The organism is Ralstonia sp. OTU4908 (assembly GCF_038440115.1).
GTDB lineage: Bacteria > Pseudomonadota > Gammaproteobacteria > Burkholderiales > Burkholderiaceae > Ralstonia > Ralstonia pickettii.
This window is the reverse complement of sequence record NZ_JASATD010000006.1, coordinates 113,345-169,452: the sequence shown is the minus strand read 5'-3', so window position 1 is coordinate 169,452 and position 56,108 is coordinate 113,345. Positions and strand designations below refer to the sequence as shown.

Genomic DNA, 56,108 nt, shown 5'->3' with positions numbered 1-56,108 from the left:
TGAACGTGTCGTCGGCAGCGTCGCGGCTGGGGTCGCCGCACGAATATGTCGACTACGCCGCCTCCAAGGGCGCCGTCGACACCATGACGCTGGGATTGGCGCGTGAACTCGGGCGCGATGGCGTGCGCGTCAATGCGGTCCGTCCCGGTCTGATCGAGACCGATATCCACGCCTCAGGCGGCCAGCCCGATCGCGCTCAGCGCCTGGGCAGCGCCACGCCGATCGGCCGCCCCGGCACGCCGCAGGAAGTGGCCGAGACCATTGTCTGGCTGCTCTCCGATGCGGCGTCTTACGTGACCGGCGCGCTGCTGGATTGCGCGGGCGGGCGCTGACTGGGCGATCAGGCGTCGGCCCCGGCGCGGAAGGTGTCGCACTGGCGAATATCGCCGCTGTCGAAGCCCTGGCGGAACCAGTGCATGCGCTGTTCGGACGTGCCGTGCGTGAAGGCGTCGGGCGTGACGCTGCGGCCGGCGTTGCGCTGCAGCGTGTCGTCGCCGATGGCGTGCGCTGCGGTCAGCGCCTGCTCCAGGTCGCCGCGCTCGAGCAGACCGCGTTGCTGCGCAAAGTGGCCCCACACGCCGGCCAGGCAATCGGCCTGCAGCTCCAGCCTGACCGACAGCGCGTTCGCCCCGGCCTGCGATTTGCCGGCCTGCGCACGGCTGACCTTCTCTGACACGCCCAACAGATTCTGCACATGGTGGCCCACCTCGTGCGCGACGACGTACGCGGCGGCAAAGTCGCCGGGCGCGCCGAACTTGCGGCGCAGTTCGTCGAAAAAGCCGAGGTCGAGGTAGACCTTCGTGTCAGCCGGGCAATAGAACGGTCCGACGGCCGAGGTAGCGTCGCCGCAGCCCGAGCGGATGCCCTGGCGGAACAGCACGAGCTTGGGCGGCTGATACGCGCGGCCGGCTTGCTTGAACAGCTGCGTCCACGTGTCTTCGGTGTCGCCGAGCACGTGCGAAACCAATTGCTTGCTGCGGTCGTTGTCGGTTTCCCCGGTCGGCCGGGCTGGGCTGTGCGGCGCGGATTGCGTCGGTGCATTCTGCGAAACCTGCATCACCATGCCGAGGATCTCCAGCGGGTTCTTGCCCATCAGCAAGCCCACCACGGCGACGATTGCGATGCCGCCGATGCCCAGCCGCATGCCGCCGCCGCCAAAGCCGCCGCCCGAGGATGCGCGCTCATCCTCCACGTTGTCGCTTTCGCGCATGTCATCCCAACGCACGATGTTCTCCTTAAGTCCGGTGAGGCGAGTAGGCAGGGTCAAGCCGGATGTCACACCCGGTAAACTTTGCAAAGTCTACCTGCTGTGCGTACATACGGGCATGCCGCCGCGCTGCCGAATCGTCTGCGTGCAGCACAGATGCAAGGAGCGGCAAGGGCTCGCGGGAATTTGCGGCGCTGCACCAAAGCCGGCAAGAAACTTGCTAACCAAGGCTGCTCATCCCCCGTCCGGCTGTCACACATATGACATGCGGCGGTTCCCGAATAACGATCGGCAGAAGATGACGCTGCCGCTCCATGATGTCGAGTTCTCACCATGCGCTTGCCCGCTTCGATCACTGCTCAACCCCCCGTCGCCACGGAGCCGTCGCATCTGGCCGCTACCCATGTTGATCCGACTGAGGTGTCGGACGTGGAACAGGCTGCAGCCGGGCCCAAGCCGTGGTGGGAACGCGTGTCGGGTGTCGTGTTAGGCGGCGCATTCAGCAGCGTGGCCGCTGCGTTGATTGCCGTGACGGGTGCGATTTACGTGGGGATGTACCACGCACCCTGGGTGAAGAGCCTCGCCAGCCACACACCGACGGCCGAGCAGGCCGGCGATGCGATGAGCGTGGCCATGGCGACCGGTACCGCCAACGCCGCTGCGCCGGCGTCGACTGCGGCACCCGCGCCCACGGAAGCAGCCACGCAACCTGCATCACCCGATCGGGTTGCGGCCGCGCGCGACCGGATGGAGCAACGCGTCTACTCGCAAGTGCAGCAGCCCCGCGCCCGCACCGTGGCCGAACGCGAGACGGTGGAGGAAAACGAGGCGCCCGCCCCGGCCAGCACCCGCCGTCGTCACCGCAGCACGCGCTACGTGCACCATAGCGCGCCGTTCAACGCAGCCTGGTACAAGGGCGCCTGATCCGTCCTCCCTACACCTAGGCCAGTCGTAACCGGCAATCCGCTTCGACATCTTCCAACGCGCGCATCGCTGCCAGCAGGCGGCGGTGCAACGACTCCGACACCGGCAGAATCGGCGCGCGTGTGTCCGGGCCGATGCGTCCTTCCGCTGACAACAACGCCTTGACCGGCGCCGGGTTCGGTTCTGCGAACAGCAGCGCAGCCAGCGGTGCCAGTGCGTCAGCCAGCCGTTTGGCCTCGTCGATGCGGCCGGCGCGATGGTGTGCGACCAGCGCCACGAACAATTCCGGCCGCAGATGCGCGCCGGCCAGGATGCCTCCCGTGCCGCCATGTGCGAGGCAATCGAGCAGCGCGCTGTCATCGCCGCTCAGCACATCCAGCGGCCCATCCTGCAGCGCGCCGAAATGCCCAGCCACACATTCCTTGATGGCGATGATGTTGGGCTGTTCAGCCAGCGCCAGCGCGGTATCGGGCGTGATCGAGACACCTGTGCGCTTGGGCACGTTGTAGAGCACCACGGGGCGGGCCGTGCTGGCCGCCACGTGTGCGTAGTGCCAGTGCAATCCCGCTTGCGAAGGGCAGACGTAATACGGCGGGGGCACGAGGTAGCCGGCGCTGTTCCACCGCTCGTAGTGACGGATCTGCGCGCATACGTCGCGTGTATCCGTCGCGCCGACGCCGATCAGAAACGGCGTGCGCTCGCCGCAAGCGTCCGCGATGGTTTCCAAAACGGTGTAGCGCTCGATCTGCGAGAGCAGCGCGGCTTCACCGGTCGTGCCCAGCGCCACGAAGCCCGACACACCGGCGCCCTCGTAATGGCGTACCAGTTGCCGCAGTGCGGCGGTGTCGACCTGTCCATGATGGAACGGCGTGACCAGCGGAATCCAGATTCCTGAGAACATGGCACGCCTCAATGCAGCACAGCATGCGCGCGCCTGTGCGACGTGCGCAGCGGCGTAATGCGGCCCAGCGTGGCGCGCGGCAAGCCATGCAGCAGCGCGTCGATTACCGCATCCACATCTGCGTGAGCCAGTTCGAGATCCACGGTGACCGCTTTGCGGCGCGCGTCATGCCGCACGATGTACAGCCCGAGCGCGTCGCCAAGCAATGCGTGCATCTGCCGCCGAACCGCATGCGGTGTGTCACCGGGCACGGTCACGCACAGACACACGTGCTGTTGTGCCGGCAGAGCAACCTGGCGAGGTACCGCCGCCGGAGAAGGCGGCAGCAATTGCGGAACCAGCGAAGACAGGAGCATCGATCGCGCCATGATGGAAGGTGGCGACGACCCGCGTCGCCATGTCGTTGAACATGACGACACCGTATCGATTCGCTCGTAAAAAGCGTGAAAAAGGGGTGTGACGCTCCGTAAAGAAAGTGTAAATGCTCAGCCAGCGTGCACTTGCCTGCGACGACGCAGCGCGATGATCGTCAGCGAGACGCCGCTCACCGCGGCTGCTGTCAGCACGTAGTAGCTCGGCGCCAGCGTATCGCCCGTGGTGTGGATCAACCACGTGACGATGAACGGCGCGAATCCACCGAACAGCGTTACGCCCAGGCTGTAGCCGAGCGACAGGCCGGTCGAGCGCACGCGCGTGGGAAAAATCTCCGACATCAACGCCGGCATCGGGCCCGAATACGCTGCTTTGAAGATGCCCGACACGGCTTGTAGCGCAAGCAGTGCACCGATGGTCGGATACGCGCGCAACAGTGCAAACATCGGGTAGATCAGCAGGATCATCAGCGCCGATGTGGTAAGCATGATGCGGATGCGGCCAATGCGATCCGACAGCGCGCCCATCACCGGCGAGAGCAGAAACTGGAGCCCGCCATTGAGCACGACCACCGCAAATGACTGCGCCGCCGGCAGGTGCAGTTGCTTGACGGCGTACGTGGGCATGTAGAGCTGCAGCACATAGACCGACACCGTCGACTGCGCCACCACGCCCACCGCTAGCAGCAGGTTGGTCCATTGCGCTTTGAATGAAGCCTGCGGGTCGATGGTCGTCTTCTTCTGCTCGGCAACGAACTCGGGCGTCTCGTCCAGATGGCGGCGGATGTAGAAACCGACCGGGCCGACCAGCAGGCCGAAGATGAACGGCAAGCGCCAGCCCCAGCCTTCCAGATCGGCCGGCGAGAGCGATGCCGTGAGCAGCGCGCCGAGCCCCGCCGCCAGAATGGTCGCAATGCCCTGGCTGGCGAATTGCCAGCTGGCGTAGTAACCGCGCCCGCGCGTGCTGTGCTCGACCATGAAGGCCGTCGCGCTGCCGAATTCTCCACCCACCGCAAAGCCCTGCACCAGGCGGGCAAGCAGGATGGTGACGGGAGCGACGATGCCGATCTGCCGATAGCTCGGCATCACGGCAATCGCCAGCGTCCCGATGATCATCAGCAGGATCGACAGCGTCAGTGCGGCCTTGCGCCCCTTCTTGTCGGCATACATGCCAAGCACGATCGCACCGACCGGCCGCGTGATGAACGACACGCCAAAGCTTCCCACCGCAAACAGCAGCGAGACCCATTCGTCATCGGCCGGAAAGAACAGCTTGCCGATGATGGACGCGAAGAAGCCGTAGACGAGAAAGTCGTACCACTCGAGCGCGTTGCCGATCGACGACGAAATGACGATGCGGCGCGCGTGGGCTGCACTTGTGGTTGCAGGGCGAGCGGGTGCAGCAGCGCCTGCCGCAGAAGGTGCGGTCATGGTGAGGGTTCCTTTGGTGCCGGCCGGGATCGTTTTTTATGGGAACCGCAGCGCGTCGCCCGCCCGGTCCGACGGGTCAGCGCGCTGGTGCAGCGGGGCTTCTTTAGAAGCCTACTGCGTGGCCGTCGCGGCGGCTGTCGCTGGCGGCCACGTAGCCGTGGTCGGCATCGTCCGACAGGCGCCAGATGAACTGGCCAGAGCCGAAATCCATGTACGGATCGGCCACCGATTCGAGCTTGTGCCCGCGTGCTTCCAGCGCGGCGACGGTCTTGGCGTTCATCGTGCCTTCCACGTCCAGCGTGAAATCGCGGTTGACCTTCCAGCGCGGTGCATCGCACGCGGCCTGCGGCTGCTGCTTGTAATCGAGCATGCGCACGAGCGTCTGCAGGTGGCCTTGCGGCTGCATGTCGCCGCCCATCACGCCAAAGCTCATCTGCGGCTGGCCGTCCTTGGTCAGGAACGCCGGGATGATGGTGTGGAATGGCCGCTTGCCGCCTTCCACCACGTTGGCCGAGCGCGCGTCCATCGAAAAACCGAAGCCGCGATTCTGCAGGCTGATGCCGGTGCCCGGCACCACCACGCCCGAGCCGAAGCCCATGTAGTTGGACTGGATGAACGAGACCATCATGCCGTTCTCGTCGGCGGCGGTCAGGTACACCGTGCCGCCGGCGCGCGGCATGCCGAAGGTTGGGATCTGCGCGCGGCCCATGTCGATGAGCTTGGCGCGTGCATCGAGGTACGCGTCGTCGAGCATCTGCTCGGGCGTGACTTCCATCGAGCGCGGGTCGGCCACGTATTGGTAGAGATCGGCAAACGCCAGCTTCATCGCTTCAATCTGCAGATGCTGCGAGTCTGCCGAGTCGACGGGCAGGGCGCCAAGATCGAAGCGATCCAGAATGCCGAGCGCGATGAGCGCGGCGATGCCCTGGCCGTTCGGCGGGATTTCGTGCACGTCGTAGCCGCGGTAGCGCTTGGTGATCGGCTTTACCCATTCGGGGCGATAGTCGCGCAGGTCTTGTGCGGTCATGCCGCCGCCGCATTCGCGCGAATAGGCGGCGATGCGCTCGGCGAGTTCGCCTTCGTAGAAATCACGGCCGTTGGTCTGGCCGAGGCGGCGCAGCGTAGCGGCTGCGTCGGGCAGTTTGAATTTTTCGCCCACTTCCGGCGCGCGGCCGTGCGGCATGAAGGCCTGCGCGTAGCCGGGCTGGTTGTGCAGCTCCGGAATGGCCGCTGCCCACTTGTGCGCAACGATGGGCGCGATGGTGTGGCCGCGCTCGGCAATCTCGGCGGCGGGTTCCAGCACATCGGCAAACGGCAGCTTGCCGAAGCGTTCGTGCAACGCAGCCCACGCGGAGATGGCGCCGGGCACGGTCACCGCGTCCCAGCCGCGTGTGGGGCGCTTGGGGTTGCCGTTGGCATCTTCGCCGTATTTCTTGCGGAAGTAATCGAGGTTCCATGCCTGCGGCGCGGTGCCGGAGGCGTTCAAGCCGTGCAGTTCCTTGCCGTCCCAGAGGATTGCGAATGCATCGCTGCCGAGGCCGCACGAGACGGGCTCGACCACGGTGAGCATGGCCGCCGCCGCGATGGCCGCATCGACGGCACTGCCGCCTGCGAGCAGCATGCGCAGCCCCGCCTGTGCGGCCAGCGGGTGGGACGTCGACACAACATTGCGCGCAAACAGCGGAATGCGGACGGTGGGATACGGATTCTGCCAATCGAAGCGGTGGGACATGGGCTTAAGCGCGAATAAACGGGAAGGTCTGACGAACGATTATTTGCGGTGCGCTCGATTTAATAAAGTTAAAATTCATTGGATTCAGCTTAAAAGAAACTTGAGATTCTACCGGACCCTTCCGTGAGTACCGTCCGCTTTCTCCGCACCTTTGTTGCCGTGGCTCGCCACGGCTCGTTTGCCGCCGCCGCCGAGCGCGTAGCACTGACGCAGGCCGCGGTGAGCCTGCAGATGCGTGCGCTCGAAACCGAACTGCGCCGCGATCTGTTCGACCGGTCTGGACGCACCGTCACGCTCAATGCGCACGGCCGCGCGCTGCTGCCGCAAGCCGAGCATCTGCTGGGCCTGTACGACGCCATGCGCATCGGCGACGAACCCCAGACGGAGTTGTCCGGCGCCGTGGCAATCGGCGCGGTCGTGTCGGTGATGGGGTCGTTGGCACATGCGGTTGCAGGGCTCAAGCAGGTGCACAAAGGGCTGGACGTCAAGCTCATCACCGGCAAATCGGGCGAACTGGCGGAGCAGGTGGAGGCGGGCGAGCTGGATGGCGCGCTGGTGGTCGAACATCTTGAGCGCCTGCCTGCCAACCTTGCGTGGCACCCGCTCTATACCGAGCCGCTGGTAGTCGTGGCGGGCCGCCATACGCGTGGCCGCGCTGAGGAAGTTTTGCGCATGCATCCCTTCCTGCGCTTCGACCGCGCGGTGCGCACGGGTGCGCTCATCGACCGCGCCCTCCGCAAGACGCACATGGCAGTCAACGAGTTCATCGAGGTCAATTCAATCGAGGCGATTGTCGAGCTGGTGCGCCAGCAAGTGGGGGTGACGCTGGTGCCCCGCCTGCGCCGCGCAAGCTGGGAGAGCGATCCGGCCCTGCGCGTGCTGCCCATGCCGCCGCAAACACCGGTACGCACGGTCGGCATGATCGAGCGGAAAGAGCATGTGCGGCACCGTGTGATCCAGGCGGTACTCGATGCGCTCGAAACCACACTTGGCAAATCCAGCGCCTAGACTTGAAGCACCAAGACCGGCTCCGGAGGCTGCTATGGACGCATTCATTCAACGCTGGCGCGACGAGTTGATCTTGCTCGGTCGTGTGCTGATGATGCTGCTGTTCTTGATTTCCGGCTGGGGCAAGCTTACCGGCTTCCAGGGCACCGTCGGCTACATGGGGACGGTCGGTGCGCCCATGCCGGTAGTAGCGGCCGCCATCGCTGTCGTCATGGAATTTGGCGTGGGGATTGCCCTGTTGATCGGCTTCTGGACCCGACCGCTGGCGCTGTTGATGGCGCTTTTCGTGCTGGGCACTGCGCTGATCGCCCATACGTTCTGGAACGTCGAAGGCGCCATGCAGACCGCCAATATGGTTCAGTTCTACAAGAACCTCAGCATCATGGGCGGGCTACTGTTACTTGCCGTGACGGGGGCCGGACGGTACGCGTTGCAGAAGTCGTAGTGCGCGGGTTCAGCGCAGGGAGCGCTGCACCAACACGAGTACGGCAAACACACTGCATGCCACGGCAAACCAGCTGAAGAGTTGCGTGCCTGCCAACAACGTCGCTTGCCGATCGATTTCGGCAGAGAGGCTTGCCAACCGCTCGGGCGTGAGCGGGTTGGCAGCTTGCAGGTCTGAGGTGAACCGCGTGACGTGCGCCACGATGAGTGAGCGCGATTCCGCCTGCTGCGTCTGCAGCGACACCGCCGCCAGCCCCGTGCCTACCGCGGTCGCGAATTGGCGCGCAATGTTCTTCATCTGGTAGCCGTGCGCAAAGTCTTCGCGGTCGAGATCGAGGTACGTCATCATCGCCACCTGGATCATCACCGCGCCCGGCGTGATGCCTTCCAGAATCGACACGGGGAAGAACGCGTAGTCCGGCGCGCCCGGCATCAGGCTTGTTGCCAGCAGCAGCGCCGCTGCCGCGTACACGGCAAAGCCGATGGCGATGAAGCGCCGCTTGCGGAAGAAGAACGGCAACCAGGCGGTCATGGCGACGGCTACCACGGTCGACACTGCCCCGCTGATCATCAGGAACAGCGTGGTCGTGCGGAACGTAAAACCCAGGCCGCCTTGCGATACCGCCGGAAAGAGGTACGACCAGTACCCGCTCATCAAGTAATAGATGCCGTAGAAACCAATGCCCCACAGGTAGCGGCGGCCGTTCAGCCGCGAGAGATCGAGCCACGGGTCTGGGTGCGTGCGCAGGCGGTGGATGGCCAGCAGCAAAGAAGCCGTGCCGCCCAGCAACAGCAGCGGAATCAAAGGCGAGGCCGTCAGCCGGCTGTAGCGCAGCTCTGACAGGCCCATCAGGAACGACAGCGCGCCGATGGCCATCGCACCCACGCCAATCCAATCCCATTGGCTTTGTTGCGGCGGTGCTGCATCGGGGCGGCGTGCGGCGCGTGTGCGCGGCTGATGATGCTCGGGCGGCAGGAAGAACACCGCCATCCATGCCGCGCCGGCGAGCGCCAGTTCGATCCAGAAGATCACGCGCCATTCGCTGTATTCCAGCACTTCGGCGCAGATCCACGGCGCAATCGTGGTCAGCCCGAACAGGCCGACACTGAACATCAGCATCGGCGGAATGCGTTCGTCGGGCTCGGCCGCGAGTTGCACCAGGATGCGCGATGCCGAAAACAGGCCGCCCGCACCCAGGCCCTGGATAGTCCGTCCGATGACGAGCTCGCCGATGTTGTTGGACTCGGCGCACACCACGCAGCCGATGGCGAACAGCACGATGCCCGCCAGCGAATACATCCGGTAGCCCACGTGCGCGGCAATGCGGCCGATGGCGAGGTTGGCGACCACGGCCGCCACGGCATACGCTGTGACGGCGTATAGATACGCCTCGGGGCTCGCATGCACACCGCCCTGGATGTGCTGGCCCGCCACGGCGAACATCTGCGACGAGACAAAATCGAGACCTGTGGACAGGCCCATCGTCAGCCCAAAAGCGTGGACGCGCGCCGAAGAAAAGTGGGGAAACGCCCGCAGGGACGCGGGTTTGAGGATTTGCAGCGACATGTGCCCGAGCTTAAACTTGCCCGCCAGCCGGATAAACGGCCAACTCTAGGAACACTGTCCAGTCATGCGAACAATGGAGTGGAACGATTGGGAAACCTTCTGCCGCGTGGTGGAGGCCGGCAGCTTTACCGCCGCCGCCGAGGCGCTGGGCATCCCCAAATCGACCGCCAGCGCCGCCGTTTCACGGCTGGAAGCCGGGCTGGGCGTGCGGCTCATGACGCGCACCACGCGACAGTTGCGGCTGACCGAAGCGGGCTCGCACTTCTACGACGACATCGCGCCGCTGTTCGAGCGCCTGCGCGAAGTGCACGCCGACACCACCGCGGCCAGCGAGACCGTGGCCGGCACGCTGCGTATCGCTGCGCCGTACGAAGTCGGTGCGCAGCACCTGACCGAACCCGTGTGCCGCACGCTGGAGAAATATCCGCATCTGCAAATCCAGGTGCACATCTCGTGGGAACAGCCCGACCTGCTGGCCAGTGGCTACGACATTGTCTTCGTGATGGTCGATCAGGTGCTGCCGGATTCCTCGCTGGTGGCGCGTCGCGTGGTGCTGATCCCGCGCGGTTTGTATGCGTCGCCGACCTTGTTGGCGGAACGCCCCCCGCTGAAGACGCCAGCAGACCTCGCCGGCTGGCCCTGCCTTTCGGGCCCCGACGACGCGAGCTGGGCCTTCCGCCCCATCGGCGAGCCGACGGCCGAGCCGATCGAAGTCCCGATCCAGCCGCGCCTGCAGACCCTGAACGCCGAAATGCGCGCCCGCGCCGCCGTGCGCGGCCTGGGCGTGGCACGCATGGCGCGCTCCGTGGGCGATACGGAAGTCGCGGCCGGCAGGCTCGTGCGCGTGCTGCCCGATTTCGAGCTGACCGCGCTGCGCGTCTACGCGCTGATGCCGGCTCGCAAGCTGGTGCCGCGCAAGGTGCGCGTGTTTCTGGATGCGCTGGAAGCGGAGGGCGCTTCCGCCACACCGGCACCCGCCTAGCCGAAGACCGGCGCTGGATGTCACAATCGGCGCTTCCCTATTCGGATTGAGAGGACCGGCGGCCATGCGTCTGCGCCAGATTGAAGTCTTCCGCGCCGTGATGCTGGTCGGGACTGTCAGCGAGGCGGCGCGCATGCTGAACGTGTCGCAGCCCGTGGTGACGCGTGTGCTGCAGCACACCGAGCTGCAACTCGGCTTCCGCCTGTTTGACCGCACCAAGGGCCGCCTGCAGCCCACCGCGGAGGCGTTCGAGCTGTTCAGCGAAGTCGAGCGGTTGTACCAGGAGGTCGAGCGCGTGCGGCGCGTGTCGGCCAATCTGCGTCACAAGGGCGCCGGGCGCTTGCGCGTGGCGGCAACGCCCAGCCTGGCCCCAAGCATCCTCGCGCCTGCCGTGCGGCGTTTCTCGCAGCGCCATCCCGATACGCTGGTGCGCGTGTTCACGCATCACACGGCCGAGATCGTGCAGGGGTTGCTCTCACAGGACATCGACGTCGGTTTTGCCTTTGCGCCGCCCGTGCATCCGGCCATCAGCACCACGCCGGTCGCGCAGGGTCGCATCCTCCTGGCCGCGCCGCGCGCCTGGGTGGGCGGCAAGACGGACGGCCGCGCGCTGCATAAGCTCCTTGCCGAGAAGCCGTTCATCGGACTGGAAGACCAGATCTCGCTTGGCTCGCTGGTCGGGCAGACATTGGCGCGCGGCGGGCTGGCGCCGCAGTCGACGTTGGAAGTGCAGACGTATTCGCTGGCGCGTTCGCTGGTGGAGGAGTCGCTCGGCGTGACGATGCTCGATCAATTCACGGCCGCCACCGGCAGCATGGAGCGCATCGCGCTATTCGCGCTGGAGCCCGCGCAGACGTTTGACGTGCGCGCCATGCGAGCCGAGCATCATGCGCCGTCATCGTTGGCCGACAGCCTAGTGCAGTGCTTTGCCGAGGCCGCGCGTGCGCTGTCCGATGAACTCCCGCAGCGCGTCGAGCCGACAGCATTCGTGCTCAAGCCCACCGAACCTGACAGCGACGCAGCGGACTAACCGACTTGCGCTGACCATTCTCAGGAGACGGATCCATGCGTCGTTTCGCAACTGCAGTGATGTTCGGGCTGGCGCTGGGCGCCGGCGCATTTAGCGGTATCGCCGCCGCCCAGCAATCGCCGGTGCCCGGTATGTCGTCCGACGATCTGAACACGGCTCTCGACTTTGCCAAGGCCGGTCTCAACAAGGCCATCGATCAGGCGCGTGCGTATTCGGCGTTGCCGATCAAAGACCCGCACGACGTGCGCTACACGTGCGAAGGCGGCAAGACACTGCTCGTGAAATACATGACGGTGGGCGACACCCCGCTGGCCGCCATGACGCTCAACGGCAAGACGCTGGTCTTTGCCAACGTGATGGCCGCTTCGGGTGCGCGGTATGCGTCGGGCCAATATGTGTGGTGGACGAAGGGCCCCACCGGCTTCCTCACCGACGAGACCCTGCCCGGCGGCCGCAATCAGCTCTACCGCGATTGCAGCGAAGCCACCAGCGGCCGGCCTTAAATTTCCTGCAGATCGTGCCCGACGATGATCTCGCCCTTGAAGTGCGGGCGTACGGCATCGAGCCAGACTGAATCTTCCAGATACGGGTACCCGCCGGGCACGAAGTGCGACAGCACCAGCGTCTTCACCTTGGCCTCGGTAGCGATGCGGCCGACCTCATCGGTGGAGGTGTGGCTCGCCAGCAGATGCTCGCGCAGCGTCTTGGCGTTCGGCTCGGTGGACAGCAGCTTGTCGAGCGACGGCAGGTGCATCACCTCATGAACGAGCACATCGGCGCCGTACGCCAGGCGCACGAGGTTTTCGCTCGGTGCCGTATCGCCGGAGATGACGATGGACCGGTCTGCCGAATCAAAGCGAAACGCAAATGCCGGCGACACTGGCGGGTGCTTGACCAGCGCGCTCGTTACCTTCACGTTGGCGTCCTGCATGACCAGCCCGCCTTCGCTGATTTCGTGCGGATGAATCATCGGCGCCAGCGGCGGACGGCCCTCATCGGCAATGCGCGTGCGGATGTCGTAGTCGTACAGCTCCAGGAACTTGGTCGTCATGGCGGCCAGCGGGGGCGGGCCCCAGGCGTCAACGGGGCCGGTCAGGTCGGTGGCCCACGCCAGCAGCATCAGCGTGCCGTAATCGGCGTTGTGGTCGGAGTGCTGATGCGTGAGGAAGACGTGGCGGATGTCCTTGAGCTTGAGGCCCGCCGTCACATACTGGCGTGCGACACCGTTGCCGCAATCGACCACGTACGACACGCCGTTGATGACGATCACCTGTGCCGGCGCCGAGCGATTCTTCTTGGGCGTGGGCCCGCCTGCCGTGCCCAGCAAGATCAAGCGCGTGCCCTTCTTGGGCGCATCGGCGGCCAGGGCATGCAGCGGCAAACCGGCGGACGCCGCACCCGCGGCCAGCGCGCCGGCCTGCTGCATCCAGCGGCGACGGTTGTTGTCGAAGGCGTGCATGCGGCGGTCTCCTCTCTGTTGTTGTATGGGCGTGGGCCTTAGCGCGGCAGCCCGCCCACCTTCATGCCGGGCTTGACGCCCTTGCGTGCAAACCAGCCCTTGTTCATTTCCAGCGCGTAGCTGCCGGCCCGGGTGGGGCAGTGGTTGTCTTCGGTCTGCGGCTTCATCTCGGCAATGTCGGAGATGGTGCCGTCGTCGGTGATGAAGGCGATGGACAGCGGCAGGTCGGTGTTCTTCATCCAGAAGCAGTGGCCGGCGGATTCATCGAACACGAACAGCATGCCCGCGGTATCGGGCATGGACTTGCGGAACATCAGACCGGTCTCGCGCGTTTGCGGGGTGGCCGCCACCTCGGCCTTGACCTTGTACATGCCGATGGTCAGGTCGACCACGGGCAGGCCGGTATTGGGGGCGGTGGGCGCGGCGGGTGTCTGGGCGAGGGCTACGGTGGCGGCAACGGCCAGCGACAGAGCGGCGAAGAGGCGGGACAGGGTGGTCATGGCGCGAACGGATCAGAAAAGAAACGCTCCATGATCGGCACTCGGCCAGCCGCCGTCAATGAAACGGCGGCGGGCTGTGCGACGAAGTTGTTACCGCGTGTTGGTGCCCGCGGGAGGCTGACGTTCGAGGGCGACCGTCTTCGCGGCCACCTTTGGCGCATGCGCAGCGCGCGCCTTGTCGGCTGCCGGATCGGGCATCAGCGCCACATACCGCGCATCGGTGAGCGTGCGCAGGAATGCAACGATGTCGTCAATTTCGTCTTCCGTCAGCGCAGGCGTGGTGCCGGGGCGGCGGTTCATCGGCACGGCATTCACGTTGATGTTGCCCTGGTACTTGGCCGGCACATCGTTGAAGCGCTTGCCGCCGGGGTACCACTGCGCGGGGTCGGTGGAGCGTGTGGCATAGAAGGCCACCGTGTCGCGCAGGGTGCGGAACACGCCGTTGTGCATGAACGTCTGGCGCACCGCCACGTTGCGCAGGCCCGCCGTGCGGAAGTAGCCGCACCACTGATCGGGCTCCGGCCATTTGAGCGTGCGGGCGGTCTGGCACAGGCCGACGTCGAAGTGGCGTGCGTCCTTGTTGGCGGGCAGCAGCGGGTTGCGCGGCACGGCGATGGCGTCGTAGCCGAAATCCGTGAACAGGGACCGCTCCGGCCGCGAAGACGATTCCACCATCAGATGGCACGACGCACAGTTGCCTTTGTCCGGATTGCGGAACAGGGCGAGGCCGCGCATCTCGGCGGCGGAAAGTGGCGTGCGCTTGCGCAGGAAATCGTCGAAGCGGGAGGTGAACGGCGCCAGCTCGTCGCTCTGGAAATAGGCCTCCAGCGCCTTGCCCAGCACGCTGACCAGGCGTTCGGGCTCATGCACCGCATTGGCGCCGAACTGTTTTGCAAATGCCTCGCCAAGGTCGGTGCCGGCCACCTTGCGCTGCAGGTCGCGCGCTGATCGGTTGCCCATTTCGTCCGGGTTGAACAGCGGGCCGCGAATCTGTTCCGGGATGGAGTCTGCGCGGCCATCGGCAAAGAAGCCACCGAACGGCGACGGGAAGCTGGCGTCGTCGTCCTGGAAGAAATAGCGATGCGGGATGTAGCGCAGATACAGCAGCGACGGCGCGTTGCGTGCCGCCACGTGCCCGGGGCGGCTGCCGGCCGGCACGCCGATGCGTAGCGCCTCGCCCTTCAGCGTCGGCGCGAAGGCGCGGCCGGGGTCATGGCACGCCGCGCACGACGTGCCTTGCGGCTCCGACAGGCGCGGATCGAAAAACACCCGCTTGCCGAGCGCGACGAGGTTCGGGTCCGGCTTGAACGCGGTCGACTCGGCGGGCGGCGGCACGGCGTCCAGCCTGAGCGTCAAGCCGATCGATTCAGCTGCCGCCGCACCCGAGCAGAGTGCGGCGGCAATCCACAGCGCGGTGCGCAGGTGCTTCAAGGTGCGACGAAGCCTGTCTTGTCGCACACCAGGCTCGTGCCGTTCTGCGTGCACGTTGTCAGCAGCTTGCCGGCTACGGTGTAGGCCTTGAACAACCAGCCCTTGGCGGGCGCGGGCTGGCGGTCCATCACCATGAAGCCGAACGAGTTGTTGTGCGAGATGCTGCCCACCGTTACCCCCGAAGCCGGGCTGATAGCCGGGAACGGATCGGGCAGGGCCACGTCGAGCGAATCGCCGGCGTTGCCGGCAACAATGGTCGCGGGGTGGTTGCTGGTGAAGTTGATTGCCTGGAAGTCATGCACGTGGCCGTGCAGCGCGACCTGCACGCCCGGCGGGTAATACGCCGTGGCGTTCAGGCTGTTCATGACCGACAGCAGCGCCGCATTGCCGCCCAGCGGCGTGCTGCCCGCGATGGGCACGAAGCCCAGGATCGGATGGTGGTTCGTGAAGATCGACATCACGCCCGGCTTGGCGGCCAGCGTGCCCACCGTGCTGAACTGCTTCTGGTAGGTCTGGAACCACGGGTCGGTCGTCGCCAATGCCGTCGTGCCGGCCTTGGCCGAATCGAACACGATGACCTGCGTGTCGCTGCCGAGCGCTACGGCGTATGGGTCCGACGCGTTGGCAGCGGTGTCGTTGGCCGGGTCGTCGCAAGAGCGGGCGGTGGAGTACGGGCGTGGATCCAGGAAGCGGTACCAGCCTTGGCCGGCGCGCGCGCATTCCTCGTGGTTGCCGCGGACCAGCACCCACGGGGCCGCAGCCATCAGCGGAGCGGCGGGCTGGAACAGGTCGGCCTGCCACGTATCCCAGCCGTATCCCCAGGGGCTGCCCTGGCAGCCGGCCACGTCAGGCGGGCAGGCGTTTTCGCGGTAGTGGTAGTCGCCCACGTGCAGGACGAGGTCCGGGTTCATCTTGGCGGCCGTGGCGGCAGCGCTCGCAAACGGCCACGACAGCGGGTCGTTACACGACTGGAACGTGTTGCTCGACTTCTTCATGCGGCAGCCGGTGTCCGCCAGGATCACCACGCGCTGCGGGTTGGCCTTGGGCAGCGGCAGCACGCGCGCGCCGATCGACGCGGCCTTGGCCGTGGAGGCCACGGTGGCTTCGCAGGCATTCACAGGGAACGACGAGGCTTTCGAATCGCTGGCGGCGCTGGCCGTGGTGCGTTGCGCCGGCGTGCCGGCCGCCACACGCAGCGTCATGCGCGTGGAGGTGCCGTCCACCGTCAGCAGCGGGCAGACCGAGCTGTCGACGGGCGAGGCGCTGTTCGTATAGCTCGTGACGGCGCGCACGACAGCCTGGTTGCTGTCGCCGATTTCCACCCATGCGGCCTGGATGTTGGCGTCAGCCGTGGCCGCATCCGAAGGCGTGGCCGTCGACACCGGCGTCGAATCGGACGACGAGCCACCGCAGCCTGCAATTACAGCGGCAGCGGCCAGCGCGGCAAGAGAGAGCATCGTGAACACGGTGCGTTTTCGTCGCACCGGAGCGAACATCGATCGGAATTCCATTGCGCCATCCCTGTTTCTTGTTGTGAGGAGTGGGCAAGGTACTCAAGCTTGATGGCGCTATTTTGACAGCCCTGCATGCGCGTCCGGGTTTCCGCTCAGCAGGCGAGGGCAAAAAAAAAGCAGATGCATAAGCACCTGCTTTTTCTGTATCGGCCGAGCCACGCGGGCCCGGCAGAAACACAAGCTTATTGCTTGGCGGCGTCAGCAGCCGGAGCCGAAGCGTCAGCAGCCTTCTTGGCAGCCTTCTTGTGGTGGTGCTTCTTGGCCTTCTTGGCCTTCGGGGCAGCCTTTTCAGCAGCCGGAGCAGCAGCTGCGTCAGCAGCCGGAGCGGAGGCTTGGGCGAACACACCGGTGGCGAACAGGCCGGCGATCAGGGCAGCGATCAGCTTCTTCATGGTGAATCCTTTTATAGATCAGTGAGTTAACCAACGACCCGCTAAATGAGTCATCTGCAATAACGCAGCCCGTTACAGGCGCGTTGACATGTCGCGCTGAATTTTTTGTGAGGTGGGGCAAAAGCTTCGGTGTGCCCTGATCCGCCATGTGGCGCATGTTGCGCTGCGCAAGAAAGATGCCCGGTGCCCGGTGTGCCGCGGCAGCATTTCGGACCGGTCTGATTGGATGACGGCGCCCGCGCCTTGAAACTGCGAGCCGATTTTGCCCAAGGCCCACCGTGTCTATTCCGCCGACGTCCCCCCGCCCCACAGGGGCCGCCCAGCCCACCAAGCCTGCTCACTTCCGGCGCCGCGATTTTGTCCTCGGCTGCGGTACGTTGCTTCTGCTCGGCGCGGCGCCTGGCTTCCGTCCGCCTTCGCATGGCGATTCCGCTCTCGACGATTTCATGCTCGTGTCGCAGACGCTCTGCGGTGCTCCGCTGGACCGCCAGGCCGGTCTAGCCTGTTTCAGCCATTTGCACCAGGCTGACGATCGCTTTGCCGAACACGTCCAGACGCTCGCATGGCTGGTCCGGCGCAATCCTGGCCTGGACGGCATGGGCCTGATCCGTTTGCTCGACGCCGACAACGCGTTCGACCTGCGCGCCGCGTTGGCCCGACTGGCGGATGCCTGGAATGCCCGGCTGGGAGCGGACCCCGGATCGATCGATGCCCGAGCCCGGATCGGCCGGGCTTCCGACGCCTGTCTGCCCGCCAGTTGACAGCAGCGCCGCCACGTGCGGGAGTATGGCGGATGGTGAAATTTTCCGGCATAATGCGGAATTCACTCTTGTGTCTTATATAAGAGTTGCGGCCTGCGCGGGATGCGAGATTTGTGCGGTGCATCGTGAGCGCGTCATCGTAGGCCGTTAGAATCGCCAGTTCATTGCAGTGCGCCACGCCGGCCAACCCGAGAGCGGCGCGCTGTGCTGTCAACCCCCACCGTCCACCCGCTACCTGCGGTCTGCACTGGAGTCGTCCATGTATCAACACATCAAGGTCCCGGCCGGCGAGAAGATCACCGTCAACCAAGACTTCTCCCTCAACGTTCCGAACAACCCGATCATTCCGTACATCGAAGGTGACGGCACCGGCTTCGACATCACCCCGGTGATGATCAAGGTGGTGGACGCGGCGGTTGAGAAGGCTTACAAGGGCGAGCGCAAGATTTCCTGGATGGAAATCTACGCCGGCGAGAAGTCGACCAAGGTGTACGGCCCGGACGTGTGGCTGCCGGAAGAGACCCTGCAAGTCCTGAAGGACTACGTGGTGTCGATCAAGGGCCCGCTGACGACGCCGGTGGGCGGCGGCATCCGTTCGCTGAACGTGGCGCTGCGCCAGGAGCTGGACCTCTACGTCTGCCTGCGCCCGGTGCGCTATTTCAAGGGCGTGCCTTCGCCGGTCAAAGAGCCGGAGAAGACCGACATGGTCATCTTCCGCGAGAACTCGGAAGACATCTACGCCGGTATCGAATTCGAAGCCCAGAGCGACAAGGCCAAGAAGCTGATCAAGATTCTGCAAGACGAATTCGGCGTGAAGAAGATTCGCTTCCCGGAAACGTCGGGCATCGGCGTGAAGCCGGTTTCGCGCGAAGGCACGGAGCGTCTGGTGCGCAAGGCCATCCAGTATGCGATCGACAACGACAAGCCGTCGGTCACGATCGTGCACAAGGGCAACATCATGAAGTTCACGGAAGGTGGTTTCCGTGACTGGGCCTACGCGCTGGCACAGAAGGAATTCGGCGCCGAGCTGATCGACGGCGGCCCGTGGTGCAAGTTCAAGAACCCGAAGACGGGCAAGGAAATCATCGTCAAGGACGCGATTGCCGACGCCTTCCTGCAGCAGATCCTGCTGCGTCCGGCCGAGTACTCGGTGGTGGCAACGCTGAACCTGAACGGCGACTACATCTCCGACGCCCTGGCTGCACAAGTTGGCGGTATCGGTATCGCCCCGGGTGCCAACCTGTCGGATTCGGTGGCGATGTTCGAAGCCACCCACGGCACGGCTCCCAAGTACGCAGGCAAGGACTACGTGAACCCGGGTTCGGAAATCCTGTCGGCCGAAATGATGCTGCGTCACATGGGCTGGACGGAAGCCGCTGACCTGATCATCTCGTCGATCGAGAAGTCGATCCTGTCCAAGAAGGTCACGTATGACTTCGCCCGTCTGCTGGAAGGCGCGACCCAAGTGTCGTGCTCGGGCTTCGGTCAAGTGATGATCGACAATATGTAAGCACGCGCTTCGCGGCTTCGGCCGTGATGCTAAGGAAAACCCCGGCAGCTTCGGCTGGCCGGGGTTTTTTTATTTCGCGCCGCCAACGGCCATCCGCAGACGCTCGCAGTTCTGGCCGCGTTCGCACGCGAAAAAATGGGTGGGCGAGCCCCAACAAGCCCCAACGCCGGTGCTGCAACAACGGCGCTGCGGGCCCATGCGCCGGGCCTCGCCCATTGATCAGCAGGGGTGTTCGGGTTGCTCTGGCAAGTCCGCCGTGCTCGTTGCGGAATGCTTGGGGGCTGCGGCGCGCGCGGACAGGGCACGCAAAAACTCACGCGCGGCGCCAACACCTTTTTGATATTCGGTGAGCGAATCGCCAGCCGGGGAATTGGCGGATTTGGAGATCGAGCGGGTCACGGCATTCCTTTTCAGCTGATGAACGGAACCGCGCCCAACCCTTGGTGGAGGGGTGGGCGAGCACAGGCAAGGTGGAAAACCGATGCGTAACAGTCGGCGCGGCCGAAGCCGCTCATGCCTGGCTCGCCCCAGGAGGGTGACGAAGCCAAGCCATAGCAGTCGAGGGCAAGAACCTATGCTCGGTCCTCACCCGTTACGCACGAGGTTTCCACACCTCGATCACTTTCTCTATGGCACTGAAAGCGATGGCGCGAGTGTACCGATGGCTGCTTCGTCTGAGCAGGGGCGAAACTATAAATCAGAATTTGCCTAGGGGATGCGCATGCGCGGCGCGGATGCTGTGTCTCGCCGCTGCGCGTTCGGGTGGTGCCTCAGTGCGGCAACCGCGTTGTGCCGGGCGATTGTGGCCCAGGCGAGCGTCCGCGCAATGCATCGCGCAGCTGCCGCACACCGCGCCACAGCTTGGGCAGTAACCACGCCGATACCAATAGCAGCAGCGCCAGCACCACCAGAAACGCAATCGGCAGGAAAAACGCCATCAACAAACCACCGCTGGCGGCCACGTCTTCGCTGAACGACGCCACCCAGTTCGAGAACGGTTCCGGCGACGTGTTGATCAGTGCGCGCGTGCCGGCCTTGGTGGCATGCGCCGTGCCGGCCAGCGTCCCGCCGATCAGTCCTGCAGCCACCATCCATTGCGGATCGAGCTGCCCGAACGCGGCGGCGGCCAGAATCGCACCCGCAGGCACGCGGATGAAGGTCTGGATGCCATCCCACACGGAATCGAAACCGGGAATCTTGTCGGCCAGGAATTCCGCCACCGCCAGCACGCCGGCCAGGCCGATCACCCACCACGATTCCAGCATCTGCAGCCCGGGCGGCAAATGTAGCCAACCCGTGCGGCCCAGGACGCCCGCAGCAAATACGGCCAGATAGAGTCGAAATCCGCTGGTCCAGGAGAGTCCGGCTGCCAGCGCGGCGGTTTCCAGCATGAGGTTCCTCGGGAGCGAAGAAGGGGCGGGCGAACGGTCAATCGATATTGCAGTGTAGTGCGCGCTCGCCTGCGCCGCGGCCCAAAGCAGCGTGCCCTGCGACAGGATCTTGTCGCAAGCCTGCCGGCTGATCTGCGATCTGAGGCTGCCCAGGTCGAATGTGTTGCCGCCTGAGCCGGTCAGGATGCCATTTGTGCCCTCGATGGAACCCGGGTTGTCCGAAACGACGTGTTGCGCGCGGTGCACCGCCGTCATTGTCCTGCGCCCGGGCAACAAAAAACCCGGCATGTCGCCGGGTTTTTTGCATTTGGGCACCATCGCCATGCGGCAAGGTGCCGCACAACGCCAATCAGGCAGCCTGGATGTTGGTGGCCTGCTTGCCCTTCGGGCCTTGCGTCACTTCAAACGAGACGCGCTGATTTTCCTTGAGCGTCTTGAAGCCAGCCATTTGGATGGCCGAGAAATGCGCGAACAGCTCTTCGCCGCCTTCGTCAGGCGAGATGAAACCGAAACCCTTGGCGTCGTTAAACCATTTGACCGTACCGAGTGCCATGAAAACCCCTCCGTTAAAACACAAGTCCGAGCCGGGAGGGGTGTGCCTGTCGGGGCAGTGCAGAGCGGTACCGCGCAGTCATCGCCCGGCCGCCGGCCCGCAGGGCACGACGAATGGCACGGGTGGAACCGCGCCGCAAGCGATCGGTCTTCTTGTGGCAAACACCACAGCCTGAAGCGGTTGTCGATCTGTTGTCGACTGGTGTGAGGCCTCCCGGGCTCACCATTCATGTGGCTCACTGCCAACGGTTTGCGGGGCAGTAGAGAGCACATGCTGAATTCGATTGTTCGAGGAATGTAAGAGACTGTCAAGGCCACGAACGGTGGGTTTGTGGCGAAAAACGGTCAGTTTCTGAAGAGGATTTGCTCGAAATCCGGTCGATCGCCTCAAAGTACGGAAAACGATTGGCATCTCGGGCGCGGCGCTTGCGCGGGTTTCAGCCAGCGCGGAGGCGGCAAGACCCTTCGCGCCCGAGGGCTGACGGACGCACGCGGCACGGGCCAAACCGTTTGTAGACCTTGAAGTCGGCGTTATTTCCCCAAATTGCGAACTCGAAAGGAGTGGTTAGAATAGGACCATGGCAATCCGGCAAGCGACCACTCCACAACACGATGCAGGCACCGTCCTGGAGCGGAAAGAGCAAGCGCTCAAACCGCCCGCGATGTACAAGGTGCTGCTGCTTAACGACGACTACACCCCGATGGAATTCGTCGTGATGATTCTTCAACAATACTTCAGCAAAGACCGGGAAACAGCCACACAAATCATGCTGACGGTGCATCGGGAAGGTAAGGGCGTGTGCGGTCTCTACACCCGGGATATCGCCGCGACGAAAGTGGAATTGGTGTCAACCCATGCACGGCAAGCGGGCCATCCGCTGCAGTGTGTGATGGAGGAAGCATGATTGCGCAAGAACTGGAAGTCAGCCTGCATATGGCGTTTGTTGAAGCCCGTCAGGCTCGCCACGAATTCATTACGGTGGAGCATCTGCTGCTTGCGCTGCTGGACAACCCGACGGCCGCCGAGGTGCTTCGCGCCTGCGCTGCCAACATCGAAGACCTCCGCACGCACCTGAAGAACTTCATCGCCGACAACACCCCGGTGGTACCCGGCACGGACGAGGTGGACACGCAGCCGACGCTCGGCTTCCAGCGCGTGATCCAGCGCGCCATCATGCATGTGCAATCGACCTCCAACGGCAAGAAGGAAGTCACGGGCGCGAACGTGCTGGTGGCCATCTTCGGCGAGAAGGATTCGCACGCGGTGTACTACCTCCAGCAACAGGGCGTGACCCGGCTGGACGTCGTCAACTTCATCAGCCACGGTATCCGCAAGGATCAGGCTGAGCCCGCCAAGCAAGGCGAGGGCAACCCTGAAGGCGAAGGCGGCGACGGCAAGGAAAGCCCGCTCGAGCAGTTCACCCAGAACCTGAACGCGCTGGCCAAGGCCGGCAAGATCGATCCGCTGATCGGCCGCGAGCAGGAAGTCGAGCGCGTGGTGCAGGTGCTGTGCCGCCGCCGCAAGAACAATCCGCTGCTGGTGGGCGAGGCCGGTGTCGGCAAGACGGCCATCGCCGAGGGCCTGGCATGGCGCATCACCAAGGGCGAAGTGCCGGACATTCTCGCGAAGTCCGTCGTCTACTCGCTCGACATGGGCGCGCTGCTGGCCGGCACCAAGTACCGCGGCGACTTTGAGCAACGCCTGAAGGGCGTGCTGAAGTCGCTCAAGGACAACCCCAACGCGATCCTGTTCATCGACGAAATCCATACGCTGATCGGCGCGGGCGCCGCTTCGGGCGGCACGCTGGACGCCAGCAATCTGCTCAAGCCGGCGCTGTCGTCGGGCGCGCTCAAATGCATCGGGGCGACGACGTTCACTGAATACCGCGGCATCTTTGAGAAGGACGCAGCACTGTCCCGCCGCTTCCAGAAGATCGACGTGGTGGAGCCGACGGTCGATCAGACCGTGCAGATTCTGCGTGGCCTGAAGTCGCGCTTTGAAGAACACCATGGCGTGAAGTACGCGTCGTCGGCGCTGACCGCCGCGGCTGAATTGTCGGCGCGCTTCATCACCGATCGTCACCTGCCCGACAAGGCGATCGACGTGATCGACGAAGCCGGTGCAGCGCAGCGGATCCTGCCGAAGTCGAAGCAGAAGAAGACGATCGGCAAGGGCGAGATCGAGGACATCGTCTCGCGCATCGCCCGTGTCCCGCCGCAAAGCGTGTCGCAGGACGATCGCAGCAAGCTGCAGACGCTGGAGCGCGACCTGAAGTCGGTCGTGTTCGGGCAGGACCCTGCCATCGATGCGTTGGCTTCGGCCATCAAGATGTCGCGTGCCGGCCTAGGCAAGACGGATAAGCCGATCGGCTCGTTCCTGTTCAGCGGCCCGACGGGCGTGGGCAAGACGGAAGTCGCCAAGCAGCTCGCGTTCATCCTCGGCATCGAGCTGATCCGCTTCGACATGTCGGAGTACATGGAGCGCCATGCGGTGAGCCGGCTGATCGGCGCGCCTCCGGGCTACGTGGGCTTCGACCAAGGCGGTCTGCTGACAGAAGCCGTGACCAAGAAGCCGCACTGCGTGCTGCTGCTGGACGAGATCGAGAAGGCGCACCCGGACATCTTCAACATCCTGCTGCAGGTGATGGACCACGGCGCGCTGACGGACAACAACGGCCGCAAGGCGGATTTCCGCAACGTGATCATCATCATGACGACCAATGCGGGCGCCGAGACGATGAACAAGGCAACGATCGGTTTCACCACGGCGCGCGAACAGGGCGACGAGATGGCCGACATCAAGCGCATGTTCACGCCTGAGTTCCGCAACCGTCTGGACGCAACCATCAGCTTCCGCTCGCTGGATGAGGAAATCATCATGCGCGTGGTCGACAAGTTCCTCATGCAGCTGGAAGAGCAACTGCACGAGAAGAAGGTGGATGCCATCTTCACCGAGAAGCTGCGTCGCTTCCTGGCGAAGAAGGGCTTCGACCCGCTGATGGGCGCGCGCCCGATGCAGCGTTTGATTCAGGATCTGATCCGCAAGGCACTGGCCGACGAACTGCTGTTCGGCAAGCTGGTGAATGGCGGAAAGGTGGTCGTGGATCTGGACGATGCGGATGCGGTGAAGCTGGAGTTCTCCGAGAACGAAGCGCCGCCGGCACCTGCCCAGGAAGAAGCGGAAGCCTGACGAGCTTGTCGCACCAAACAAAAGGCCCGGAAGTTCCGGGCCTTTTTTCTTATGCGTAGGCGATGTTGTCAGTGGCGCCCGGTGCTGCCGAAACCACCGGCACCGCGCTCGCTCTCGGCAAAGTCGTCGACGATGTTCAGCTCGGCTTGCACGACCGGCACGATCACCAGTTGTGCAAGGCGCTCCATCGGATTGAGCACGAATGCCGTGCTGCCACGGTTCCACGTGCTGACCATAAGTTGGCCTTGATAGTCCGAATCGATCAGCCCGACCAGGTTGCCGAGCACGATGCCGTGCTTGTGGCCCATGCCCGAGCGCGGCAGGATCAGCGCGGCATAACCCGGGTCAGCCAGGTGGATGGCCATGCCGGTCGGGACCAGGTGCGTGGTGCCGGGCTCGATGGTGAGCGGGGCATCGATGCAGGCGCGCAGGTCCAACCCGGCGCTGCCGGTGGTGGCGTACTGAGGGAGCTGTTCGTGCAGGCGGGCGTCGAGGATCTTGACGTCGAGTTTCATGCGGGGCTGGCCGAAGAGGTTGCAGAAGCCGGAGATGGTAGCGCAAACGCGTCGGCCAGCAGCTCGTAGGAGCGCAGGCGTGCCTTGTAGCTCGGTGCGACGGTCAGCACGATCAGTTCATCGGCCACAAAGCGGTCCTTGAGCGCATGCATCTGCTCGGCGACGGATTCCGGCGTGCCGATGATGCTGCGCGGGCGCTCGCGCATGACGATGGCTTGGTCGCGCTCGGTGTAGACGTGGGCTTCGCCTTGTTCGACGGTGGGGATCGGGCCGTTCACGCCAAGCGCCATTTGCACACGGCGCAGATCAATCGCAGCCTCGTAGCGGCGCGCCTCGGCTTCGGTGTCGGCGGCGATGACGAAGATGGCGGCGGCGCTATACGGGCGTGCATCGTAGCCGGGTTCGAAATCGGTGCGGTACTGCTGCGCGACGATGTGCCCGACGTGCGGATTGATGAAGTGCGCGAACGCGAAACGGATGCCCAGGCGAGCTGCGAGCGCGCCGCCGAAATCGCTGGAGCCGAGCATCCACAGTTCGGGTCGGGTATCGATCTCGGGCTGCAGGATGACGCCATAGGCGGGGTGATCCGGCGGCAGCGTGCCCGTCAGGTGCCAGATCAGTTCCTGCACCTGCTGCGGGAAGATGTCGCCGCGGTTGTAGTCACCCATGGCTACGGCCTGCGCGGTACGCATGTCGCCGCCCGGTGCGCGGCCGACGCCCAGGTCGATGCGGTTCGGAAACAGCGCCTCCAGCAGGCGGAACTGCTCGGCCAACTTGAACGGGCTGTAGTACGGCAGCATCACACCGCCGGAGCCGACGCGCAGGTGCTTCGTGGCGCTCGCCACGCGGGCGATCATCACTTCCGGCGCCGGATTGCTGACGCCACGCAGGCCGTGGTGCTCGGCGCACCAGTAGCGCGTGTAGCCGAGCGCATCCGTGAGTTGCGCCAGGTCGACCGTCGCGGCGATGGCATCGCGCGCGCTGTGGCCGTAGATGACGGGGCTTTGATCGAGGACGGACAGGCGGATCGGCGCGGCGCTCATGACTGTGCCCCATGCACGCGATCGGCGATGGCCGCGACGATCTGGCGCGCGAGCGTCAGCTTGTCGGCACGCGGCAGGCGCGTGATCCCCTTTGCATCGAAGAGCGCGACTTCATTGTCGTCGCGGCCGAAAGTCTGATGGCCGAGATTGCCGACCAGCAACGGGATGCCTTTTTTCTGACGCTTGGCCTCGCCAAACTCCTCCAGGCGCTCCGTTTCGGCCGCAAAACCGACGCAGAACGGCGCATTCGGGCGGCGTGCGACAGCCGCCAGGATGTCGGGGTTCTGCGTGAACGTAAGAGAGGGCACGTCGGCGTCGCTCTGCTTCTTGAGCTTGTGCTCTGCCGCCTGTGCCACACGCCAATCGGCCACGGCGGCCACGGCAATGAAGATGTCGTTCTTCGCCGCATCCAGTTCGTGCATGACGGCGTCGTGCATCTGCTGGGCGGTTTGCACATCGATGCGCAATACGCCTGCAGGGGTGTCCTGATGGCACGGACCAGCGACTAGCGCGACTTCGGCACCGGCCTGCGATGCGGCCCGCGCCAGCGCAAAGCCCATCTTACCGCTGGACAGATTCGTGATGCCGCGCACCGGGTCGATCGGCTCGAAGGTCGGGCCGGCCGTCAACAGCACGCGGTGGCCGCGCAGCAGCTTGGGCTGGAAGAAGCCAATGAGCTGCTCGACGATGTCTTCCGGCTCGAGCATGCGGCCGTCGCCGACTTCGCCGCAGGCCTGGTCGCCGGCATCGGGGCCGAGCAGGGTGACGTCGTCGGCGCGCAGTTGAGCGGCATTGCGTTGTGTGGCTGGTGCGGCCCACATCTGCCGGTTCATCGCGGGCGCCACGAGCAGGGGGCAATCACGTGCGATGCACAGCGTAGAGAGCAGATCGTCTGCCATGCCATGCGCGAGCTTGGCCATAAAGTCGGTGGACGCTGGCGCGATGACGATGGCATCGGCCTCGCGCGACAGGTCGATGTGCGGCATGTTGTTGCCAATGCGGCCATCCCACTGCGACGTAAAGACCGGGCGGCCGGAAAGCGCCTGCACCGTCACCGGTGTGATGAAGTGCGCGGCGGCCTCGGTCATCACGACCTGCACGGTCGCGCCGGCCTTGGTCAACAGCCGCACCAGCTCGGCGGACTTGTAGCACGCGATGCCGCCGGTCAGGCCGAGGACGAAATGTTTGCCTTGCAGTTCCATAACAACCCGCTTGGGAATCCGATTGACGCAATATGCGCGGGCAGGATACAACCCGATGCCCGGGCCTCCTGCTGAACAGTGGCGATGATACCGGCTTGCCCTACGGCGCGTTTGGCGCCACGGTTTTTCGTCAAATGCGTATTCCCGATATGGTTTTCGGTCGTTCGACAGTTCGCGGTGTCCTCGCCTGGATTGGCGGTTGCGCCATCGTTGCAATGGCGTTCAGCGCCGTGCTCGTCTGCGGGGCCAAGAGTTGGTTGCGCGAGGAGCCCAGGCTTGCACACGCCGACGTGATCGTCGTGCTGGGCGGCGAATCGGGTCAGCGCGTAATTGGCGCGGCCGAGCTGTACCACGCAGGCGCGGCGCCCCGCGTGTTCGTGAGCGGGCAGGGCGATTGCCTGCTGATCGAACGTCGCTTGGTGATGGCGGGTGTGCCCGCAGGGCGCATCGGCCACGAATGTGTGTCAGGCAGCACGATGGAAAATGCGCGGATGACGCGCCAGACGCTAGCGGGCCAGCAGGTGCAAAGCGCAATACTGGTCACGAGCTGGTATCACACCGGCCGGGCGCTGGCCGTGTTCCGCAAGGTGTGGCCGGAAATCACGTGGGGTGCGCAGGGCGTATTCCCGGGCGACACGCTGGCCAAGTCGGTGCCGGTCTACGAAGCCGGGTCGATTCTTGCCGAGTACGTAAAGCGGGCGTGGTACGCCGTGCGCTACTGAACCCGGGCCTTACTCAGCGCGCACGGGCCGGGCATCGGCGGCCAAGTCGCCCAGCGAGGGCGGATCGCGTCGCGCTTGTAGAAATCCCGCGACCAGTCGCGCAGCGCGCTGCTGGCGTGGAGATGCGCCGAGATGCCGCCGAACACGGCGAGCTTCGGGGGGAGTTGGTGATCTTCTGCGCGATGCCGCCGGCCGGGCCGGTGCGCAGCGCTCAGAACGCCGCATCGAGGCGGATGACCGGCGCGGCAATCATCGATGTACCTTGCCCGGCGCCTCGGCGCTCAGATGGACCTGCGCGTCCTGTTCGTGGCGATGCGCGGGCCGGCCTCATCGAGGCACAGCACCGCTTCTCCGTTCAAATGCTGGGGGCCTGGAACGGCAGTCTTAGCGACGAACGCGCCGCAGTTCGTCGACGATCAACAGGACCGCGCCGATGGTGATACCGCAATCCGCCACGTTGAAGGCCGGCCAGTGGTAGTTGTGCAGGTAGAAGTCGAGAAAGTCGACCACGTGGCCGTAGATGACGCGGTCGATCACGTTGCCCAGCGCGCCGCCCAGAATCAGCGCCAGCGCGAAGCAGAACATCTTCTGCCCGCTGTGCCGCTTGAGCAGCCACACGATGAACAGCGCCGCCGCCACGCCCAGCCCCGTGAAGAACCAGCGCTGCCAGCCGCCCGCCGCGGCCAGGAACGAAAACGCCGCTCCCTTGTTATAGGCGAGCACCAGGTTGAAGAAGCCGGTGATCGGCCGTGACTCGCCGTAAGTGAAGGTTTTGAGGACGGCGATCTTGGTCAATTGGTCCAGCAGGATCCAGATGACGGCCAGGCCCAGCCAGGGGCCCACGCCATGACCGCCGCCGCTCTTCTTCATCCCGATCGATTTGCTCTTGCCGTTGTTCCGAGTGGCCATCAGGCAGCGCTCCGTTGTTCGCCGGCGCCGAACAGGTTGTCGGTGCAGCGCTTGCAGAGGGTCGGGTGGGCGTGGTCGTGGCCGACGTCGGCGCGGTAATGCCAGCAGCGCTCGCACTTGGCGTGCGTCGACGGCACCACGGTGATGAGCAGATCGCCGCCTTCCGGGGCGCGTTCCAGCTTGGCCGCCGACGTGATCAGCACGAAGCGCAGGTCGTCGCCGAGGCTGGCCAGCGCGTCATGCACCGCTTCACCCGCCGACACCGTCACTTCTGCCTGCAGCGACGAGCCGATCTTGCCATCGATGCGTAGCGCTTCCAGTTGCTTGGTCACTTCGCCGCGCACGTTGCGGATGCCGGCCCACTTCTCCAGCAGGGCGCTGGCGCCTTGCGGCACCGGAGCGTTGTAATACGTGCTGGTGAAGATGGTGTCGCTGTGCTCCGTGCCGTGGGCGAAGACCTGCCAGGCCTCTTCCGCCGTGAACGACAGGAACGGCGCCATCCAGTGCAGCATGGCCTGGGTGATGTGATACAGCGCATTTTGTGCCGAGCGGCGCGCCACGGAATCGGGCGCCGTGGTGTACAGGCGGTCCTTCAGCACGTCGAGGTAGAAGCCGCCCAGGTCTTCCGAGCAGAACGTCTGCAGCTTGGCGACCACCGGGTGGAACTCGTACACGTCGTAGTGCGACAGGACTTCCTTTTGCAGCGAATCCGTCAACGCCACGGCATAGCGGTCGATTTCGAGCCATTGCTCGGTCGGCAGCGCGTGCTTGGCGTGGTCGTAATCGGTCAGGTTGGCGAGCAGGAAGCGCAGCGTGTTGCGGATGCGGCGATAGCCTTCCACCACGCGCTTCAGGATCTCATCCGAGATGGCCAGTTCGCCCGAGTAGTCGGTCGAGGCCACCCACAGGCGGATGATCTCGGCGCCCATCTTGTTGGCGATTTCCTGCGGCGCGATCGTGTTGCCGATCGACTTGGACATCTTCCGGCCTTCGCCGTCCACCGTGAAGCCGTGCGTGAGCAGGCCCTTGTACGGCGGCTTGCCGTACAGCATCGAAGCCGTCAGCAGCGACGAGTGGAACCAGCCGCGGTGCTGGTCGGAACCTTCCAAGTACAGATCAGCCAAGCGGCCGTCCGGCAAGTCGGCCGATGCATCGTACAGATCCGCCGCATGCGAGCCACGGATGACGTGCCAGTGCGTCGTGCCCGAGTCGAACCACACGTCGAGCGTGTCGCGATTCTTCTCGTACATGTCAGCCTCGTCGCCGAGCAGCTCCCGCGGGTCGAGCGTCTGCCAGGCTTCGATGCCGCTTTGTTCGATGCGCTGGGCCACCTGCTCCAGTAGTTCGGGCGTACGCGGGTGCAGCGCGCCGGTTTCCTTGTGCACGAAGAAGGCCATCGGTACACCCCATTGGCGCTGCCGCGAGAGCGTCCAGTCCGGGCGGTTGGCAATCATGTTGTGAAGGCGCTGCTTGCCCCACGACGGGTAGAACGCGGTGGCATCGATGCCTGCCAGCGCCGTTTCACGCAGCGTGCTGTTGCCGTCGTTAGGCTGCACGTCCATCCCGGCAAACCACTGCGACGTGGCGCGATAGATGATTGGCGTCTTGTGGCGCCAGCAGTGCATGTAGCTGTGCGCGTACTTGTGCGCATCGAACAGGTTGCCCGATTCGCGCAGCACTTCGACGATCTTCGGGTTGGCATCCCAGATCATCTGGCCGCCGAACAGCGGCAGCGTCGACGCGTACACGCCGTTGCCCATCACCGGGTTGATGATTTCCGAGTCGGGCATGTTATGTGCCTTGCACGACTGGAAGTCTTCCACGCCGTAGGCGGGCGCGGAGTGGACGATGCCGGTACCGGTGTCGATGGTCACGTAGTCGCCCAGATAGACCGGCGAGGTGCGATCGTAGCCCGCGTCCATCTTGGCGAGCGGATGGTGGAAACGTACGCCCGACAGGGCTGCGCCTTCGCACGTGGCCAGGACGGTGCCTTCGAGCTTCCAGCTTTGCAGGCAGGCTTCGACGCGCTCCTTGGCAACGATCAGCAGCCCGCGAGCCGTGTCGACCAGCGCGTATTCGATTTCCGGGTGCAGGTTCAGCGCCTGGTTGGACGGAATCGTCCACGGCGTGGTGGTCCAGATCACGATCCAACCCGGCTTGGCCTTGAGCACATCGGCGCCAACATGGAACGCACTCGCCAGCGCGTCGATGTCGGCAAACGGGAAGCCGACGTCGATCGACAGGTCGGTGCGATCCGCGTATTCGACTTCCGCCTCGGCCAATGCCGAGCCGCAGTCGAAGCACCAGTTGACCGGCTTCAGGCCGCGGAACACGTAGCCCTTTTCCAGGATCTTGCCCAGCGCGCGCACTTCATCCGCTTCGTTGCGGAAGTTCATGGTCAGGTACGGATCGGCCCAGTCGCCCAGCACGCCCAGGCGTTCGAAATCCGCCTTCTGGCGGGCGATCTGGCCCGTGGCGTAGGCACGCGCTTTCTCTTGCACTTCCTTGACCGGCAGGCCCTTGCCAAATTGCTTTTCGATCTGGATTTCGATCGGCATGCCGTGGCAATCCCAGCCCGGCACGTAGACGGCGTCCAGCCCGGTCAGGCCGCGCGCCTTGATCACCATGTCCTTAAGGATCTTGTTGACCGCGTGGCCAATGTGCAGATCGCCGTTGGCATACGGCGGCCCGTCGTGAAGGATGAACTTCTTCGCGCCCTTCCGCGCGGCGCGGATCTTCTTGTAGAGCTGCTTGTCCTGCCATTGCTTGACCCACAGCGGCTCGCGCTTGGGCAGGTCGCCGCGCATGGGGAAGGGCGTGTCCAGCAGGTTGACCGGGTACTTGCTCTTCTCCGGCGTAGGCTTCTTGGAATCGGACATGGTGTGATGTGGGGCAGATTCGGGCGATTCGGGTGGGTGCAGGCGCGGCTGACATTGCAGGACGCGCGTGCGCAGCGTGTGGCTTCTGGGCGGCGAACGTGTCGGCCGCCTACTGAATTCGGTCGGTGGCGGAGGTGGCGAAGTCGCGCCGAAGCGTCGGCGACTCGCCGGCCGGCGGAACAGGCAGGCCGAAGAACTGCCGCGCATGAACACAGTCCTGCGCGATGGCGTCCTTGAGCGCATCGAGCGAATCGTAGCGAGCCTCGTCGCGCAGCTTCTTCATGAATTCCACGCGGACAAGCTTGCCGTAGACATTGGCCTGGTAATCGAAGATATGCACTTCCAGCAGCACGCGGCCGGAGTCGTCCACCGTCGGGCGTACGCCAATGCTGGCGACGGCCGGCAGCGGTTTTTCGGCCAGCCCGTGCACCTGCACGACAAAGATGCCGGCCACTGCCGGCTTGCGGTGCGAGATGCGCAGATTCAGCGTCGGGAAGCCGAGCGAGCGGCCGAGCTTTTGCCCGTGCACCACGTGCCCGCTGATGGCATAACCGTGACCGAGCAGGCGGCGGGCATGTTCGAGGTCGCCTGCGGCCAGCGCCTCGCGCACTGCCGAGCTGGAGATGCGGATGCCGGACTCCGACACCGAGCCCATCTGCTCGACCTCAAAGCCGAACTGCGCGCCGGCTGCCTGCAGGTAGGTGAAATCTCCGGCGCGCTTGGCGCCAAAGCGGAAGTCGTCGCCCACCAGCAGCCAGCGCGCGTGGAGACCATCCACCAGAACGTTGCGCACGAACTCGTCGGGCGTCTGCGCGGCGAAATGCGCGTTGAAATGCTCCACGACCACGCGGTCGACGCCCTGTCGGCGCAGGCTTTCCAGCTTGTCGCGCAGCAGGGCGATGCGGGTGGGCGCGCGGTCCGGCGTGAAGAATTCGCGCGGATGCGGCTCGAACGTCATGACCGTGAGCGGCAATCCGCGTGCGTCGGCCGCCGCGCGTGCGCGGGCCAGCAGAGACTGGTGCCCGCGGTGCACGCCGTCGAAGTTGCCGATGGTCAACGCGCAGGGCGCGCGACTTTCGGCGTTGGGCAGGCCGCGAAAGACTTTCACGAGAAGCGTCGGTGAAGGAGGGAAAAAGAAACTGTTTTCGTGCCGGATTGGCGCGGCAATTCGCAGAAATCCAGCAAAACGCACATTATATAAGGGATTGCCCCATCCCCGGCGCGCACGCGGATGGGTGTCGGGGTGTTGCACAATCGTCCGAACGGTGCGCCCGCGCGGTTCATGCTTGCGGCACAATCCGGTATCCAGTTTCTTCCCGACATCCCCCTTGAACGCCTCGCTGCGCCTTTTCTTCGCCAAGTTCGGGCTTGCCAGCCGCGCGCCGCTTGAACTGGATGCCCGAGCCAAGCTGCTCGCCGCCGTGCATCGCGGGGCGCCCATGGGGATCGCCGCCTCGGTCGTCCTGCCTGCCTTGACGGTCGCCGCGTTCTGGGATGCCTCCAACCGGCCGGGGCTGTTGGGCTGGTGCCTGATCATGCTGTGCCTGACGGCGTCGGGCCTGCGCTTCTATTTCGGCTATCGCTACGACCTGACCCGCATGACGCTGGCCGCGCACACCCGCAAGTGGTGGACGGGCATGCACGTCATGTCGGCGGTGGGCGGGGTGGCGTGGGGCTGCTCGGCGGGGCTGTATCTGATGTCGCCGTCGCTGGAGTTCAGCAGCCTGTTGATGATCGTGATCATCGGTGTGGCGGCGGCGGCGGTGTTGTCGCAAGCGCCGGTGCCGTCGAGCCTCCTGATCCTCGGAACGGGCATCCTGGCGCCGCACTTTTTGCTGGCCGAGCAGGCGTTTCCGGGGCACGGGCTGTATTTGCGCGGCGTGCTTCTGTTCTTTGCGGCGCTGCTGACCCGGCATGCCGTCAACATCCATAACACGCTGGTGCGCGAAATCCAGCTGGAGAACGAGAGCCGCCAGCTCGCGCGGCGCTACCAGGATGAAAAGCAGCGCGCGTTGTCGGCGTCGGAAGAAAAATCGCGCTTCCTGGCCGCGGCCAGCCACGATTTGCGTCAGCCGGTGCATGCAATTGTGCTGCTGGTGGAGGCGTTGCGGGCGCGCAATCAGTCGGAATCCTTGGCGCCGCTGGTGGAGCAACTCGCCTCGGGCGCCGCGACCATCGATCTGCTGTTCCGCTCGCTGCTGGACCTGTCCAAGCTGGAGAGCCGCAAGACCTCGCCGACACTGGAGCCGGTGGATCTGGGCGAGGTGATCACCGAGGTGGTCCAGCAATTCATGCCGGATGCCCGCGCCAAGGGCCTGACGCTCGCGGCGCGCATTCCGCCGCTGCCGGTGTACGGGATGGCCGAGCCGGTGCTGCTGCGCCGGGCGCTGTTCAACCTGCTGCAGAACGCGCTGCGCTACACCGAGCGCGGTGGCGTGATGGTGGCGCTGCGCGTGCGCCAGAAGCATTTACGGATCGAGGTGTGGGATACCGGTATCGGCATCGCGCCTGAGCATCAGAAAGACATTTTTTCGACCTACTACCAGGTCGAAAACCCAGAACGCGATCCGAGCCAGGGCTTGGGTTTGGGTCTGTCGATCTACAAGGAATGCGTGCGTCTGCTGCGCGGCACGTTCGGCGTGCGCTCGGTGCCGGGACGCGGCTCGATGTTTTGGATGGCGCTGCGGCCGGTGCCCGCAGAGATCAAGGCGCCGCTGGCCACGCAGCCGCGCGCCGAGCAAAAGCGCGCCGTGCTCGATCAGCCGCGATTCTCCGGCGTGGTACTGGTCGTGGACGACGACCCGCAGATCCGCAAGGCCTGGCACGCGCTGCTCGAAGCGTGGGGCGTGGAAGTCCACAGTGCCGCCGATGGCCGCTCCGCCGAGCAACTGCTGGCGCGCGGCATCCGTCCGCAGATCATCTTCTGCGACTTGCGCCTGCCCGGCGAGGAAGACGGCCTGCAACTGCTTGAGCGCTGGCAGGTTAGCCACCCCGATGCCCACGCCGTGCTGCTGACCGGCGATCGCAACTCCGCCGCCCTGGCGCGTGCCGAAGAAGCCGGCTATCTGCTGCTCGCCAAGCCCATGGACCCGAACATGCTGCGGGTGCTGCTCAAGCGCTGGCTGCGCGGCCGCTCAGCCGAGCCGCAGGTGGCCTACTGATACGGATGGGAATGTAAAACGGCGCCGTCGATGGCGGCGCCGGATTCAAGAGGCCAGACGCTCAGTTCAGGCCGCGCCCGTCAGGCGAAAACGCTCCATGCGCGAAATGATCTGGATGCGCGTGCGCACGCCCAGCCGCTGCAAAATCGCCGAGACGTGCTCTTTGACGGTGTTTTCCGTCAGGCCCAGCTGACGTGCGATCGACTTGTTCGGCAGACCTTCGAGCAGCAGCGCGAGCACCGAGCCCTGCCGCGGCGTCAGTCCCAGTTCGGCCGGCGTGATGGGGATGCCGTGCGAAGCGCCGCCCTTGCCATTGATGCCGCCCATATCGTCTTCCGACGGGAAGGACGCATCGCCGCCAAAGATGCCGGCCACTGCCTTGGAGAACGCATGCGCATCGGCGTGCTTGCCGATGAAGCCGATGGCGCCCAGCGCTTGGGCCTTGGCGACGATTTCCGGCGTGTTTTCCGCCGACATGAAGGCAAAGCGCGCTTCAGGCAGTTTGCCGCGCAGCTCGCGCATGGCGTCGAAGCCGGTGCAGTCGGACAGCCACACGTCCAGCAGCACGACGTCCGGACGGACGCCTTCTTCGACCAGCGCAAGCGCCTGGCGACGGCCAATGGCCGCGTGCACCTGAACTTCAGGCAAGGCGTGTGCAAGAAACGTGGTCGTGCCAGACAAGGCGAGAGGGTGGTCGTCGACCACCAGCAGGCTACGCAGCGAGCTCGTCATTCTTATTCCCCGGTGAGAGCAGAGCCCTCTTGTTGTTGTACGCGTGTCGACCCGGCGCGGGCGATGGCCGACTGGCCGGGTTTATCACCCTGTGCCGATCGACCGTCACGGTATCGCCCGCACGATGTTGCAGCGCAGGATGAACGGACGTTTGATTTGCGTCGAATCATCGCGGGCTGCACACCCGACCCCTCGGGAGCGCGGACATTTATGGTGCTGAGATTATCAGAGCGCGCCAATGCACGCCAACGGTTGCCCCTTCCTTTTGCCGGTGCGACAAGGTTTTTGCCGGCACCCGTCGGCAAAATGCCACGGTGACTGCAAAAGCGCCCACGGCATGGCCTTTCAGCCGTCACACCCGATTTTCTCGGGGAACTGCGGCGCACTTGATAAAATGCCGCGATGAAAAACATCGTCATTCTCATTTCCGGACGCGGCTCCAATATGGAAGCCATTGTCCGCGCCTGTCAGGCCGAAGGTTGGTCGGGACGCATTGCCGCCGTCATTTCTAATCGGCCCGAAGCGGCGGGACTTAAATTTGCCGCTTCGCACGGCATTGCTACCGCGGTGGTCGACCACAAGGCCTTCCCCGATCGGGACAGCTTCGACGCCGCCCTGGCGCAGGTGATCGACGGCTTTTCGCCTGATCTCGTGGTGCTGGCCGGTTTCATGCGCATCCTTACGCCCGGCTTTGCAAAGCGCTACGCGGGCCGCATGCTGAACATTCACCCGTCTCTGCTGCCGTGCTTCCCTGGTTTGCATACGCACGAGGCCGCGCTGGCCATGGGGGTGAAGGTGCATGGCGCGACAGTGCACTTCGTCACCGCTGACCTGGACCACGGCCCGATCGTGCTGCAGGCCATCATCGACGTGCGTCAGGACGACACGCCCGACTCGCTGGCCGGGCGGCTGCTGGCACAGGAACACACGATTTACCCGCGTGCCGTGCGCTGGTTCGTGGAAGGGCGGTTGTCGATCGAAGACGGCGTTGTGCGCGTCTCGCCGGATGAATCGCAGCTTGTCATTGGCGTCAACGCCCGGGAGGCAGCATGAGCCAGAATCGTCAGCGTTCGGGCGGCAATGGAAGCGGCGGCGGGTCGGGCAACAAGCGCGCGAGTTCGGGTGGCGGCGGCTGGTACCGGGCCCCGCAGGGCAAGCCTGCGCCCCGCAGCGCCCCGCGCCCGCGCACGGGCGTGCATGGCAGCCATCTGGAGCATCTCGACAAGGTGCTTGCGCGCCTGCTGCACTTTGCGGCGCCCGCCGACATGGTGGTCAGCCAGTACTTCCGCGAGCATCACGAACTTGGCCACCGCGAGCGCGGCATCATCGCCGAAGCGGCCTTTGCCGTGCTGCGCCGCAAGGTGGAATTCGGCCAGTTTGCCGAGAGCGGCACGGGCCCGGCGCGTCGCCGTCTGGTGCTGCTCGGCTTGTTGCAGACGGCCGGCCGTGAGGCCATTGCCCCGTTCCTGAACCCGGCTGAAGCCGAATGGCTGGATCGCTGGGAAAACCGTGACCGCGCCGCGCTGGCGGCCCGGGTGCGCGCCAATCTGCCCGACTGGCTCTTCGACGCGCTGGTTGCCCAGCACGGGGCGGAGTTCACCGAAGCACTGGCGCAAGCATGGCTCACGCCGGCCCCGCTGGACTTGCGCGTGAACACGCTCAAGGGCGAACGCGACGCCGTACTCGCCACGCTTGCCGAAGCCGGTATTGAAGGCGTTGCGGCGCCGCTCTCGCCCGTGGGCATTCGCCTGGCAGGCAAGCCGGCGTTGAACAAGCTCGATATCTTCACCAACGGCACGGTCGAGGTGCAGGACGAAGGGAGCCAATTGCTCTGCCAATTGCTGGCACCCAAGCGCGGCGAGATGGTGGTCGACTTCTGCGCCGGTGCCGGTGGCAAGACCCTGGCGATTGGCGCGGCGATGCGCTCGACGGGGCGCCTGTATGCCTTCGACGTATCGGAAAAGCGCTTGTCGAACCTCGGCCCGCGCCTGGCGCGCAGTGGGCTGTCGAACGTCCATCCGGGCCGCATCGACAGCGAGCACGATGCGAAGGTGAAGCGTCTTGCGGGCAAGATCGATCGCGTGTTGGTCGACGCGCCGTGCAGCGGCCTGGGCACGTTGCGCCGCAATCCTGACCTGAAGTGGCGCCAGTCCGCGCAGGCCGTGGAAGAAATGTCGGCCAAGCAGTTGTCGATCCTGACATCGGCAGCGCGGCTGCTAAAGCCGGGTGGCAGGCTCGTCTACGCTACCTGCAGTGTGCTCGCGCGCGAGAACCAGCAGGTGGTCGAGCAGTTCCTGGCGGCACATGAAGACTTCGTGCTTGTGCCCGCCGGCGAGGTGCTGGCCGCGCAGAAGATCGCGCTGGAAATGGGGCCCTACCTCGAGCTGTATCCGCACACGCACCAGACCGACGGCTTCTTCGCGGCCGTGCTGGAGCGCCGCGCATGATGGTGCGCCGCTTCGGTTGGCTGCTGGCCGCATGGCTGGCGTTGGCCGCAGGTGGCGTCGCCCTGGCCCGCAGCGCGCCGCCGGTGCAACCCGCCAAGGGCACGGTGCAGGCCGCGTTCACGCCCGATGACGACATCGAAGGATTGTTGGCCGATGCCATCGACCAGGCACGTGAGCAGGTGCTGGTGCAGGCGTATCTGCTGTCGAACAAGGCGATTACGCGTGCACTGCTGGCGGCGCATCAGCGTGGCGTGGATGTGCGCGTGCTGGCCGACCGCGAGCAGATGACACGCTCCGGCGGCAGCCGCGTGCCCGAGGTCGCCAACGCGGGCATCCCCGTCTGGCTGGAGGTGCGCTACAAGAATGCGCACAACAAGGTCATCGTGATCGACCCGCGCGGCGCGCATCCAGTGCTGGTCACGGGCAGCTTCAACTTCACGCAGACCGCACAGCGCGGCAACGCCGAGAACGTACTGATCGTGCGCGGCGACGCCGATCTCGCCCAGCGCTATGCCGCCAACTGGCAGAAGCATGTGGGTGACGCATTGCCCTATCGGACCCAGTAAGGGTTTGCAATAACCCGTCAACCCAATGAACGGATTGCCGCTAAACCTGAATCACATTGCGCTGGGCCACATGATCGACGACATCGTCCGCGATCTGGGTGGCCCGCGCTTTATCTGGCAACTGGGCGTGCTGATACTGGTGCTCGGTGCCGCCTGGCTGCTGGCGCGGCCGATCTCGCGGCGCCTGCATTCGGCGCACGTGAACGAGACCTTCGCCCTGCGTTTTGCCTGGTCCAGCCTGGAGCGGGCGATGTTCCCGCTGATCGGCTGGCTGCTGGTGGTGGGCGCGCGCTATGCGCTGGTCGGCACCATGCCGATCAGCGTGTTCCGGCTGGCCGCGGTGCCGCTGTTTGGCCTGGCGATCCTGTATCTCGGCTTCTACGTGTTGCGCCGCGTGCTGTCGGCTAACGGCGAGCTGCACGGCATGCTCGTCCTCGCGGAGCGCGTGCTCACCACGCTGATGTGGATCGGCATGGTGCTCTACGTGCTGGGCGTGCTCGGCGATGTGGTGGATTACCTCGACGGCATCCGCTTTGCGCTGGGTGGCAAGCAGAAGGTGAGCCTGGCGGCCATGCTGATGGGCGTGGTGTGGATTCTCGTCACTGTGCTGGTGGCGATGTGGTTCGGCTCGTGGCTGGACAGCCGCATCACGCGTGCTTCCGCGATCGATGCCAACCTGAAGGTGGTGTTGTCGCGTGTGACCAAGGCGGTGCTGCTGCTGGTGTCGCTGCTGCTGAGCCTCTCGCTGGTGGGCATCGACCTGACGGTGCTGTCGGTGTTTGGCGGCGCGCTTGGCGTCGGCCTGGGTTTCGGCTTGCAAAAGATCGCCAGCAATTACGTTTCGGGCTTCATCATCCTTCTGGAGCGCTCGCTCAAGCTGGGCGATCAGATCACCGTCAGCACGTACACCGGCATCGTCACGCAGATCCGCACCCGCTACACCGTGGTGCGCAATGGTGACGGCGATACGCTCGTCCCGAACGAACTGATGGTCGCGCAGGCCGTACAGAACCACAACGAGCGCGGCACCGTGCGTGTGGCGGTGCGCGTGCAGGCGTCGTATGACGCTGATCCTGAAAGCGTGCTGGCGTTGCTGCTGCAATGTGCAGAGGGCATCCCGCGTGTTCTGCCCGAACCGGCGCCCGCCGCCTTCATGGCCCTGTTCGCCGACAGCGGCATCGAATATGAGCTTGGCGTCTGGATCGGCGATCCGCATAACGGCAAGCTGGGCGTGCAGTCCGACCTGAACCGCGCGATTTACCGTCGCTTCAAGGAAGCAGGCATCGATATCCCCTACCCGCAACGGGAAGTGCGTGTGCGCGGGGCGTCGGCGCTGCAACAGGGCATCCCGCGCACTTCGAGTGATGTAACAGCCCCATCCACGCCATCACTGTCGGACTAACACAGCTGCGAGCGGAACGCTGCCCGCTTGTCCGAGGTCAAAATGGCTGTTTTCCCGCATGGAATAGAGGGGGTGTTCGGTTAAAATGCCAAATGCTCCCACGAAGAAAAGACGGGCCGTCGCAAAGGCTTAGCCGTTGTGACAAAGGACCGCAAATACCTTGTATTGCGCTGGGGCGGAGATGATATGACCGGTAGCGGGAAGCTCGCCGATGTGATGCGCAAGCCGGGTACAAACACCCGAACCACCGCCAACACGACCCCATTGTCGTAACGCTACGACAGCGGGATAGCCTTAAGAGGCAGCAACATCCGGATCGAATGAAGGTCCAAAAGCTGCTTTGATTACCCTGAGTTGACCACGGAGAACACTTTGATCGACTCCTTTCTGACTTTCCTTGCCAACGGCACCCTCGATTGGGCCTGGTGGCAAATCCTGATTTTCACGCTGGTGATGACGCACATCACCATCGCCAGCGTCACGATTTTTCTGCACCGCTGCCAAGCGCACCGGGCGCTGGACGTGCATCCCATCGCTGGGCACTTCTTCCGTTTCTGGCTGTGGCTGACCACCGGCATGGTCACCAAGGAATGGACCGCCATTCACCGCAAGCACCACGCCAAGTGCGAAACCGAAGAGGATCCGCACAGCCCGCAGACCCGAGGCATCCGCAAGGTGCTGATGGAAGGCGCGGAGCTATATCGCGCTGAGGCCAAGAACAAGGAAACGATCCAGAAGTTCGGCCACGGTACGCCGGACGATTGGGTCGAGAAGAACGTGTACTCGAAGTTCACGTGGCAAGGCGTCGGTTTGATGCTGATCCTCGACGTGCTGATGTTCGGCGCGCTAGGCCTGACGGTGTGGGCAGTGCAGATGCTGTGGATCCCGATCCACGCTGCCGGCATCATCAACGGCCTGGGCCACTTCTGGGGCTACCGCAACTTCGATTGCGAAGACGCTTCGACCAACGTGTCGCCGTGGGGCATCATCATCGGCGGCGAAGAGCTGCACAACAACCACCACACGTACGCCACCTCGGCCAAGTTCTCGGTCAAGTGGTACGAGTTCGACATCGGCTGGGGCTACATCCGCGCGCTCGAAATCGTCGGTTTGGCGAAGGTCAAGAAGGTGGCGCCCAAGGCCCGCTTTGGCGACGTGAAGCCGGTCGACCAGAACACGCTGGAAGCCATCATCGCCAACCGCTACGACGTGATGGCGCGCTACGCCAAGACGGTCAAGGCGGCCTATCGCCAGGAGCTGGCCAAGCTGAAGGATTCGCGCGCTGTCGAGTACCGCGCACTCAAGCCGGCCCGCAAGTGGTTCCACCGCGACGAGACCAAGCTGGGCGCGCCGCAGCGCGAGCAGCTCTCGCAAATCGTGTCGGACCATTCGGCGCTGCACACCTTCGTCGAGATGCGCCGCGAGCTGGGTGCGCTGTGGGGCCGTTCGAATGCCACGCGCGAGCAGTTGCTGCATCAACTGCAAGAGTGGTGCAAGCGTGCTGAGGAAAGCGGCATCCACGCGCTGCAGGAATTTGCTGTGCGCCTGCGCCGCTACGCCTGAGTTTCTTGTTTCATAGGTGAAGCCCCGCTCCGCAGCGGGGCTTTTCTTTTGGGTAAACTGCCCCAACTGCCATTTTGAATACGCCGCGACAATGTATCGCGGTGCCAGTCCTCCTCACACGCCGTCCGTTTCATTGCAGCGCCAGCTTCTTGGCGCCTTCACAGCGCGAACGGACGCGGAGACCACCATGGAAACCCACATCAAGACGGTTGAATTCGAGCGCCCGGATATGCTTTCCGAAGCGCAATCCGGCGCCAGTTGCGTGGCCCACGCCTGGGCCAAGGTGCCGCCGGTGCTGTCGCGTGAGGAACGCGACGACCTGAAGGCCCGCATAAAGCGTCTGCTCAAGGAACGTGAGGCTGTGCTGGTCGCGCATTACTACGTTGACGCCGACCTGCAGGACCTGGCCGAGGAAACCGGTGGCTGCGTATCCGATTCGCTGGAAATGGCGCGCTTTGGCCGCGACCATTCGGCCAAGACATTGATCGTGGCGGGCGTGCGCTTCATGGGCGAGACTGCCAAGATCCTGAGTCCGGAGAAGACCGTACTAATGCCGGATCTGGACGCCACCTGCTCGCTGGATCTGGGCTGCCCGCCGGATGAGTTTGCCGCCTTCTGCGATGCGCATCCGGATCGCACCGTGGTTGTCTACGCCAATACAAGCGCCGCCGTGAAGGCGCGTGCCGACTGGATGGTGACATCGTCGATCGGCTTGAAGATCGTGCAGCATCTGCATGCGCAGGGAAAGAAGATCCTGTGGGCACCCGATCGCCACCTCGGCAGCTACATTCAAAAGCAGACCGGCGCAGATATGCTGATGTGGCAGGGCTCGTGCCTCGTGCACGACGAGTTCAAGGGCGTGGAGCTTGACCTGCTGCGCGCTGAGCACCCGAACGCGAAGATCCTTGTGCATCCGGAATCGCCGGAATCGGTGGTGGCACAGGCTGATGTGGTGGGTTCGACTTCGCAGCTCATTGCGGCGGCCCAGTCGTTGTCGGCGCAGGAGTTCATCGTCGCGACCGACAACGGCATCCTGCACAAGATGCGCATGGCCGCCCCGGGCAAGCGCTTCATCGAGGCGCCGACCGCCGGCAACGCTGCCACCTGCAAGAGCTGCGCGCATTGCCCCTGGATGGCGATGAACGCGCTGACCAATCTGGCTGAGGTGCTGGAAACCGGTCGCAACGAGATCCACGTCGATCCGGCCATCGGGCGGCAAGCCGTGGTCTGCATCGACCGCATGCTGGACTTTGCCGCGCGCGAGAAAGCCGCGGTTCGCCCGCAAGGCGACCTGGCCGCCAACGCACAACTCTTTCAAGGAATCGGCCCGGCATGACGGCAGCACAGATGAACACGACGCGTCTCGCCCCCGCGGCTGAGTCAATTTTCGATAGCTTTGGCCCGGCACTGCGCGAGGCGTTGTCTGCCAACGTGGCCACAGCCATTGCCGAGGACGTTGGCACGGGCGACCGCACTGGCTTGCTGATCCCCGCCGATCGCCATGCGCGCGCGCGCGTGATCGTGCGCGAGCATGCCGTGCTCTGTGGCACGCCCTGGTTTGACGCCTGCATGCGCGCCGTTGACTCGACGTTGCGCGTCACGTGGCGCCAGCACGAAGGCGATCGCATAGCACCCGATTCCGTGGTGTGCGAGATCGAAGGCCCGGCGCGTTCGCTGCTGACGGCGGAACGCCCGTCGCTGAACTTCCTGCAGTTGCTGTCCGGTGTGGCGACGGCGACTTCGCGTTACGCAGCAGCCGTCGAAGGCACGCGCGCCCGCGTGCTCGACACGCGCAAGACGCTGCCGGGCTTGCGTCTGGCGCAGAAGTACGCGGTGCGGATTGGTGGCGGCGAGAATCAACGTCTGGCCTTGTACGACGGCATCCTAATCAAGGAAAACCATATCGCTGCGGCGGGTGGCGTGACGGCGGCCCTGCGTGCAGCGCAGGCATTGAATGCCGGTGTGACGATCCAGATCGAGGTGGAAACGCTCGCGCAGCTGGATGAAGCACTGGCGGCAGGTGCCACCTCCGTGCTGCTCGACAACTTCGAACCGCCCGCGATGCGCGAGGCTGTGCGCGTAACGGCGGGCAGGGCGCTGCTCGAGGTGTCTGGCGGCGTAAACATCGAGACGATCCGCACCTTTGCCGAGACCGGCGTGGACCGCATCTCCGTCGGCGCGCTCACGAAGGACGTGCGCGCAACCGACTTCTCTTTGCGGATCGTCGACTAAGGCTAAGTCAGCGTTTCCGGGCGATCTGCCGATGGGTCGGCTGCATGACCGTCGGCAGTGCCTTGGGTAGCGTTTCGGGGTAGTCGCGCGAGAAATGCAGGCCGCGGCTCTCATGCCGTGATAGCGCACTGTCGACGATCAGCGAGGCGGCCTCGACGAGGTTACGCAACTCCAGCAGATCGTGGCTCACGCGGAAGTTGGCGTAGTACTCCGTAATCTCTTCGCGCAACAGCGCAATGCGGTGCTGCGCCCGCTCCAGCCGCTTGTTCGTGCGCACGATGCCGACGTAGTTCCACATCATGCGACGCAGTTCGTCCCAGTTGTGCGAGACGACGACTTCCTCATCGGGGTCGGTCACGCGGCTCTCATCCCATGCGGGAATCTGCACCGATGTGGAGTCCGAGGGCGGTTGCGCGAGGATGTCTTCCGCCGCGCCACGCCCGATCACCATGCATTCCAGCAGCGAATTGCTCGCCAGCCGGTTGGCGCCGTGCAGGCCGGTGTATGCAGTCTCGCCAACGGCGTACAGGCCAGCGATATCCGTGCGCCCGAGGTGGTCCGTCACCACACCGCCGCACGTGTAGTGCGCCGCCGGCACGACCGGAATCGGTTGGCGCGTGATGTCGATGCCCAGCTCCAGGCAGCGCGCCATGATGGTCGGGAAATGCTCCTTGAGGAACGCAGGGCTCTGATGGCTGATGTCCAGATAGACGCAATCCAGGCCACGCTTCTTCATCTCGAAGTCGATGGCGCGGGCGACGATATCGCGCGGCGCCAGTTCGGCGCGCTCGTCGTGCGCGGGCATGAAACGCGTGCCGTCGGGCAGGATCAGCTTGCCGCCTTCACCGCGCACGGCCTCGGTAATCAGAAACGATTTCGCGAACGGGTGGTACAGGCACGTGGGATGGAACTGGATGAACTCCATGTTCGCCACGCGGCAGCCCGCTCGCCAGGCCATGGCAATACCGTCGCCGCTGGCCGTGTCCGGATTCGTCGTGTAGAGATAGACCTTACCCGCGCCGCCCGTGGCCATCACGGTTTGGCTGGCGGTAATCGTCTTGACATGGCCCGATGCAATGTCGAGCGCGTAGAGGCCATGGCAGCGCATGCCCGGACGACCGAGCTTCGCGTCGGTAATCAGGTCGATCGCGAAGTGGTCTTCCAGCAGCGTGATGTTCGGGTGATTGCGCACCTTCTCAACCAGCGTCGTGACCACAGCATGGCCCGTGGCATCGGCGGCATGGATGATGCGTCGATGGCGGTGGCCGCCCTCGCGCGTTAGGTGGAAGCCGAGTTCAGCCTGCTCGTCGCGCGTGAAAGGCACGCCATGGCCAATCAGCCATTCAATGGCCGAGCGCCCGTTTTCGACGATGTAACGGGTAGCCGCTTCATCGCACAATCCAGCCCCAGCGATGAGCGTGTCGTCGACGTGCTCATCGTGGCTGTCGCCCGAATCGAGCACGGCGGCAATGCCGCCCTGCGCCCAATCGCTGGCGCCTTCCGGCAGGCTGCGTTTGCTGATGACAACCACGCGGCGGTGATCGGCTAGGTGCAGGGCGACGGTCAGGCCCGCCAAGCCGCTGCCAACAACGGCAACATCGAAATTCATGGAAGACGCGGAACGCGGTTCAGACGCAACTGGTGAGTAACACAGTCGCGTGTCAATCGGAAAGAAGAGCAGTGTACACCGCAGCATGCGCCAAACTGCAGGCAACAAAAAACCCGCTTGAAAGCGGGTTTTTGCTGTCGATCATGCCGACGGAAACAAGATATGCAATCCGCGAGGATCACTTGATCTTGGTTTCCTTGTAAGCGACGTGCTTGCGGGCGACGGGATCGAACTTCATGATCTCCATCTTTTCCGGCTTGGTGCGCTTGTTCTTGGTGGTCGTGTAGAAATGACCCGTACCTGCGGTCGATTCCAGCTTGATCTTGTCGCGTCCGCCTTTGCTGGCCATGTTTAACTCCTAATTAGACTTCGCCGCGTGCGCGCAGGTCCACGAGCACTTCGTCGATGCCTTTTTTATCGATCAGGCGCAGACCAGCGTTTGAGACGCGCAGGCTGACCCAGCGGTTTTCGGATTCGACCCAGAAGCGGCGATTCTGCAGGTTCGGCAGAAAACGGCGCTTGGTCTTGTTGTTTGCGTGGGAAACGTTATTGCCGACCATCGGCGCTTTCCCGGTCACTTGACAGACGCGTGCCATGGAGCACTCCTAACTAAATTCGTTGGCTACAGTTTGCGACCGGGCGCTGGGACCAAAACCAAGCGCAGCGCCACTGTAGAGGTGGGACTTCAGCGAAACGCGGATTATACACACAAAACCGCTGACAAATCAACGAGATCGATGGATTGCCGTTGGGCCCCGTGCGATGCGGCATCGGTACTACATTTTGCCGTGTTCGAGAAAGCCGTAGACGTGGTTGCGGCCGACGATCATGTGATCCAGGACGATCACGTCGAGCATTGCCAGCGCGCGGCACAGTTCGCGGGTCAGGATGACGTCGGATTCGCTGGGTTCGGTGTTGCCGGTGGGGTGGTTGTGGGCCAGGATCACGGCGGCTGCATTGTGATGTAGCGCGCGCTTCGCGATCTCGCGCGGGTAGACGCGGGCTTCGGTCAGCGTGCCGCGGAAGAGTTCTTCCCAAGCGATCAGGCGGTGCCGTACATCTAGAAAGAAGCAGGCGAACACTTCGTGTGGGCGGTGGCCGAGTGTCAGGCGCAAGAAATTCTTCACGCTTTGTGGCGAGTCAAAGGTCTGGCCGTGGGTGAAGTCTTCTTTGAGGGCGCGTCGCGCAACTTCCAGTAGGGCGTGCAGTTGCGCGTATTTGGCGGGGCCCATACCGTTGATTGACGAGAACTCTTGTTGTGACGCGTGACATAGCCGGGCGAGCGACCCAAAGTGGGTGAGTAATTCCCGGGCGAGGTCGACGGCGCTTTTGCCCGGCATTCCCACGCGCAGAAAGATGGCCAGCAGTTCCGCATCGGAGAGGGCGGCGGGGCCGTGGGCGAGCAGTTTTTCACGCGGCCGCTCATGGGCGGGCCAGTCGATGATTGCCATAGGTTGGGATACGCGGAGGAAAGGCCCTGCCAGCGGGAGTGCGTCGCGCGTCGCGCCTGCGGCCGCGCAAAGGGCTGACGTACAATAACGGGTTACTTTTTGGTCAAGCAGGTTGAGCGTGCAAAATTTGGTGAACGAGGCGTCCGCGGCGACGCCAAGCGGCGCAGGCAAGGTGGTCGGCCCGGATTCCTTTCTGACGCTGCACTACCGCATCGCGCTGGAAAACGACACGGACATCGTCACCACCTTCGACGACAAGCCGGCAACGCTGCTGCTCGGCCAAGGGCAGATGGCGCCCACGCTGGAGCAGGCACTGCTCGGTATGCGCGAAGGCGAGCGCACGACGTTCCGCCTGGCTCCCGAGCACGCGTTCGGCCCCCGCAATCCTGAACTGCTGCAGCGGGTGTCGCTGGCCACGCTGCGCGAAAACTCGTCGTTCGAAGAGGATTACCAGCCGGGCGACCTGGTTGAGTTCAATGCGCCGAGCGGCGGCAAATATGCCGGTGTGCTCAAGGAAGTGGGCGAGACCTCGGCACTGTTCGACTTCAACCACCCGCTGGCCGGCCAGACGATCGTGTTTGAAGTCCAGCTGATCGGCATCCTCTGATATGAGCAACGCTGTGAACGCCCCGCTCGATCCCATTGATCCTGTCACCCAGGCCGACGCCGAGGTTTTGCTGGCGCAGCCGCGCGGTTTCTGCGCCGGCGTGGATCGCGCCATCGAGATCGTCGAGCGCGCGCTGGAGTTGTTCGGCGCGCCGATTTACGTTCGTCACGAGATCGTGCACAACGCCTATGTGGTTGGCGATCTGCGCAACAAGGGCGCGGTGTTCGTGCAGGAACTCGACGATGTGCCGGTGGGTGGCACGGTCATTTTCAGTGCGCACGGTGTGTCGCGGGCGGTGCGTGAGGCGGCGGAGGCGCGCGGCTTGCGCGTGTTCGATGCGACCTGCCCGCTGGTGACCAAGGTGCACGTGGAAGTCTCGAAGATGCGTGCGCAGGGTTTCGAGATCATCATGATTGGGCACAAGGGCCATCCCGAGGTGGAAGGCACCATGGGGCAGGCCAACGACGGCATGCTGCTGGTGGAGTCCGTTGATGACGTTGCGCATCTCGAGGTGAAAGACCCGACGCGTCTGGCCTACGTGACGCAGACCACGCTGTCGGTGGATGAGACCCAGGAAATCGTGGCGGCCATCAAGGCACGCTTTCCGGCGGTGCACGAGCCGAAGAAGCAGGACATCTGCTACGCGACGCAGAATCGGCAAGACGCTGTGAAGTTCATGGCACCGCAAGTGGAAGTGGTGATCGTAGTCGGCAGCCCGAACAGCTCGAACTCGAATCGCCTGCGCGAGTTGGCCGAAAAGCTTGGAGTGCCTGCCTATATGGTGGATACGCCTGAACAGGTCAAACCTGAATGGGTAGCCGGCAAGCGTCGCGTGGGCCTGACCGCCGGTGCGTCGGCTCCCGAGGAGTTGGCGCAATCGATCGTCGATCGGCTCAAGGCGCTGGGCGCCCGCACCGTGCGTCCGCTCGACGGCATTCAGGAAAACATGTCCTTCCCCCTTCCGAGGGGGCTTCAAATGAATTGAATCCCTTTATGTAAATGCCCACTTAAAAGCGCACAAAAACGGTGCGCCCTAATGCGGTGCATAAAGCGCTTTTGAGGAATCGACGGCTACTTCTCCGGGAGTGGCCGTATTGTTTTGTGCGTCGCAAAAACCTCGTCAATACCGGCGAAGCCTTGATTTGCCGTGGCAATTGCCCGCCGAGCCGCATGAATAGGGGGTTTCCCCTACTCTGGCACGCTTCTTGATTAGCCTATGCGCCGTTCGCGAATGCCTGCGCGAAATGACGCCTGTTTGGGCATTGGGGAAAGCCCGTAAAGCGGCGTAGTTACTGCAAAAATCGTTGTTGCGACGCGTATTGCATCCGCAATAAAAGGGGATACAATTCGCGCGTTTCAAATTGAAACAATCGGCGCGGGGGGAGCGGCCGGGAGGCAGGACGCTCTTCTTGCTCTTGCGAGATCTAGGAGATCACTCATGCAAATTAAGTTTGCCAAAGTTCTGCCGCTTGCGGCTGCCGTGGCACTCGTAGCAGCTTGCGGTAAGAACGAGGAAAAGCCCGCAAACCAAGCTGCTGCACCTGCAGCAACGTCGGCTCCGGCGGCGGCTGCCGGCGGCGAGACCGTCGTCAAGATTGGTCACGCGGCTCCGCTCACGGGCGGTATTGCTCACCTTGGCAAAGACAACGAAAACGGTGCACGTCTGGCCGTTGAAGAAGCCAACAAGGAAGGCCTGACCATCGACGGCAAGAAGATCAAGCTGGAACTGGTCGGTGAAGACGATGCAGGCGACCCGAAGACGGGCACCGCCGTGGCGCAGAAGCTGGTTGACGAGCACGTTGTTGCCGTTGTCGGCCACCTGAACTCGGGCGTTTCGATCCCGGCCTCGAAGATCTACAGCGATGCAGGCATCGTGCAGATCTCGCCGTCGTCGACGAACCCCGACTACACCAAGCAAGGCTTCAAGACGACCTACCGCGTGGTGGCCACCGACGCGCAGCAAGGCCCGGCACTGGCAAACTACGCCGCCAAGACCCTGGGCGCCAAGACCGTGGCAATTGTTGACGATGCCACCGCCTACGGTAAGGGCCTGGCTGACGAGTTCGAGAAGACCGCGAAGGCTGACGGCGTGAACGTCGTGGCGCGTGAGGCGACCAACGACAAGGCGACCGACTTCAAGGCCATTCTGACCAAGATCAAGGGCAAGAAGCCGGACGTGATCATGTACGGCGGCATGGACGCCACCGGCGGTCCGTTCGCCAAGCAAGCCAAGGAACTGGGCATCACGGCCAAGATCGTTGGCGGCGACGGCGTGTGTACCGACAAGGTGGCCGAACTGGCCGGCGACGCGATCGATAACATCGTCTGCTCGGAAGCAGGCCTGGCGCTGTCGAAGATGGAGAAGGGCGCGGACTTCGAGAAGAAGTACCAAGCGCGCTTCAACACGCCGGTGCAGATCTACGCACCGTTCACGTATGACGCCGTCAACGTGATCATCGATGCGATGAAGCGTGCCAACTCGACCGATCCGGCCAAGATCCTGGCTGCCATGCCGGCAACCAACTACAACGGCGTGATCGGCAACATCGCGTTCGACGACAAGGGTGACCTGAAGCAAGGCTCCATCACCCTGTACAACTACAAGGACAAGAAGAAGAGCGTTCTTGACGTTGTGAAGATGTAATCGAAGGGCTACCGCCCTGAAAACGGCACCGCGCCTACCCTAGCGGTGCCGTTTTTTATAGCCTCGCCAGTTACACAAGGCCCTCACCATGGGCGCGTTCGGCAGGCCGCTTACCAGCAACCTCACCTTACCCATCCGATTGATCGCATACCTTGCGGGCACGTCATCCCGTCGCCTACAACAAAGCAAGGCATAGCAGGAGCTGTTCTCATGGATATCTTTATCCAGCAGATCGTGAACGGTCTGGTGCTCGGCAGCATTTACGCGCTGATCGCACTTGGCTACACCATGGTCTACGGTATTCTCGGCATCATCAACTTCGCCCACGGCGATGTTCTGATGGTCGGTGCAATGTCTGCCCTGACCGCCATCAACTTTCTCCAGAAGTACTTCCCCAATCTGCCTGACTGGCTCACGCTGGTGTTCGCGTTGCTGTTTGCCATGCCGGTCTGCGCCATCGTGGCCTACACCATCGAACGTGTCGCTTACCGGCCGCTGCGCAACGCGCCGCGCCTGGCGCCGCTGATCACCGCCATCGGCGTGTCGATCGTGCTGCAGACGCTGGCGATGATGATCTGGTCGCGCAACCCGCTGACCTTCCCGCAACTGCTGCCCTCGAACCCGATTGATATCGGCTCCACGGGCGCGACCATCACGGGCAAGGAAATCGTCATCATCCTGGTGTCGATCCTGGTGATGGTCGGGCTGATCCTGCTGGTCAACCGCACCAAGCTCGGCCGCGCAATGCGCGCGACCGCCGAGAACCAGCGTGTGGCCGGCCTGATGGGCGTCAACCCGAACTTCGTGATCTCCGCCACCTTCATGATCGGTGCTGCCATGGCAGCGGTTGCCGGCGTAATGATGGCGACCAACTACGGCAACGCCCACTTCTACATGGGCTTCATCCCCGGCCTGAAGGCGTTTACCGCCGCGGTGCTGGGCGGCATCGGCAACCTGGCCGGCGCCATGGTCGGCGGCATGCTGCTGGGCTTGATCGAAGCACTGGGTGCCGGTTACATCGGCGATCTGACTGGCGGTGTGTTCGGTTCGAACTACCAAGATGTGTTCGCATTCATCGTGCTGATTGGCGTGCTGCTGTTCCGCCCGTCCGGCATCATGGGCGAACGCGTTGCGGACCGCGCATAAGAAGGGGAGCGCCATGACAGAAAATTTCAAAGCGCCGATGAAGACGCGCGCCGCGTTGTACGGCTTCCTGATCCTTGCGATCTTCGCGCCGTTCATCGTGGGAGCCGCAGGTGGCAACTACTGGGTGCGCGTGCTGGACTTCGCACTGCTGTACATCATGCTGGCCCTGGGCCTGAACATCGTGGTGGGCTTTGCCGGCCTGCTCGACCTGGGCTACATCGCGTTCTATGCGGTGGGTGCCTACATGATGGCGTTGCTGGGTTCGCCGCACCTGTCCAATCAGTTCGAGTGGATCCACAACCTGTTCCCTAACGGGCTGCACCTGATCGTATGGTGGGTGATTCCGCTCGGTGCCGGGCTGGCGGCGCTATTCGGTATTCTGCTGGGCACGCCGGTGCTGAAGCTGCGCGGTGACTACCTCGCCATCGTGACGCTGGGCTTTGGTGAAATCATCCGGATCTTCATGAACAACCTCGACCGCCCGGTGAACATCACCAACGGTCCGAAGGGCATCAACCTGATCGAGCCGGTCAAGATCTTCGGGTTCGACTTTTCGAAGCGCCACGATTTCTTCGGCATCCGCTTCGACTCGGTCTACATGTACTACTACCTGTTCGTGATCCTGGCCGCGATCATCATCATCGTGTGCCTGCGGTTGCAGAACTCGCGTATCGGTCGTGCATGGGTGGCGCTGCGTGAAGATGAAATCGCCGCCAAGGCGATGGGCATCAACACCCGCAACATCAAGCTGCTGGCCTTTGCGATGGGTGCGTCGTTCGGTGGTGTGTCGGGTGCGATGTTCGCCTCGTTCCAGGGCTTCGTGTCGCCGGAATCGTTCGTGCTGTGGGAGTCGATCTACATCCTGGCGATCGTGGTGCTGGGCGGTATGGGCCATATCCCGGGCGTGATCCTGGGCGGCATTCTGCTGGTCGGTTTCCAGGAGTTGCTGCGTGCGCTGGCCGAGCCGGTGCAGAACAAGCTGTTCGGCCATGTGATCGTGGAAGCGGAAGTGCTTCGTCAGCTGCTGTTCGGCTTGGCGATGGTGGTGGTGATGCTGTATCGCCCTGCGGGCCTGTGGCCCTCGCCGCGCAAGGAAGACCGTCCGCAAAAGCAGCGGGCTGGTGGACTGTCCCGTATCTGAAGGAGGCACGCACATGAGCAACAACAACGTCCTCCTCTCGATCCGAGGAGTCCAGAAGCGTTTCGGCGGCCTGCAGGCGCTGTCCGATGTGAGCCTGGAAATTCGCGAAGGCGAAATCTACGGTCTGATTGGCCCGAACGGCGCCGGCAAGACTACGTTCTTCAACGTCATCACGGGCCTGTACACGCCTGACGCAGGCGAGTTTGTGCTGGGCGGCACGCCCTACCAGCCGACCGCTGTGCATGAAGTGGCCAAGGCCGGCATTGCTCGCACGTTCCAGAACATCCGCCTGTTCGGCGACATGACCGCGGCGGAAAACGTCATGGTCGGCCGCCACGTGCGTACCAAGGCGGGCCTGATCGGCGCGGTGTTCCGCACCAAGGCGGCACGCGAGGAAGAGCAGTCGATCGAAGACTGGGCGCACGACCTGCTGGATTACGTCGGCATCGGCAAGTACGCCAACTACACGGCGCGCAACCTGTCGTACGGCCACCAGCGTCGTCTGGAAATCGCCCGTGCCCTGGCCACGCAGCCCAAGCTGCTGGCTCTGGACGAGCCGGCCGCCGGCATGAACGCCACGGAAAAGGTGGAACTCCGTGGCCTGCTCGACAAGATCCGTTCCGACGGCAAGACCATCCTGCTGATCGAGCACGATGTGAAGCTGGTGATGGGCTTGTGCAACCGCCTGACCGTACTGGATTACGGCAAGGTGATCGCACAAGGCTTGCCACATGAAGTGCAGAGCAACCCGGCCGTGATCGAGGCCTACCTCGGCGCGTCAGCGCACTGACGCAGAGGAACGGAATATGAAACCAGTAATGTTGAAGATCGACAGCCTGAAGGTCGCTTACGGCGGCATCCAGGCGGTGAAGGGCGTGGATCTGGAGATTCGCGAAGGTGAGCTGGTCACGCTGATCGGTGCCAACGGCGCCGGCAAGACGACCACCATGAAGGCCATCACCGGCCTGCAGGGCTGGGCCGGCGGTGACGTGCAGTATCTGGGCAAGTCCATCAAGGGCGTGCCGAGCTACAACCTGCTCAAGCAGGGTCTGGCGATGGTGCCGGAAGGCCGCGGCGTGTTCGCGCGCATGACCATCGTCGAGAACCTGCAGATGGGTGCCTTCACGCGCAACGACGAGGCCAACATCAAGGCCGACATCGACCGCATGTTCGGCATCTTCCCGCGCCTGAAGGAACGTGCAAACCAGCTGGCCGGCACGATGTCGGGCGGCGAGCAGCAGATGCTGGCCATGGCGCGTGCGCTGATGAGCCAACCGAAGCTGCTGCTGCTGGATGAGCCGTCGATGGGTCTCTCGCCGATCATGGTGGAGAAGATCTTCGAGGTTGTGCGGGACATCTCGGCGCAAGGCGTGACCGTGCTGCTCGTCGAGCAGAACGCGCGCCTGGCTCTGCAGGCGGCGCACCGCGGCTACGTGATGGACTCCGGTCTGATCACCATGAGCGGCGATGCCAAGCTGATGCTGGACGACCCGAAGGTGCGTGCCGCCTACCTGGGCGAGTAAGCTCCTCAAGCACCATGAGAAAGCCCCGCGATTGCGGGGCTTTTTCTTTGCGCGTGCCCCACGTTTCAGGCAGATGCCGCCGTATAGATGTTGGGCCGATGCAATTGCATGAAACCGACGCCCTCGGGCACATCGGTAAAGCCATGCTTGCGATAGAGCCGGTCGGCGCCTGTGGTGACCAGCACTGTCCGGCGCAGCGTCTGCAGGTCCGGGTGCTCACGCAGGAAATCCATCAGCGCGTGCGATACGCCTTTTCCACGCCAATCCGGCAGCACGAACACATCGCACAGGTACGCGAACGTCGCGCGGTCGGTGATGACACGCGCAAAGCCCACGAGGTCGCCATGTGAGCCTTCGTCGTCCAACCGATAGGCGGCGAAGCACAGGGAGTTTGCGACCGATCGGTCGAACACGGCGCGCGGCAGGCCGCGGGCCCAATACGTTCCCTGCGAAAGGAAGTGGTAGATCTGGTCCAGCGGAAGCCACGCGGAATCATCGGACAAAACGATTCCCGTGGCCGGAACTTCTCGCGTCACGGCCATGGCAAACCTCGGAGTGGGAACAGGGGTATAGGGCGATGCAGGGCGACGCATTGCGCGCCGCCCCGGGGTATGCAGTACGCCTTAGGCGTGCGCCTTCAGCAGCGTGCGCAGCATGCCGATCATCGTGTCGATCTCTTCGGTCGTCACGTTCAGCGCAGGCATGAATCGGAGGATGTTCGGACGCGGGGCGTTCAGCAGCAAGCCCGTCGGGTTCATCTCGCGTGCAGCTTCGACCAGTTGGCCGCCGATGTCCTTGCCGAGCAGCAGCGCGCGCAGCAGGCCGTTACCGCGCTCGCCGGCCAGGCCGAACTCTTCGCTCAGCTTGAGCAGTTGCGTGCGTAGATAGGCGCCGCGTTCTTCCACGCCAGCCAGGAAGCCCGGGGCCAGGAGTTGCTCGATCACCGAGCAGCCGACGGCCGTCATCAGCGGGTTGCCGTTGTAGGTGCCGCCCTGGTCGCCGGCTTCGAAGCTCGCAACCTCATTGGTGCACAGCAGGGCCGACAGCGGCACGCCGCCGCCGATGCCCTTGCCCAACGTCATGATGTCCGGCTCGATGTTCGAGAGCTGATAGGCGAAGAGCGTGCCGCAGCGGCCGCAACCGGCCTGCACTTCATCAACGATCAACAGGATCTTGTGCTTCTTGGTCAGCGCGCGCAGTTGCTGCATGAATTCCGGCGTAGCCGGCAGCACGCCGCCTTCGCCTTGCACCGGCTCAAGCATCACGCCGACCGTCTCGTCGGTGATGAGCGCTTCCACCGACGCGATGTCGTTCAGGATGGCTTTCGGGAAGCCCGGCACCTGCGGCGCGAAGATGGTGTCCCAGCCGGCCTTGCCCGATGCGCTCATGGTGGCGAGCGTGCGGCCGTGGAAGCTGTGGTCGAACGTGATGATCTGGAACGCGCCGTTCTTATGCTTCTTGCCCCACTTGCGGGCCAGCTTGATGGCGCCTTCGTTGGCTTCGGCGCCGCTGTTGGCGAAGAACACCTTGTCGAAGCAGCTGTGCGCCGTCAGCAGGCCGGCCAGCTTGGCCATCGGCTCGTTGTAGAACGCCGGGCTCGGGTTGATCAGCTTCCTGGCCTGCGCGTTCAGCGCTTCAATCATGCCGTCGTTGGAGTGGCCGAGGCAGTTGACGGCCCAGCCTTGTACGAAGTCCAGGTATCGCTTGCCGTTGTGGTCCGTCAGCCACGAGCCCTTGCCTTCGGTGAAGACGATCTCGGGCCGGTTGGTGATGTACATCAGGGACTGGACGGGGTAGTCAGCAAACGCCATGGCAAAGCTCCAGAAAAAGGCGGCAGGAAGATGAAAAACCGAAAAAACGCGCGTTGGAAAAAGACAAAGGCCACGGGGGGCGCCCCGTGGCCTTGTGATCGTCGAATCCTGTGAACCCGATATGCAATCAGCAGACAGCCGCGCGGCTTCCCGGAGGGAGCAACGTGCGGCGGCGTCGGAGGTGCAGGGCTTGGTTCATAAGGCGGAAGAATAAGACGGATGCCAAGTCAAGTCAAAACGAAATTTTGGCCTTCTTTGGATTTGTGCAACGTCAGCCGGCCGGGTGTAGGTCGGCCTCTGAGGTGAAGGAATCGGCGAAGAACGCGTCCGGATGCATTCCGCATTGGGCGGCGAAGTCCGTACGCGCCGAGTTGATCACCACCGGCGCGCCGCAGGCGTAGACCTCGTGGCCCGACAGATCGGGGTGGTCGGCCATCACGGCTTGGTGGACGAAGCCGGTGCGGCCCGTCCAGGCGTCTTCGGGTAGGGCGTTGGAGACGACCGGC

55 protein-coding genes and 1 pseudogene (2 of these 56 running past the window's edge) are annotated in these 56,108 nt (G+C 64.1%); 27 read left to right on the top strand and 29 right to left on the bottom strand.

Annotated features, from left to right (window positions below):
* A protein-coding gene (locus AAHM38_RS08005; protein ID WP_012762724.1) for an SDR family oxidoreductase crosses the window boundary here: on the top strand, positions 1-332 show its final stretch. Its footprint begins 415 nt before the window's first position; 332 of the gene's 747 nt are visible here — the last part of the coding sequence; its start codon lies off the left edge, out of view; the stop codon is at positions 330-332.
* 8 nt (positions 333-340) lie between these two features.
* On the opposite strand, the gene ypfJ is transcribed toward AAHM38_RS08005, so the two are convergent.
* Positions 341-1,225 (bottom strand): KPN_02809 family neutral zinc metallopeptidase, encoded by an 885-nt coding sequence (gene ypfJ, locus AAHM38_RS08000; protein ID WP_116575489.1) that lies wholly within the window; start codon positions 1,223-1,225, stop codon positions 341-343.
* Positions 1,226-1,540: 315 nt separating this feature from the next.
* On the opposite strand from ypfJ, the gene AAHM38_RS07995 reads away from it, so the two are divergent.
* On the top strand, positions 1,541-2,131 hold the full coding sequence (locus AAHM38_RS07995) for a hypothetical protein (RefSeq protein WP_116575488.1): 591 nt from the start codon (positions 1,541-1,543) through the stop codon (positions 2,129-2,131).
* 16 nt (positions 2,132-2,147) lie between these two features.
* On the opposite strand, the gene dapA is transcribed toward AAHM38_RS07995, so the two are convergent.
* The 4 genes from dapA to AAHM38_RS07975 form a co-directional block, all read right to left on the bottom strand.
* On the bottom strand, positions 2,148-3,032 hold the full coding sequence (gene dapA / locus AAHM38_RS07990; RefSeq protein ID WP_116575487.1) for a 4-hydroxy-tetrahydrodipicolinate synthase: 885 nt from the start codon (positions 3,030-3,032) through the stop codon (positions 2,148-2,150).
* Positions 3,033-3,040: 8 nt separating this feature from the next.
* Positions 3,041-3,388 carry a hypothetical protein gene (locus AAHM38_RS07985; RefSeq protein WP_116575517.1) on the bottom strand — a complete coding sequence of 116 codons (348 nt, stop codon included), beginning with the start codon at positions 3,386-3,388 and terminating at the stop codon, positions 3,041-3,043.
* 129 nt (positions 3,389-3,517) lie between these two features.
* Complete coding sequence (locus tag AAHM38_RS07980) at positions 3,518-4,834, bottom strand: MFS transporter (RefSeq protein ID WP_116575486.1); 1,317 nt, start codon at positions 4,832-4,834, stop codon at positions 3,518-3,520.
* A gap of 103 nt (positions 4,835-4,937) precedes the next feature.
* The gene (locus tag AAHM38_RS07975) at positions 4,938-6,566 is read right to left on the bottom strand and encodes a gamma-glutamyltransferase family protein (RefSeq protein ID WP_116575485.1); all 1,629 of its coding nucleotides are present in this window, start codon (positions 6,564-6,566) and stop codon (positions 4,938-4,940) included.
* 123 nt (positions 6,567-6,689) lie between these two features.
* Between AAHM38_RS07975 and AAHM38_RS07970 the strand changes: the two genes are divergently transcribed.
* Together AAHM38_RS07970 and AAHM38_RS07965 are read left to right on the top strand one after the other, a co-directional pair.
* Positions 6,690-7,574 (top strand): LysR family transcriptional regulator, encoded by an 885-nt coding sequence (locus AAHM38_RS07970; protein ID WP_116575484.1) that lies wholly within the window; start codon positions 6,690-6,692, stop codon positions 7,572-7,574.
* Between the two features lie 34 nt (positions 7,575-7,608).
* A complete protein-coding gene (locus AAHM38_RS07965) occupies positions 7,609-8,019 on the top strand; it encodes a DoxX family protein (RefSeq protein WP_012762716.1) in 411 nt (136 codons plus the stop codon).
* A gap of 9 nt (positions 8,020-8,028) precedes the next feature.
* Here AAHM38_RS07965 and AAHM38_RS07960 read toward each other — a convergent pair whose 3' ends face one another.
* A complete protein-coding gene (locus AAHM38_RS07960; protein WP_116575483.1) occupies positions 8,029-9,585 on the bottom strand; it encodes an MFS transporter in 1,557 nt (518 codons plus the stop codon).
* A gap of 73 nt (positions 9,586-9,658) precedes the next feature.
* Here AAHM38_RS07960 and AAHM38_RS07955 point away from each other — a divergent pair, with 73 nt between their 5' ends.
* The 3 genes from AAHM38_RS07955 to AAHM38_RS07945 all read left to right on the top strand — a co-directional run bounded on the left by AAHM38_RS07955 (position 9,659) and on the right by AAHM38_RS07945 (position 12,100).
* A complete protein-coding gene (locus tag AAHM38_RS07955; protein ID WP_116575482.1) occupies positions 9,659-10,567 on the top strand; it encodes a LysR family transcriptional regulator in 909 nt (302 codons plus the stop codon).
* A 64-nt stretch (positions 10,568-10,631) separates the two neighbouring features.
* The gene (locus AAHM38_RS07950; RefSeq protein ID WP_009241329.1) at positions 10,632-11,597 is read left to right on the top strand and encodes a LysR family transcriptional regulator; all 966 of its coding nucleotides are present in this window, start codon (positions 10,632-10,634) and stop codon (positions 11,595-11,597) included.
* 35 nt (positions 11,598-11,632) lie between these two features.
* Entirely contained in the window at positions 11,633-12,100 is a 468-nt protein-coding gene (locus tag AAHM38_RS07945; RefSeq protein ID WP_116575481.1) for an MliC family protein, read from the top strand.
* On the opposite strand, the gene AAHM38_RS07940 is transcribed toward AAHM38_RS07945, so the two are convergent.
* From AAHM38_RS07940 to AAHM38_RS07920, 5 genes are all read right to left on the bottom strand, one after another.
* Positions 12,097-13,056, bottom strand: coding sequence for an MBL fold metallo-hydrolase (locus AAHM38_RS07940; protein ID WP_009241327.1), 960 nt, complete (start codon positions 13,054-13,056; stop codon positions 12,097-12,099). The two genes, AAHM38_RS07945 and AAHM38_RS07940, sit on opposite strands and share 4 nt — an antisense overlap.
* A 38-nt stretch (positions 13,057-13,094) precedes the next feature.
* Positions 13,095-13,556, bottom strand: a complete 462-nt coding sequence (locus AAHM38_RS07935) for a DUF192 domain-containing protein (RefSeq protein ID WP_116575480.1) — start codon at positions 13,554-13,556, stop codon at positions 13,095-13,097.
* A gap of 90 nt (positions 13,557-13,646) precedes the next feature.
* On the bottom strand, positions 13,647-14,987 hold the full coding sequence (locus tag AAHM38_RS07930) for a cytochrome-c peroxidase (RefSeq protein WP_116575479.1): 1,341 nt from the start codon (positions 14,985-14,987) through the stop codon (positions 13,647-13,649).
* Positions 14,984-16,498: a metallophosphoesterase gene (locus tag AAHM38_RS07925; RefSeq protein ID WP_116575478.1), complete on the bottom strand. Its 1,515-nt coding sequence runs from the start codon at positions 16,496-16,498 to the stop codon at positions 14,984-14,986. The genes AAHM38_RS07930 and AAHM38_RS07925 overlap by 4 nt, the downstream gene beginning before the upstream one ends.
* A 185-nt stretch (positions 16,499-16,683) precedes the next feature.
* Positions 16,684-16,893, bottom strand: coding sequence for a hypothetical protein (locus tag AAHM38_RS07920; RefSeq protein WP_009241324.1), 210 nt, complete (start codon positions 16,891-16,893; stop codon positions 16,684-16,686).
* A 278-nt stretch (positions 16,894-17,171) separates the two neighbouring features.
* On the opposite strand from AAHM38_RS07920, the gene AAHM38_RS07915 reads away from it, so the two are divergent.
* A complete protein-coding gene (locus AAHM38_RS07915; RefSeq protein WP_179817529.1) occupies positions 17,172-17,654 on the top strand; it encodes a sugar dehydrogenase complex small subunit in 483 nt (160 codons plus the stop codon).
* A 259-nt stretch (positions 17,655-17,913) separates the two neighbouring features.
* A complete protein-coding gene (gene icd / locus AAHM38_RS07910) occupies positions 17,914-19,164 on the top strand; it encodes an NADP-dependent isocitrate dehydrogenase (RefSeq protein WP_004631917.1) in 1,251 nt (416 codons plus the stop codon).
* 219 nt (positions 19,165-19,383) lie between these two features.
* Here icd and AAHM38_RS07905 read toward each other — a convergent pair whose 3' ends face one another.
* From AAHM38_RS07905 to AAHM38_RS07890, 4 genes and pseudogenes are all read right to left on the bottom strand, one after another.
* Entirely contained in the window at positions 19,384-19,563 is a 180-nt protein-coding gene (locus AAHM38_RS07905) for a hypothetical protein (RefSeq protein ID WP_009277417.1), read from the bottom strand.
* Positions 19,564-19,934: 371 nt separating this feature from the next.
* Complete coding sequence (locus AAHM38_RS07900) at positions 19,935-20,555, bottom strand: DUF4126 domain-containing protein (protein WP_004631947.1); 621 nt, start codon at positions 20,553-20,555, stop codon at positions 19,935-19,937.
* A gap of 102 nt (positions 20,556-20,657) precedes the next feature.
* Positions 20,658-20,810, bottom strand: a pseudogene (locus AAHM38_RS07895) (DUF2501 domain-containing protein); the annotation flags it as partial.
* 94 nt (positions 20,811-20,904) lie between these two features.
* Entirely contained in the window at positions 20,905-21,108 is a 204-nt protein-coding gene (locus tag AAHM38_RS07890; protein ID WP_004631953.1) for a cold-shock protein, read from the bottom strand.
* Between the two features lie 577 nt (positions 21,109-21,685).
* Here AAHM38_RS07890 and clpS point away from each other — a divergent pair.
* The gene (gene clpS / locus AAHM38_RS07885) at positions 21,686-22,012 is read left to right on the top strand and encodes an ATP-dependent Clp protease adapter ClpS (RefSeq protein WP_004631954.1); all 327 of its coding nucleotides are present in this window, start codon (positions 21,686-21,688) and stop codon (positions 22,010-22,012) included.
* Positions 22,009-24,297: an ATP-dependent Clp protease ATP-binding subunit ClpA gene (gene clpA / locus AAHM38_RS07880; RefSeq protein ID WP_012762704.1), complete on the top strand. Its 2,289-nt coding sequence runs from the start codon at positions 22,009-22,011 to the stop codon at positions 24,295-24,297. Before clpS ends, clpA begins: the two co-directional genes overlap by 4 nt.
* A 68-nt stretch (positions 24,298-24,365) precedes the next feature.
* Here clpA and dut read toward each other — a convergent pair whose 3' ends face one another.
* From dut to coaBC, 3 genes are read right to left on the bottom strand one after another with little or no spacing between them, the layout of a single operon-like run.
* On the bottom strand, positions 24,366-24,812 hold the full coding sequence (gene dut / locus AAHM38_RS07875) for a dUTP diphosphatase (RefSeq protein ID WP_024974963.1): 447 nt from the start codon (positions 24,810-24,812) through the stop codon (positions 24,366-24,368).
* Positions 24,809-25,855 (bottom strand): LLM class flavin-dependent oxidoreductase, encoded by a 1,047-nt coding sequence (locus AAHM38_RS07870; RefSeq protein ID WP_116575476.1) that lies wholly within the window; start codon positions 25,853-25,855, stop codon positions 24,809-24,811. Before AAHM38_RS07870 ends, dut begins: the two co-directional genes overlap by 4 nt.
* Positions 25,852-27,057 carry a bifunctional phosphopantothenoylcysteine decarboxylase/phosphopantothenate--cysteine ligase CoaBC gene (coaBC, locus tag AAHM38_RS07865; protein ID WP_116575475.1) on the bottom strand — a complete coding sequence of 402 codons (1,206 nt, stop codon included), beginning with the start codon at positions 27,055-27,057 and terminating at the stop codon, positions 25,852-25,854. Before coaBC ends, AAHM38_RS07870 begins: the two co-directional genes overlap by 4 nt.
* A 149-nt stretch (positions 27,058-27,206) precedes the next feature.
* Between coaBC and AAHM38_RS07860 the strand changes: the two genes are divergently transcribed.
* On the top strand, positions 27,207-27,779 hold the full coding sequence (locus AAHM38_RS07860; RefSeq protein ID WP_012762701.1) for a YdcF family protein: 573 nt from the start codon (positions 27,207-27,209) through the stop codon (positions 27,777-27,779).
* A 384-nt stretch (positions 27,780-28,163) separates the two neighbouring features.
* Here the strand turns inward: AAHM38_RS07860 and lspA are convergent, their stop codons facing one another.
* From lspA to AAHM38_RS07845, 3 genes are all read right to left on the bottom strand, one after another.
* Positions 28,164-28,688, bottom strand: coding sequence for a signal peptidase II (gene lspA, locus AAHM38_RS07855; protein WP_065859741.1), 525 nt, complete (start codon positions 28,686-28,688; stop codon positions 28,164-28,166).
* Complete coding sequence (gene ileS / locus AAHM38_RS07850) at positions 28,688-31,567, bottom strand: isoleucine--tRNA ligase (protein WP_116575474.1); 2,880 nt, start codon at positions 31,565-31,567, stop codon at positions 28,688-28,690. Before ileS ends, lspA begins: the two co-directional genes overlap by 1 nt.
* A 109-nt stretch (positions 31,568-31,676) precedes the next feature.
* Complete coding sequence (locus AAHM38_RS07845; protein WP_116575473.1) at positions 31,677-32,675, bottom strand: bifunctional riboflavin kinase/FAD synthetase; 999 nt, start codon at positions 32,673-32,675, stop codon at positions 31,677-31,679.
* Positions 32,676-32,895: 220 nt separating this feature from the next.
* Between AAHM38_RS07845 and AAHM38_RS07840 the strand changes: the two genes are divergently transcribed.
* Entirely contained in the window at positions 32,896-34,728 is a 1,833-nt protein-coding gene (locus tag AAHM38_RS07840; protein WP_012762697.1) for an ATP-binding response regulator, read from the top strand.
* A 66-nt stretch (positions 34,729-34,794) separates the two neighbouring features.
* Here AAHM38_RS07840 and AAHM38_RS07835 read toward each other — a convergent pair whose 3' ends face one another.
* On the bottom strand, positions 34,795-35,460 hold the full coding sequence (locus AAHM38_RS07835) for a response regulator transcription factor (RefSeq protein WP_004631976.1): 666 nt from the start codon (positions 35,458-35,460) through the stop codon (positions 34,795-34,797).
* Positions 35,461-35,862: 402 nt separating this feature from the next.
* On the opposite strand from AAHM38_RS07835, the gene purN reads away from it, so the two are divergent.
* From purN to nadC, 7 genes are all read left to right on the top strand, one after another.
* The gene (gene purN, locus AAHM38_RS07830; protein ID WP_116575472.1) at positions 35,863-36,513 is read left to right on the top strand and encodes a phosphoribosylglycinamide formyltransferase; all 651 of its coding nucleotides are present in this window, start codon (positions 35,863-35,865) and stop codon (positions 36,511-36,513) included.
* Positions 36,510-37,907: an RsmB/NOP family class I SAM-dependent RNA methyltransferase gene (locus AAHM38_RS07825; RefSeq protein WP_116575471.1), complete on the top strand. Its 1,398-nt coding sequence runs from the start codon at positions 36,510-36,512 to the stop codon at positions 37,905-37,907. The genes purN and AAHM38_RS07825 overlap by 4 nt, the downstream gene beginning before the upstream one ends.
* Positions 37,904-38,473 carry a phospholipase D family nuclease gene (locus AAHM38_RS07820; RefSeq protein WP_009241310.1) on the top strand — a complete coding sequence of 190 codons (570 nt, stop codon included), beginning with the start codon at positions 37,904-37,906 and terminating at the stop codon, positions 38,471-38,473. Before AAHM38_RS07825 ends, AAHM38_RS07820 begins: the two co-directional genes overlap by 4 nt.
* Before the next feature lie 25 nt (positions 38,474-38,498).
* On the top strand, positions 38,499-39,875 hold the full coding sequence (locus tag AAHM38_RS07815; protein ID WP_116575470.1) for a mechanosensitive ion channel family protein: 1,377 nt from the start codon (positions 38,499-38,501) through the stop codon (positions 39,873-39,875).
* Positions 39,876-40,247: 372 nt separating this feature from the next.
* Positions 40,248-41,438, top strand: coding sequence for a DesA family fatty acid desaturase (locus tag AAHM38_RS07810; protein ID WP_009241308.1), 1,191 nt, complete (start codon positions 40,248-40,250; stop codon positions 41,436-41,438).
* Between the two features lie 187 nt (positions 41,439-41,625).
* The gene (gene nadA, locus AAHM38_RS07805) at positions 41,626-42,774 is read left to right on the top strand and encodes a quinolinate synthase NadA (protein ID WP_012762691.1); all 1,149 of its coding nucleotides are present in this window, start codon (positions 41,626-41,628) and stop codon (positions 42,772-42,774) included.
* Positions 42,771-43,670: a carboxylating nicotinate-nucleotide diphosphorylase gene (gene nadC / locus AAHM38_RS07800; protein ID WP_116575469.1), complete on the top strand. Its 900-nt coding sequence runs from the start codon at positions 42,771-42,773 to the stop codon at positions 43,668-43,670. The genes nadA and nadC overlap by 4 nt, the downstream gene beginning before the upstream one ends.
* A 7-nt stretch (positions 43,671-43,677) precedes the next feature.
* Here the strand turns inward: nadC and nadB are convergent, their stop codons facing one another.
* The 4 genes from nadB to radC form a co-directional block, all read right to left on the bottom strand.
* Positions 43,678-45,279, bottom strand: coding sequence for an L-aspartate oxidase (gene nadB / locus AAHM38_RS07795; protein ID WP_009241305.1), 1,602 nt, complete (start codon positions 45,277-45,279; stop codon positions 43,678-43,680).
* A gap of 178 nt (positions 45,280-45,457) precedes the next feature.
* A complete protein-coding gene (gene rpmG / locus AAHM38_RS07790) occupies positions 45,458-45,628 on the bottom strand; it encodes a 50S ribosomal protein L33 (RefSeq protein ID WP_003262397.1) in 171 nt (56 codons plus the stop codon).
* Between the two features lie 13 nt (positions 45,629-45,641).
* On the bottom strand, positions 45,642-45,875 hold the full coding sequence (gene rpmB, locus AAHM38_RS07785) for a 50S ribosomal protein L28 (protein WP_004631999.1): 234 nt from the start codon (positions 45,873-45,875) through the stop codon (positions 45,642-45,644).
* Between the two features lie 180 nt (positions 45,876-46,055).
* Positions 46,056-46,730, bottom strand: a complete 675-nt coding sequence (radC, locus tag AAHM38_RS07780; RefSeq protein ID WP_012762689.1) for a RadC family protein — start codon at positions 46,728-46,730, stop codon at positions 46,056-46,058.
* Positions 46,731-46,848: 118 nt separating this feature from the next.
* Here radC and AAHM38_RS07775 point away from each other — a divergent pair, with 118 nt between their 5' ends.
* The 7 genes from AAHM38_RS07775 (at position 46,849) to AAHM38_RS07745 (ending at position 53,791) form a co-directional block, all read left to right on the top strand.
* Complete coding sequence (locus AAHM38_RS07775; RefSeq protein ID WP_009241303.1) at positions 46,849-47,337, top strand: FKBP-type peptidyl-prolyl cis-trans isomerase; 489 nt, start codon at positions 46,849-46,851, stop codon at positions 47,335-47,337.
* 1 nt (position 47,338) lies between these two features.
* Entirely contained in the window at positions 47,339-48,322 is a 984-nt protein-coding gene (gene ispH, locus AAHM38_RS07770) for a 4-hydroxy-3-methylbut-2-enyl diphosphate reductase (RefSeq protein WP_012762688.1), read from the top strand.
* A gap of 453 nt (positions 48,323-48,775) precedes the next feature.
* Positions 48,776-49,981: a branched-chain amino acid ABC transporter substrate-binding protein gene (locus AAHM38_RS07765; protein ID WP_009241301.1), complete on the top strand. Its 1,206-nt coding sequence runs from the start codon at positions 48,776-48,778 to the stop codon at positions 49,979-49,981.
* A 210-nt stretch (positions 49,982-50,191) separates the two neighbouring features.
* Positions 50,192-51,127 (top strand): branched-chain amino acid ABC transporter permease, encoded by a 936-nt coding sequence (locus AAHM38_RS07760; protein WP_009241300.1) that lies wholly within the window; start codon positions 50,192-50,194, stop codon positions 51,125-51,127.
* Between the two features lie 13 nt (positions 51,128-51,140).
* The gene (locus AAHM38_RS07755; protein ID WP_116575468.1) at positions 51,141-52,268 is read left to right on the top strand and encodes an ABC transporter permease subunit; all 1,128 of its coding nucleotides are present in this window, start codon (positions 51,141-51,143) and stop codon (positions 52,266-52,268) included.
* A gap of 13 nt (positions 52,269-52,281) precedes the next feature.
* Positions 52,282-53,058: an ABC transporter ATP-binding protein gene (locus AAHM38_RS07750; RefSeq protein WP_009241299.1), complete on the top strand. Its 777-nt coding sequence runs from the start codon at positions 52,282-52,284 to the stop codon at positions 53,056-53,058.
* Between the two features lie 16 nt (positions 53,059-53,074).
* Positions 53,075-53,791 carry an ABC transporter ATP-binding protein gene (locus tag AAHM38_RS07745; protein WP_116575467.1) on the top strand — a complete coding sequence of 239 codons (717 nt, stop codon included), beginning with the start codon at positions 53,075-53,077 and terminating at the stop codon, positions 53,789-53,791.
* A gap of 65 nt (positions 53,792-53,856) precedes the next feature.
* Here the strand turns inward: AAHM38_RS07745 and AAHM38_RS07740 are convergent, their stop codons facing one another.
* The 3 genes from AAHM38_RS07740 to AAHM38_RS07730 form a co-directional block, all read right to left on the bottom strand.
* Positions 53,857-54,333: a GNAT family N-acetyltransferase gene (locus tag AAHM38_RS07740; protein ID WP_116575466.1), complete on the bottom strand. Its 477-nt coding sequence runs from the start codon at positions 54,331-54,333 to the stop codon at positions 53,857-53,859.
* An 81-nt stretch (positions 54,334-54,414) separates the two neighbouring features.
* Positions 54,415-55,602, bottom strand: a complete 1,188-nt coding sequence (locus AAHM38_RS07735; RefSeq protein ID WP_116575465.1) for an acetylornithine transaminase — start codon at positions 55,600-55,602, stop codon at positions 54,415-54,417.
* Positions 55,603-55,873: 271 nt separating this feature from the next.
* Positions 55,874-56,108: the end of a CDP-6-deoxy-delta-3,4-glucoseen reductase gene (locus tag AAHM38_RS07730; protein WP_116575464.1), read on the bottom strand. It continues 815 nt past the right edge of the window; 235 of the gene's 1,050 nt are visible here — the last part of the coding sequence; its start codon lies beyond the right edge, outside the window; the stop codon is at positions 55,874-55,876.

Coding starts and splice junctions, on each gene's coding strand:
- AAHM38_RS07960 (WP_116575483.1), bottom strand. CDS start 9,585: ATGTCGCTGCAAATCCTCAAACCCGCGTCCCTGCGGGCGTTTCCCCAC.
- AAHM38_RS07890 (WP_004631953.1), bottom strand. CDS start 21,108: ATGGCACTCGGTACGGTCAAATGGTTTAACGACGCCAAGGGTTTCGGT.
- purN (WP_116575472.1), top strand. CDS start 35,863: ATGAAAAACATCGTCATTCTCATTTCCGGACGCGGCTCCAATATGGAA.
- AAHM38_RS07945 (WP_116575481.1), top strand. CDS start 11,633: ATGCGTCGTTTCGCAACTGCAGTGATGTTCGGGCTGGCGCTGGGCGCC.
- nadB (WP_009241305.1), bottom strand. CDS start 45,279: ATGAATTTCGATGTTGCCGTTGTTGGCAGCGGCTTGGCGGGCCTGACC.
- dut (WP_024974963.1), bottom strand. CDS start 24,812: ATGAAACTCGACGTCAAGATCCTCGACGCCCGCCTGCACGAACAGCTC.
- dapA (WP_116575487.1), bottom strand. CDS start 3,032: ATGTTCTCAGGAATCTGGATTCCGCTGGTCACGCCGTTCCATCATGGA.
- AAHM38_RS07975 (WP_116575485.1), bottom strand. CDS start 6,566: ATGTCCCACCGCTTCGATTGGCAGAATCCGTATCCCACCGTCCGCATT.
- AAHM38_RS07925 (WP_116575478.1), bottom strand. CDS start 16,498: ATGGAATTCCGATCGATGTTCGCTCCGGTGCGACGAAAACGCACCGTG.
- nadC (WP_116575469.1), top strand. CDS start 42,771: ATGACGGCAGCACAGATGAACACGACGCGTCTCGCCCCCGCGGCTGAG.
- AAHM38_RS07965 (WP_012762716.1), top strand. CDS start 7,609: ATGGACGCATTCATTCAACGCTGGCGCGACGAGTTGATCTTGCTCGGT.
- clpA (WP_012762704.1), top strand. CDS start 22,009: ATGATTGCGCAAGAACTGGAAGTCAGCCTGCATATGGCGTTTGTTGAA.
- AAHM38_RS07820 (WP_009241310.1), top strand. CDS start 37,904: ATGATGGTGCGCCGCTTCGGTTGGCTGCTGGCCGCATGGCTGGCGTTG.
- AAHM38_RS07760 (WP_009241300.1), top strand. CDS start 50,192: ATGGATATCTTTATCCAGCAGATCGTGAACGGTCTGGTGCTCGGCAGC.
- AAHM38_RS07940 (WP_009241327.1), bottom strand. CDS start 13,056: ATGCACGCCTTCGACAACAACCGTCGCCGCTGGATGCAGCAGGCCGGC.
- AAHM38_RS07900 (WP_004631947.1), bottom strand. CDS start 20,555: ATGCTGGAAACCGCCGCGCTGGCAGCCGGACTCTCCTGGACCAGCGGA.
- ispH (WP_012762688.1), top strand. CDS start 47,339: ATGAGCAACGCTGTGAACGCCCCGCTCGATCCCATTGATCCTGTCACC.
- AAHM38_RS07835 (WP_004631976.1), bottom strand. CDS start 35,460: ATGACGAGCTCGCTGCGTAGCCTGCTGGTGGTCGACGACCACCCTCTC.
- AAHM38_RS07980 (WP_116575486.1), bottom strand. CDS start 4,834: ATGACCGCACCTTCTGCGGCAGGCGCTGCTGCACCCGCTCGCCCTGCA.
- AAHM38_RS07765 (WP_009241301.1), top strand. CDS start 48,776: ATGCAAATTAAGTTTGCCAAAGTTCTGCCGCTTGCGGCTGCCGTGGCA.
- AAHM38_RS07740 (WP_116575466.1), bottom strand. CDS start 54,333: ATGGCCGTGACGCGAGAAGTTCCGGCCACGGGAATCGTTTTGTCCGAT.
- rpmG (WP_003262397.1), bottom strand. CDS start 45,628: ATGGCCAGCAAAGGCGGACGCGACAAGATCAAGCTGGAATCGACCGCA.
- AAHM38_RS07870 (WP_116575476.1), bottom strand. CDS start 25,855: ATGAGCGCCGCGCCGATCCGCCTGTCCGTCCTCGATCAAAGCCCCGTC.
- AAHM38_RS07815 (WP_116575470.1), top strand. CDS start 38,499: ATGAACGGATTGCCGCTAAACCTGAATCACATTGCGCTGGGCCACATG.
- radC (WP_012762689.1), bottom strand. CDS start 46,730: ATGGCAATCATCGACTGGCCCGCCCATGAGCGGCCGCGTGAAAAACTG.
- AAHM38_RS07955 (WP_116575482.1), top strand. CDS start 9,659: ATGGAGTGGAACGATTGGGAAACCTTCTGCCGCGTGGTGGAGGCCGGC.
- AAHM38_RS07755 (WP_116575468.1), top strand. CDS start 51,141: ATGACAGAAAATTTCAAAGCGCCGATGAAGACGCGCGCCGCGTTGTAC.
- lspA (WP_065859741.1), bottom strand. CDS start 28,688: ATGGCCACTCGGAACAACGGCAAGAGCAAATCGATCGGGATGAAGAAG.
- AAHM38_RS07735 (WP_116575465.1), bottom strand. CDS start 55,602: ATGGCGTTTGCTGACTACCCCGTCCAGTCCCTGATGTACATCACCAAC.
- AAHM38_RS07750 (WP_009241299.1), top strand. CDS start 52,282: ATGAGCAACAACAACGTCCTCCTCTCGATCCGAGGAGTCCAGAAGCGT.
- AAHM38_RS07745 (WP_116575467.1), top strand. CDS start 53,075: ATGAAACCAGTAATGTTGAAGATCGACAGCCTGAAGGTCGCTTACGGC.
- AAHM38_RS07825 (WP_116575471.1), top strand. CDS start 36,510: ATGAGCCAGAATCGTCAGCGTTCGGGCGGCAATGGAAGCGGCGGCGGG.
- AAHM38_RS07920 (WP_009241324.1), bottom strand. CDS start 16,893: ATGAAGAAGCTGATCGCTGCCCTGATCGCCGGCCTGTTCGCCACCGGT.
- rpmB (WP_004631999.1), bottom strand. CDS start 45,875: ATGGCACGCGTCTGTCAAGTGACCGGGAAAGCGCCGATGGTCGGCAAT.
- AAHM38_RS07860 (WP_012762701.1), top strand. CDS start 27,207: ATGGTTTTCGGTCGTTCGACAGTTCGCGGTGTCCTCGCCTGGATTGGC.
- nadA (WP_012762691.1), top strand. CDS start 41,626: ATGGAAACCCACATCAAGACGGTTGAATTCGAGCGCCCGGATATGCTT.
- AAHM38_RS07985 (WP_116575517.1), bottom strand. CDS start 3,388: ATGCTCCTGTCTTCGCTGGTTCCGCAATTGCTGCCGCCTTCTCCGGCG.
- AAHM38_RS07995 (WP_116575488.1), top strand. CDS start 1,541: ATGCGCTTGCCCGCTTCGATCACTGCTCAACCCCCCGTCGCCACGGAG.
- ileS (WP_116575474.1), bottom strand. CDS start 31,567: ATGTCCGATTCCAAGAAGCCTACGCCGGAGAAGAGCAAGTACCCGGTC.
- coaBC (WP_116575475.1), bottom strand. CDS start 27,057: ATGGAACTGCAAGGCAAACATTTCGTCCTCGGCCTGACCGGCGGCATC.
- AAHM38_RS07950 (WP_009241329.1), top strand. CDS start 10,632: ATGCGTCTGCGCCAGATTGAAGTCTTCCGCGCCGTGATGCTGGTCGGG.
- icd (WP_004631917.1), top strand. CDS start 17,914: ATGTATCAACACATCAAGGTCCCGGCCGGCGAGAAGATCACCGTCAAC.
- AAHM38_RS07935 (WP_116575480.1), bottom strand. CDS start 13,556: ATGACCACCCTGTCCCGCCTCTTCGCCGCTCTGTCGCTGGCCGTTGCC.
- clpS (WP_004631954.1), top strand. CDS start 21,686: ATGGCAATCCGGCAAGCGACCACTCCACAACACGATGCAGGCACCGTC.